The following is a 57,671-nucleotide window of genomic DNA, read 5'->3' on the forward strand; positions in this document are numbered from 1 at the left end:
TCGCGCCCTTGAGCATTTCGATGACGCGGTCGGCGGAATCTTCCTGCAAGCACAGCACGCGCAAGGCCGAGCAACGCTGACCGGCGCTGTCGAAGGCCGACGATACGACGTCGATGACCACTTGTTCGGTCAGGGCCGAGGAGTCAACGATCATCGCGTTCTGGCCGCCGGTTTCGGCGATCAGCGGAATCGGACGACCCTGGCTGTCCAGGCGACCGGCGATGTTGCGTTGCAGCAGGCGTGCGACTTCGGTGGAGCCGGTGAACATCACGCCTTTGACGCGATCGTCGCCGACCAGGCCGGCACCGACGGTTTCGCCACGGCCCGGCAGTAGTTGCAGCACGCCTTCCGGAATACCGGCTTCGAGCAGCAGGCGCACGGCCTGGGCAGCCACCAGCGGCGTCTGTTCCGCAGGCTTGGCCAGCACCGGGTTACCGGCGGCCAGAGCGGCGGCGACCTGGCCGCTGAAGATTGCCAGCGGGAAGTTCCACGGGCTGATGCACACCACCGGACCCAGCGGGCGGTGAGCGTCGTTGGTGAAATCGTTGCGCGCCTGCACTGCGTAATAACGCAGGAAGTCGACAGCTTCACGCACTTCGGCAATGGCGTTGGCGAACGTCTTGCCAGCTTCGCGGGCCAGCAGGCCCATCAGCGGCTGGATCTCGCCTTCCATCAAGTCGGCGGCACGCTCCAGGATTGCGGCACGCTCGGCTGGCGGGGTGGCCTGCCAGATCGGTGCGGCATTCAGGGCGCATTGAATGGCGTTGTCGACGTCTTCGACGGTGGCCTCCTGCACATGGCCGACCACGTCACGCAGATCGGACGGGTTCAAGACCGGTGCCGGCGTTTCGGTGCTGGAGGCGCAACCGAGCATCGGCGCGGCTTTCCAGTGGTTGTGCGCAGTGGCCAGCAGGGCGCAGGACAGCGATGCCAGGCGATGCTCGTTGGCCATGTCGATGCCGCTGGAGTTGGCGCGCTCGGAGCCGTACAGGTCACGCGGCAGCGGGATTCGCGGGTGTGGCAGGCCGAAGCCGCCTTCCAGCGTCGCCATTTGCTCGATGCTGGCCACCGGATCGGCGACCAGTTCCTGAATCGAGATCGACTGGTCGGCGATACGGTTGACGAACGACGTGTTGGCGCCGTTTTCCAGCAAGCGACGAACCAGGTACGCCAGCAGGGTTTCGTGGGTGCCGACCGGTGCGTACACGCGGCACGGACGGTTCAGCTTGCCCTCGGAGACTTTGCCTACAACCTGCTCGTACAGCGGTTCACCCATGCCGTGCAGGCACTGGAATTCGTACTGACCCGGGTAATAGTTCTGACCGGCGATGTGGTAAATGGCCGACAGGGTATGGGCGTTGTGCGTGGCGAACTGCGGATAAATGACTTCTGGTACCGACAACAGTTTGCGGGCGCAAGCGATGTAGGAAACGTCGGTGTACACCTTGCGGGTGTAGACCGGGTAGCCTTCCAGGCCTTCGACCTGGGCGCGCTTGATTTCGCTGTCCCAGTACGCGCCTTTCACCAGGCGGATCATCAGGCGATGACGGCTGCGGCGAGCCAGGTCGATCACGTAGTCGATCACGTACGGGCAACGCTTCTGGTAGGCCTGGATCACGAAACCGATGCCGTTCCAGCCGGTCAGTTGCGGCTCGAAGCACAGGCGCTCCAGCAGATCCAGCGACAGTTCGAGGCGGTCGGCTTCTTCGGCGTCGATGTTCAGGCCGATGTCGTATTGCTTGGCCAGCAGGGTCAGCGACAGCAGGCGCGGGTACAGCTCGTCCATCACGCGCTCGTACTGGGCGCGGCTGTAGCGCGGGTGCAAGGCGGACAGCTTGATGGAGATGCCCGGGCCTTCATAAATCCCACGGCCGTGGGAGGCTTTGCCGATCGAGTGGATGGCTTGTTCGTACGAGGCCAGGTACTTCTGCGCGTCATGTTCGGTGAGTGCGGCTTCACCGAGCATGTCGTAGGAATAACGGAAGCCCTTGGCTTCGAACTTGCTGGCATTGGCCAGGGCTTCGGCGATGGTTTCGCCGGTGACGAACTGCTCGCCCATCAGGCGCATGGCCATGTCGACGCCCTTGCGGATCATCGGCTCGCCGCTCTTGCCGATGATGCGGCTCAGGGAAGAAGTCAGGCCGGCTTCATTGTGCGTAGACACAAGCTTGCCGGTAAGCAGCAGGCCCCACGTGGCAGCATTGACGAACAGCGACGGGCTGTTGCCCAGGTGCGGTTGCCAGTTGCCGGTGCTGATCTTGTCGCGGATCAGCGCGTCGCGGGTGCCTTTGTCCGGGATGCGCAACAGCGCTTCGGCCAGGCACATCAGTGCCACACCTTCCTGGGACGACAGGGAGAATTCCTGCAACAGGCCCTGAACGATACCGGCACGGCCGCCGGCGCTCTTCTGGTTGCGCAGTTTTTCCGCGATGGATGCGGCGAGTTTGTTGGTGGCTTCGGCCATCGGTGCCGGCAGGCGTGCCTGCTCGATCAGCATCGGCACCACTTCCGGTTCCGGGCGACGGTAAGCAGCGGTGATCGAGGCGCGCAGTACCGATTGCGGCAGGATGCTTTCGGCGAACTCAAGGAAGCACTGGTGAGCGTGATCGACGTGGACGTCACCTGCGTCGTCAGCGACAGCGGTGGTCAAACCGTTCAGCTCGGTCAGGGTTGCACCACCCTCGAGTTTTTCCAGGTAATTGAAAATTGCCTGCTTGATCAGCCAGTGCGGCGTGCGATCAATCGAGGTCGCGGCAGCCTTGAGGCGTTCGCGGGTCGGGTCGTCGAGTTTGACCCCAAGGGTGGTGGTAGCCATGTTTTTATCCTCATGTTTGCCACGACTGCGTGGCATCAGCTGGCGGCAAGATTAGCTGTGCGCCGAAGGAGGTGCAACCGGGTGCAACCCTTTTTTTGTAGGAATAATCTTCACCTCGTCGGGAATTGAATTCTGGTACGAGTGTGCCGCCAGTGCTTGGCGCTTTTACTTCTAGAAAAGCGTCTGGACTGCGCTAAAAGGGAGTAAAAAACATCTGGTTACGGGAAAGTGATCCGGGTGCAACTGATTCTCAAGAAATGGGTTGCACCTTATTTGCTTTGTTGACTAGCATTCGCGCCACAAGGTGCAACCCGTCTAGGACGCGGTTGAGCCGGCTGATGGCTTTCCTGGGGAAACATCAGTCATAAATGCGCGCGATCCCGAATCGTCTGTCAAACGTCATCGTTTGTGGCCGGTTCAACAGCGCCGCTACATAAAAACAAAGCCAGGGCGTCACTTAATGAGCGTAACGAATCCAACCCTGATCACGTTCGTGATCTACATCGCAGCCATGGTGCTGATTGGCTTCATGGCCTATCGCTCCACCAACAATCTTTCCGATTACATCCTGGGTGGTCGCAGCCTGGGCAGCGTCGTCACCGCGCTGTCCGCCGGCGCTTCCGACATGAGCGGCTGGTTGTTGATGGGCCTGCCGGGCGCGATCTACATGTCCGGTCTTTCCGAAAGCTGGATTGCCATCGGCCTGATCGTCGGTGCGTACCTGAACTGGCTGTTCGTCGCCGGCCGCCTGCGCGTGCAGACCGAGCACAACGGTGATGCCCTGACGTTGCCGGACTACTTCGCCAGCCGTTTCGAAGACAAAAGCGGCCTGCTGCGGATCATCTCTGCGGTGGTGATCCTGGTGTTCTTCACCATCTACTGCGCCTCGGGCATCGTGGCCGGTGCCCGTTTGTTCGAAAGCACCTTCGGCATGTCCTACGAGACGGCACTGTGGGCCGGTGCCGCGGCAACGATTGCCTACACCTTCGTCGGCGGTTTCCTGGCGGTGAGCTGGACTGACACCGTACAGGCCACCCTGATGATTTTCGCCCTGATCCTCACGCCGATCATCGTGCTACTGGCCACCGGTGGCATCGACACCACGTTCCTGGCCATCGAAGCACAGGATCCAGGCAATTTCGACATGCTCAAAGGCACGACCTTCATCGGCATCATTTCGCTGATGGGTTGGGGCTTGGGCTACTTTGGTCAGCCGCACATCCTGGCGCGTTTCATGGCGGCGGATTCGGTGAAGTCGATTGCCAATGCCCGTCGCATCTCCATGACCTGGATGATCCTGTGCCTGGGCGGCACCGTCGCTGTCGGTTTCTTCGGCATCGCCTATTTCTCGGCCAATCCTGCCGTGGCCATGCCGGTGAGCGAGAACCACGAGCGTGTGTTCATCGAACTGGCGAAAATCCTGTTCAACCCATGGATCGCCGGTGTTTTGCTGTCGGCCATCCTGGCTGCCGTGATGAGCACCCTGAGCTGCCAACTGCTGGTGTGCTCGAGCGCCCTGACCGAAGACTTCTACAAAACCTTCCTGCGCAAATCGGCTTCCCAAGTAGAGCTGGTCTGGGTCGGCCGAGCCATGGTGCTGCTGGTTGCCCTGATCGCCATCGCGATGGCTGCCAACCCGGAAAACCGCGTGCTGGGTCTGGTCAGCTACGCTTGGGCCGGTTTCGGTGCCGCCTTCGGTCCGGTGGTGCTGATCTCCGTGATCTGGAAAGACATGACCCGCAACGGCGCACTGGCCGGTATCCTGGTCGGCGCGATCACCGTGATCGTCTGGAAACACTTCCAACTGCTGGGCCTGTACGAAATCATCCCGGGTTTCATGTTTGCCAGCCTGGCGATCTACATCGTCAGCAAACTGGGCGCCCCGACGTCCGGCATGCTGCAGCGCTTCGCCGCGGCTGAAGGTGATTACCGCCTGAACAAGTGATGGGTTGAGCGAATTGCTCGAAGCCTGCGCTTGACCGAAAACGGCCCGCCTCCTGTTGGAGGCGGGCCGTTTTTGCGTTTGGGGTGAGTGTTCCAGTGTTTGTGCTGCCGTCTTCGCGGGCAAGCCTCGCTCCTACAGGTTTTGTGTCGTTCCGAACGTCGCGGGAGCACACCCAATCCTGTAGGAGCGAGGCTTGCCCGCGAAGGCGTCATCCGCCTCACCACATCATTACTGAAGGGAATGTCTGTAGCCGGAAGAGTCGTTTTTTGAAGGTTAAAACTTCAAGTGGAGTAGGGCATTTCTGTTTTTCCAGCCCCTCGTTCATCCCCCATGCGTCTCATGCAGAATCGCCCGCTTCCAATCTGCAGAGTCACACCGGATGTTCGCTCCTGCTAATCAACCCCGCTTTACGCTGACTGTCGAAGGTTCCGACCATGACCTCAAGGTGCTTGAGTTCACGGGCAAGGAGGCCATCAGCCAGCCGTACCGTTTTGATCTGGAACTGGTCAGCGAGCGGCCGGACATCGAACTCGAAAGTCTCCTGCACCGTCAGGCGTTTCTGAGCTTTGATGCACAAGGCTCGGGTATTCATGGCCAGATATTTCGCATTGGCCAAGGCGATTGCGGCAAGCGCCTGACGCGCTACCAGATCAGCCTGGTGCCACGCCTGGCTTATCTGAGCCAGCGCATCAATCAGCGGATTTTCCAACACCAAAGCGTGCCGGCGATCATCACGCAAATCCTCAAGGACCACGGCATCCTCGGCGATGTCTTCAAGTTTCAGCTCGGCACGGATTACCCTGAGCGCGAATACTGCGTGCAATACGCGGAAAGCGACCTGGCGTTCATCGAGCGGCTATGCGCAGAGATCGGCATTCACTACCACTTTCGACACAGCCCTGACGGTCATCTGCTGGTATTTGGCGATGACCAGACCGTTTTCCTGCATCTGAAGGAGTCGATACTGTATTTGCCCGGCAGTGGTATGGCGGGGGATACACCGGTGATCAATCGTTTCGATGTCGCCCTGCAAGCCCGGACCACAGCGGTAGTCCGTCGCGACTATGACTTCAGTAAACCTCGCCTTGAACTGGAAAGCCGTTTCGACAGCAAGCAGCTGCCAGTGCTGGAGGATTATGGTTTTCCCGGGCAATTCAACGATCCCGAAGTCGGCAGGCATCTGGCGCAACGAGCATTGGAAAGTCGCCGTATGGATTGCCGTCGGGTGCAGGGGTGCAGTGATCAATCCGCATTGATAAGCGGGTACTTGCTGCAACTCGACGGGCACCCTCGACGGGAATGGAACGACCTGTGGCTGCTCACGGAAATCGAACACCATGGTCGACAGCCGCAGGTACTTGAAGAGTCGGCAGGTAGTGGCGATCCGAATGAATTCCAGGGTTATCGCAATACCTTTCTGGCAACGCCGTGGGATGTTTTCTTCCGCCCACCGCTGATCAGGAAACCGCGTGTAGCCGGTTATCAATCCGCCGTGGTCACCGGCCCGAAGAACAGTGAAATCCATTGCGACGAATACGGTCGGGTCAAGGTCCGGTTGATGTGGGATCGCGACGGTGCATTGAACGAACATTCCAGTTGCTGGCTGCGAGTTGCCACTGGCTGGGCGCATGATCGTTACGGTGCCGCGTTGATTCCGCGGGTCGGCATGGAAGTACTGGTAGGTTTCGTCGATGCCGATGCCGACAAGCCGTTGGTGATGGGGTGCCTGCCCAATACATCAACCCCGGTGCCGCTGGACCTGCCTGCGGACAAAACCCGTAGTATTTTCCGCAGCCAGAGCAGCCCCGGTGGCGGTGGATACAACGAATTGCGCATCGAGGATCGCAAAGGCGCCGAGGAAATCTCCCTGCGTGCCCAGCGCAACTGGAATCAGCAGGTCCTGCACGATATGCACGTGCAAGTCGGGCAAAACGAGTACTTGTACGTTGAAGGTGACCGGCATATCCGCGTCAGTAACCAGACCGTCAAGGCAAGTGGGCAGATTCGCATCAATGCCGGTAGCCAGATCGTGATCGACGGTGGCGCTCACGCAACCATTCAGGCGGGCGGGCACTGGATCAATATTGGGCCGGAAGGGATTTTCAGTAGCGTACCCATTGAGGTTGGCGGGGCATTGATGCCGGCCCTGGGTACATCGAGCACACCTGTGCAAGGCGTGGCACTGAGCATGGCGCAGATGTTAAACCTGAAAAGGGCTGCGCCTTTTTGCCAGGTATGTTGCGAGGACGGTGCCTGTGCAGTCTGATTTTCTGTCACCTCATGTCTGGCTGGAGCGCCAGCCACCGAAACCGTGGGAACAACTGTTCGCGATCTTCAGCAGCGCCAGTGCCGCCGAACCCTTCGAAGCCTGGCGCCGTTTGACCTCCGCAAGAATGGCGAGCCCGATCTGGTCCGAAACTGCCTATGCCGGGTGGGTAGCGGTGATGCCCTATGTCGCAACCGTCGCTATGGACAGTGAGTTTTTGCAATGGGTGGCGACCACGGCGTCTCGTGACTGGGGGTGGCTGGCGGTTTCTTCGGCGAGCCAACAGGCGCTGGTCGAACACTTGCGCAGCCTCACGCAGGTGACGTTGCCCAATGGCAGCAGGGCGTTTTTTCGCTTCTGGGATGGTCGGTATGTGCTGCCGATGCTGCAGTGTGGCGAGGTCGATTGTGCGCAACTGCTGCCAGTGATCGGGCGGTGTTGGATCAATGGCCAGGCCGTCGAGATCGGTGGAGGCGGGCAAGGCGCAACGAAGGTTTTCCCTTGGTGGGAGGTGCCTGAAACGCTACTGCAACGGTTTGGTGATGGAGATGATTCAACCAGGATCAGCAACCTGGTGCAGTGGCTGGGCGAAGAGCAGCCGGACGTTTTCGAGGCGTTTTCCGAGAGCGTGTTGCGCTGTAAAGTCGCGAATTTTCTCGCGGGGCCTGACCTGCCGTCCATACCGAAAACTGAATTGTTGGCTTATCTGATGGAGGAGCTGGACTGAGCCGGCTCCTACAGGGTTGCGTCTTCATTGCCAGCCGCTCGGCCGCGAACCCCTGACTTGCAGGCCGGTAAAAGGTAAACTTCCCGGCCTTCGCAGGAGCAGCCATGAATTATCGTCACGCCTTCCATGCCGGCAATCACGCCGACGTGTTCAAACACCTGACCTTGACCCGCCTCATCGCCCTGATGTCGCGCAAGGAGCAGCCGTTTGCCTATCTCGATACGCACGCCGGCATTGGCCTGTATGACCTTCAGGGCGATCAGGCCAGCCGTACCGGTGAGTACCTGGAAGGCATCGCGCGTTTGTGGGATCAGCCGGATCTGCCGATCCTGACCGCTGATTACATGCAAGTGCTGCACGAGATGAACCCGGATGGCCAGTTGCGCTATTACCCCGGTTCGCCGGAGTTGGCGCGGCGCCTGACCCGCCCGCAGGATCGCGTGCTGCTCAACGAGAAGCACCCGGAAGACGGCGTGCTGCTCAAGGACAACATGGCCGGTGATCGCCGGGTCAAGGTACACCTGGGCGAAGGCTGGCATGTGTCGCGTGCGTTGCTGCCGGTGCCGGAAAAACGGGCGGTGATGCTGATCGACCCGCCGTTCGAAAAGCTCGACGAGATGCAGCGCTGCGCGGCGTCGTTGAAAGAGGCGATTGGCCGGATGCGGCAAACCGTGGCGGCGATCTGGTACCCGGTGAAGGATCAGCGTGCATTGCGCCGCTTCTATCAGGACCTGGCCGGCACCGGTGCACCGAAATTGTTGCGCGTGGAGTTGCTGGTGCATCCGCTGGATACGCCCAACAGTTTGAACGGTTCCGGTCTGGCGATTGCCAATCCGCCGTGGGGGCTGGAGGAAGAGTTGCGTGAGTTGCTGCCGTGGCTGTCCGAGAAATTGGGGCAGACCCAGGGTGGGTGGAAGATGGATTGGTTGATTGCCGAGAGTTGATCTGCTGCATTATTGGCGTCTGATCGGACGCCTTCGCGGGCAAGCCTCGCTCCTACAGGTCGGTGTGACCGTAGGAGCGAGGCTTGCCCGCGAAGCTTTTCAGTGTCCGAAATTTAGATCGGGCAGGTGACGCCGGTGCCACCAATGCCGCAATAGCCTTCCGGATTTTTCGCCAGATACTGCTGGTGATAAGCCTCGGCGTAGTAGAAGGTCGGGGCTTCGTCGATGTCGGTGGTGATGATGCCTTGGCCGGCCTTGGTCAGTTCGGCCTGGAACACCTGCGCGCTCTTCTTCGCCGCTTCCAGCTGTGCCGGGTTGGTGGCGTAGATCACCGAGCGGTATTGAGTGCCGATGTCGTTGCCCTGGCGCATGCCCTGGGTCGGGTTGTGCAGTTCCCAGAACATCTTCAGCAGCTCTTCGTAGCTGACTTTCTCCGGTTCGTACACCACCAGCACCACTTCGCTGTGACCGGTCAGGCCCGAGCAGACTTCTTCATAGGTCGGGTTTGGTGTGAAGCCGCCAGCGTAGCCCACGGATGTGCTGAACACGCCTTCACGCTGCCAGAAGCGACGTTCTGCACCCCAGAAACAACCCAGGCCGAAAATCGCGAATTCCACATTGCCCGGGAATGGACCCAGCAGCGGGTTTTTATTGACGAAATGTTCGTCCGGCACCTTGATCGGGGTTTCGCGGCCAGGCAGAGCTTGTTCTTTGGTAGGGAGCACGTTTTTGTTCACCAGAATTTCCGAGCGCAGAACCATCATCAGTCCTCTCAGTCAGGTTGAAAAAATTAGAAATGCAGTTTGCCTGAGTGTTGAGTCGCTGTCAGGCGATCGGGCCGCGCGGGTAGCGTTTGAGCTTCTCGATCAGCTCGGAGCCCGGGATCGGTCGATCGAACAGATAGCCTTGACCCACGTCGCAGCGATGGCGACGCAGGAAAGACAACTGCTCGGCAGTCTCGATGCCTTCAGCCACGACCTTGAGTTTCAGGTTGTGGGCCATGGCGATCACGGCGGAGGTGATCTCCATGTCGTCCTGGTTGTCCGGGATTTCGTGGATAAAGCTTCGATCGATCTTAATGATGTCGATGGGGAATTTTTTCAAGTAACTGAGCGACGAGTAACCGGTGCCGAAATCGTCCATGGCCAGTGTCAGGCCCAGGCGTTTGAGCTGGTCGAGTTGCAGGTGGGTGTCTTCGGTGGCTTCCAGTAGCAGGCCCTCCGTCAGCTCAAGCTCCAGCAGGTTCGCCGGCAGCGCTTCTTCCTTGAGGATGTTGGCGATGGACGCCACCAGGTCCGGATCGGAAAACTGTTTGGGTGACAGGTTGATCGCCACCTGAAGATTGCCCAGCCCGGCGGCGGTCAGCTCTTTGCTCATGCGGCAGGCCTGGCGGGCGATCCACTTGCCGATCGGAATGATCAGGCCGGTTTCCTCCGCGACGCTGATGAACTGGTCGGGGCGGATCATGCCTTTTTCCGGGTGATCCCAGCGCAACAATGCTTCCATGCCCAGCAGGCGACCGCTGCGCAGGCATAGCTTGGGTTGATAGAACACGTCCAGTTCGTTCTGGGTCAGGGCACGGCGCAGGTTGTTCTCGACGAACAGTTTGTAACTGGCCTCGGCGTTCAGTGCTTCGGTGAATACCTGCACCTGATGTTTACCGTTGGCCTTGGCCTTGTGCAGCGCCAACCCGGCGTTGCGCATCAGGGTTTGCGGGTCACGGCCGTGCAGGGGGGCGCAAGCCAGGCCCACGGAACCGGTCACGCTGATCAACTGGTTATCGACGAACATCGGTTTGTCGAGGGTGGTCAGCAGCTGGCTGGCGATCTGTTGGCCGGTGTGCAGGTCAGTGTTGTCCAGCAGTACTGCGAATTCGTTACTGGCGAACCGCGCCAGGCTGCCGCTGGGGCTCAGGCTGTTGCGAAGGCGCCGGGCCAGGCTGATCAGCAGTTTGTCGCCGGTCTGGTGGCCCAGGCTGTCGTTGATTCGCTTGAAGTTGTCGATGTCCACCAGCAGCAGGCTGATGGGGGTATCGCTGTCTCGGGCGAAGCGTTCATCGAGGTTGCGGATGAAGGCCGGGCGGTTGCCGAGGTTGGTCAGGTTATCGGTGTAGGCCAGTCGCTCGATGCGCTGCTGGGCGAGCTTGGTCTGGGTGATGTCCTCGTAGATGCCGATGTAATGGGTCAGTTCGCGGTTGTCGCCATAGACCTTGGAGATCGACAATTGGCCCCAGTAGGGTTCGAGGTTTTTGCGGCGGCTCTTGAACTCGCCCTGCCAGCTGTTGCTTTTGGCCAGCGCGGAAGGCGCGTCGAACAACAGTTCGCTGAGGTTTTCCAGTGCCGGCAGTTCCGCCAGGCGCTGGCCGTGGACTTCTTCGGTGCTGTATTGGGTGATCGCGGTGAAGCTCGGGTTGACGTACTCCACCACACCGTCGCAATTGACTAGCAGAAAGGCGTTGGCGCTTTGCTCGACCGCTCGCTGGAACAGGTGCAGGGCGCTGGTGGCGGTGCGCCGGTTATGGTTGCTGATGACTTGGGCGAACTGGTCCGCCAGCTCGCCGGCGAAGGCGATTTCATCCGACTGCCAGGCGCGGGTGGCGCCGGTCTGCTCAAGGCACAGCACACCCACCACCTGACCGTCGACGCGGATGCTGGCGTCGAGCATCGCGTTGACATCACGCGGGCGCAGGCTTTCGGCCATATCCCGGGTGCGCGGGTCGCGCATGGCGTTGTGGGCATCAATGGCGCGGCCCGTGTGCAGGGCGTCGAGGTAGTCGGGAAAGTTGCTGACGTCGATCGACTGCGGCAACAGGTATTCCTGGTTGGCGCGGTGAAAGGCCGAAATCGGTGCCAGCATCGAGCCTTCCAGGTGCCACAGGCTTGCGCAGTCGATCTCGTAGATCTCGCAGGCACTGCGGGTGATCAGTTCGGCGGCTTCTTGCAGGGAGTTGTTGCTGCTGTAGCGCTGGCGGGTCAGCAGCAGAATCAGGTCCTGCTGCGCGCGCACCCGGTCCAGGTGCTGCAGTTGTTCCTGCTGGGCGCGCTGGTTGAGCTCCAGGGCGATTTGCAGGCGCGAGTTCTGGGTTTCCAGGTCCAGTGCCGGCAGCAGGGGGTCATCTTCGAACAGGCCGTCGATGACCAGCAGGTAACCGCGCAACAGGTGTCGATTGTGTTGTTTGTAGGCTTCGCCCAACTCCAGCAGGTTCAGCGAGCCTGTGGCGGTGTGCAGCCTGTAGCGGATCAGGTAATGCGAGCCTTCGCTCAGTTGTTGCTGGATCGCATCATGCAGTTGATAACGCGCCTCCGGCTCCATCAGGCTGGCGTAGGGCGAGCCGACCAGAGCGCACAGCTCCACGGCCGGCAAGCCGAATTGACGTTCGCAATTTGGATCGAGAAACAGCAGCGCCCAGCTTGGTTCATTCAGCCGTTCGAAACGCAGCATGCCGAGCCGCGAGGGCACAGGCAACTGCGTCACTACCTCGGCCACCATACGGCTGGCGGCATCGGGTTGGCTTTTCATAGGGAGGGAAACTCGCTTCGTATTTGCTGAACGCGCCGGGCTCTCGCCCTCTTTACTGTTGCCTGCGGCAAGGTTGCATCATTGCGACACCGACTGACAAGAGACATGAAGGCCAAGTGCTATAAGAATATGTCGGCAGCCGCGAAGATTTCTCCAGTTAATAGCAAAAAGTCATGCTATTGACGGAATTCAGCCCCGGTTCGCAATTCAATCCGTGTCGATTGCAACAGGTTCCCATCCCGATCGTGATAGCGCACACGAATCTGCTCCGTATCCACAATCAGATGCGCGAAGTTGTCCTGGCTGATCACTTTACCGGTGAGTTCATGTCGATAATCGCCAGCGGCGGTTCGAGCCAGAGGCTGGTCAAGGATAAAGGTGGAGTCTTTGGCATAGGGCAGCAGTTTGCTGTTGCACAGGGGGGAGGAGACGATGGTATGGACTTCGACGTCCGGGTCCTCGCTGTGAGTCAGGCGGCTGGTCAAGGAGCCGTGGACATCGCCGGAAACGAAGATGACGTTCTTGATCTTGTGAATGCGAATGGTCTCCAGCAGCCGCAGTCGTTGTTCGGGAAAGGCTTTCCAGGCGTCATCGCCCAGGCGTTTGCGGTCAGGGTAGAACATGACGCTGGTGACCACGAATTTGACCCGTGCCGGGCTATGGATGAGCCAGTCGCACAACGCCTGTTCCTGTTCAATATCAAGAATGCGCCGGTCGCTGGCCGCGAGACTGCGCCGGGTGCGGCTGTCGGTGACAAACCACTCGATATCGCCGTTGGTAAACTGATACCAATAGTGATTCAGCTGCTGATTGAGTTGCCCATGAATATTCAACTCATGAGCCGGGCTGTGGCTGGCCTGATACAACTCATAGGCCGTCATGGCGTTCTTGTATAAATGCTCATCATTGGTGCTTTTATTGGCGGGCCAGTTGTCTTCGATTTCATGGTCGTCGAGGATCATATAAGTAGGCATGCCGGACATTAACTGACGGATATGCGGTTGGGAGAAAGCGGCGCGGTATTTGGCGAGTATCTCCTGATACTCCCGATCGGGAGCGATGAAGTTCAAGTCATCGACATAAACCTGATCGCCGCTCATCAGCATGGCGCTGATCGGCGGTGTCGCATGCTGCGCCAGGTGGTTGATCGAGGCGAAGATCCGGTCGCCCCAGTGCGGGTTCGAGGGTGCGCCGCCGGTCATGCGCAGGTAGCGGCAGGAACCGACGATATAGGCCCGAGGCATGGATTTACTCGACTGCGTGTGCAGGCGGTAGATGTCCCGTGGCCATTGCAGTGGCAGTTCCTGAACGGTTTCCACGGTGTGCATCGGGTTCATCGGACTGAACCAGCCGGCCTGGTATTCGTATTGGGTGTCGGCGGCAAGGTCATTGAGGAGGATGACGCCGGACATGTCGCGTGAGTCGGTCAGTTGCGTAAAAACGCCTTTATTCCAGTGTTCTTCACCGAACCGCCGAAAGCGAACGCCGGCAAATGCCAACGTATCCCTTTGCGTTTTTCCGCGTAAAAAGATACGGGCCTGATGCGTGGTTGTGTGGCCGATAATAGGGCCAATAGTTGGTTTTAACATAGTCGAGTCCATTCGCTATTTAGTTGAAGCTGAGCAAGCAGGTGATTGCCTGTTTTTGCGCAGACTTAAACCAAGGCTAGTTACCGAGTCCGAAAAAATATCGAGACGTAATGGACATGAGTTGTGGGCGATATCAGCCACAAGTGTAGGAAGGGATTCTTTTGGGGAAACGTCAGGCAAAAAAAGCCCCGCCAAACTGGCGGGGTTGAGGTACGAGCGTGGCGCTCGGAAAACGTGAAACGCAACAGGCCCTCCGGGAGAGGGAGGGCCGGTCGGGATTACAGCAGGATGGTGCGAATGTCCGCCAGCAGGTCGCTCAGGCGCTTGGTGAAGCGTGCAGCAGCGGCGCCGTTGATCACACGGTGATCGTAGGACAACGACAGGGGCAGCATCAGTTTCGGCTGGAAGGCTTTACCGTCCCAGACTGGCTGGATGGTTGCCTTGGAAACACCGAGGATCGCCACTTCCGGCGCGTTGACGATCGGCGTGAAGCCGGTGCCGCCAATGTGGCCGAGGCTGGAAATGGTGAAGCAGGCGCCTTGCATCTCGTCCGACGAGAGCTTCTTGGTCCGGGCCTTTTCAGCCAGGGAAGCGGCCTCGGCGGCCAGTTGCAACAGGCTCTTCTGGTCGACGTTCTTGATGACCGGTACCAGCAGGCCATCCGGGGTGTCGACGGCGAAGCCGATGTTCACGTACTTCTTGCGGATGATCGCCTTGCCGCTTGGAGCCAGCGAGCTGTTGAAGTCCGGCAGTTCCTTGAGCAGGTGCGCGCACGACTTGAGCAGCAACGGCAGGATGGTCAGCTTGACGCCGGCCTTCTCTGCAACGGCTTTCTGGGCGTTACGGAACGCTTCCAGCTCGGTGATATCCGCCGAGTCGAATTGCGTTACGTGCGGCACATTCAGCCAGCTGCGGTGCAGGTTGGCAGCGCCGACCTGCATCAGGCGGGTCATCGGCACTTCTTCGATTTCACCGAAGCGGCTGAAGTCCACGACCGGGATCGGCGGGATGCCCGCGCCACCGGTTGCGCCGGCAGCAGCGGCTGGCGCTTCCTTGGCCTTCTGCATCATGGCTTTGACGTAAACCTGCACGTCTTCCTTCAGGATGCGACCGTGCGGACCGCTGGCGCCAACGGCGCTCAGCTCGACGCCGAACTCACGGGCCAATTGGCGTACAGCCGGGCCTGCGTGAACCTTGGCGCCTGGCTTGGCAGGAGCAGCAGTCGGGGCGGCAACAGGTGCAGCCGGAGCCGGTGCGGCAGCAGGCGCTGCAGCAGCAGGAGCGCTCGGAGCAGCAGCGGCAGGTGCCGGAGCAGCAGCCGGGGCCGCGCCTTTGACTTTCAGTTTCAGGATCAGGTCGCCGGTACCGACTTCGTCGTCCAGCTTGACGGAAACGCTTTCCACCACGCCGGCGGCAGGCGACGGGATTTCCATGCTCGCCTTGTCGGATTCCAGGGTGATCAGCGACTGGTCGGCTTCAACGGTATCGCCGGCCTTGACCAGGACTTCGATGATCTTGGCCTTGCCCGCCGAACCGATATCCGGAACGTGGATGTCTTGAACGCTGTCAGCCACTGGGGCTGCCGGAGCAGGAGCAGGAGCAGGTGCGGCGGCAGCTGGAGCAGCAGCCTGGGCCGGAGCCGCAGCTGGCGCAGCAGCGCCCGCCACTTCCAGGTCCAGGATCAGGTCGCCGGTGCCGACTTCGTCGTTGAGCTTGACGCTGATGGCCTTGACCACGCCAGCGGCAGGCGACGGGATTTCCATGCTCGCCTTGTCGGATTCCAGGGTGATCAGCGACTGATCAGCCTCGACTTTGTCGCCAACCTTGACCTGGATCTCGATGATCTGGGCCTTGCCCGACGAGCCGATGTCCGGCACGTGTACTTGCTGAACCGAAGCGGCAGCGGGCGCAGCAGCAGGGGCGGCCGGCGCTGGAGCAGCAGCCGGTTTGGCCTCTGCCTTGGCGGCTGGCGCAGCGGCAGCCGCAGGGGCCGCAGCGGCAGCACCTTCGACTTCCAGTTCCAGCAGTTCATCGCCTTCTTTCAGGCGATCGCCCAGCTTCACTTTCAGGCTCTTGATGATACCGGCCTTGGGCGCAGGCACTTCCATGCTCGCCTTGTCCGATTCCAGTGTCAGGATGCTCTGGTCGGCTTCGATGCGGTCGCCGACCTTCACAAACAGTTCAATTACTTCACCTTCACCGCTGCCGATGTCAGGTACGCGAATGAGTTCGCTCACAGAATCTCTCCTCAGCAGTCCAGTGGGTTGCGTTTTTCCGGGTTGATACCGAACTTGGCGATGGCTTCAGAGACCACCTTGGGTTCGATGTCACCACGGTCAGCCAGTGCTTCCAGGGCTGCCAACACCACGAAATGACGGTCGACTTCGAAGAAATGACGCAGTTTCTTGCGGGTGTCGCTGCGACCGAAACCGTCGGTGCCCAGGACTTTGAATTCCTTGGACGGTACCCACTGACGGATCTGCTCGGCGAACAGTTTCATGTAGTCGGTAGAGGCGATGACCGGACCCTTGCGGCCGTTCAGGCACTCTTCAACGTAGCTCAGCTTAGGCTTCTGGCCAGGGTGCAGACGGTTGGCGCGCTCAACGGCCAGGCCGTCGCGACGCAGTTCGTTGAAGCTGGTAACGCTCCACACGTCGGCGCCGACGTTGAACTCTTCACGCAGGATCTTCGCCGCTTCGCGGACTTCACGCAGGATGGTGCCGGAGCCCATCAGTTGAACATGGTGCGCCGCTTCGCGGGTGTCTTCTTCGAGCAGGTACATGCCTTTCTTGATGCCTTCTTCGGCACCGGCCGGCATGGCTGGCTGCTGGTAGGACTCGTTCATCACTGTGATGTAGTAGAAGACGTCCTGTTGCTCTTCGGTCATCTTCTTCATGCCGTCCTGAATGATCACCGCCAGCTCGTAGCCGTAGGTTGGATCGTAGGTGCGGCAGTTCGGGATGGTGGCAGCCAGCAGGTGGCTGTGACCGTCTTCGTGTTGCAGGCCTTCACCGTTCAGGGTGGTACGGCCGGCGGTGCCGCCGATCAGGAAGCCACGGGTACGGCTGTCGCCAGCGGCCCAGGCCAGGTCGCCGATACGCTGGAAGCCGAACATCGAGTAGAAGATGTAGAACGGCAGCATCGGCTGGTTGTGGCTGGAGTACGAAGTACCGGCAGCGATGAAGGAGCTCATGGCGCCCGCTTCGTTGATGCCTTCTTCGAGGATCTGGCCTTTCTTGTCTTCCTTGTAGAACATCACCTGGTCTTTATCGACTGGCTCGTAGAGCTGGCCGACGGACGAGTAGATGCCCAACTGACGGAACATGCCTTCCATACCGAAGGTACGGGCTTCGTCCGGAATGATCGGGACGATGCGCGGACCGATTTCCTTGTCCTTGACCAGTTGCGCGAGGATCCGCACGAACGCCATGGTGGTGGAGATTTCACGGTCGCCGGAACCGTCGAGGATCGCCTTGAGCGTGTCCAGCGATGGGGTCGGTACGCTGAAGCTCTGTGCGCGACGCTGTGGCACGAAACCGCCCAGTGCAGTGCGGCGCTCGCTCAGGTAGCGGGCTTCGGCGCTGTTCGGTTCCGGCTTGAAGAACGGCAGGTTTTCCAGCTCGGAATCCTTGACCGGGATGTCGAAACGATCGCGGAACAGCTTCAGGCTTTCAACATCAACCTTCTTGGTGTTGTGCGCGGTGTTTTTCGCTTCGCCGGCACCGGTGCCATAACCCTTGATGGTCTTGGCCAGGATGACGGTAGGTTGTTCTTTGTGGTTGACCGCTTCGTGGTACGCCGCGTAGACCTTGTACGGGTCGTGGCCGCCACGGTTGAGCTTCCAGATCTCGTCGTCGGACAGGTCTGCAACCATCGCCTTGAGTTCTGGCGAGTTGAAGAAGTGTTCACGCACGAACGCGCCGTCTTTGGCTTTGTAGTTCTGGTATTCGCCGTCGATGACTTCGTCCATCCGGCGTTGCAGGATGCCGTCGACGTCCTTGGCCAGCAGTGGGTCCCAGAAACGGCCCCAGATGACTTTGGTCACGTTCCAGTGAGCACCGCGGAACACACCTTCGAGTTCCTGGATGATCTTGCCGTTGCCGCGAACCGGGCCATCGAGGCGCTGCAGGTTGCAGTTGATGACGAAGATCAGGTTGTCGAGCTTCTCGCGGCCAGCCAGCGAGATCGCGCCCAGGGATTCCGGCTCGTCGCACTCGCCGTCGCCCAGGAAGCACCAGACTTTCTGCTTGCCTTCCGGAATGAAGCCGCGGGCTTCCAGGTACTTCATGAAGCGTGCCTGGTAGATCGCCTGGATCGGACCCAGACCCATGGATACGGTCGGGAACTGCCAGAAATCAGGCATCAGCCAAGGGTGCGGGTAGGACGACAGGCCCTGACCGTCCACTTCCTGGCGGAAGTTGTTCATCTGGTCTTCGGTGATGCGGCCTTCCATGAATGCACGGGCGTAGACGCCTGGCGAGGTGTGGCCCTGGAAGTAGATCAGGTCGCCGCCGTGTTCGTCGGTCGGGGCCTGGAAGAAGTAGTTGAAGCCGATGTCATACAGGGTCGCACTGGAGGCGAAGCTGGAGATGTGACCACCCAGGTCAGAATCTTTCAGGTTCGTACGCATTACCATGGCCATCGCGTTCCAGCGTACCAGCGAGCGAATGCGGCGTTCCATGAACAGATCGCCAGGCATGCGTGCTTCGTGGGTAACCGGGATGGTGTTGCGGTAAGGCGTGGTGATGGCGTAAGGCAATTGCGAGCCGCTGCGGGTCGCGAGTTCGCCCATACGGGTCATCAGATAGTGAGCACGGTCTTCGCCTTCTTTGTCGAGAACCGATTCCAGGGCGTCCAGCCATTCCTGGGTTTCGACGGGATCGAGGTCTTGCATGGCTTGCTCCAGGGCGGAAAGGCTACCAGAATCGGTTGCCTGAGTTAGCGACTGGCCTTGTGGGCAGACGTTATGAATTCTTGGATTGCCGATAGGTTGTTCCGGCGGTGTGTAGTTTTACTACAAATCTTCCGGCATTTCAGCCTTACTAATGTATATACGAGTAGTAAAACTACAGATGAGCGGCTTGTGGCCCCCGGCTGCGTTGTGAGAATAATCGTTAAGGTTGGTCTTTTACCAATCCGAAAAGGTGAAAGTTTGATGCTGGCTGCCAAAAATGAAGAAATTTCAGCTATTTCTAACTTTTGTTCGACACTCCTCCAGGTAGTGCATTCCTACAATTCACTACATTCGGGCCAATACACGCCGATCAAGGATAGACCATGAGCCTTCCTTCGCTTGCCGAACTGCCCGCCATTCTGCTGCCGTTTGTCACCCGTGCCGAGCAGTCGTTCCGTGCCGCCGTTGCTGCTTTGGATGACGACCATGGCTTGTCTGCCTGGACGGCTGAGCGCTGGGCACAATTTGCCCGCGTGACCGCCGCCAGCGATTTCGTGATTGAACAGAGTGTTCGTGACCCTTTGATGTTGCTCGACCTGGTGCGATCCGGTGAACTGGACCGCGTTTTTGCCCCGGGCGAGCTGTGCGCACAGATTGCCGCGGCGGCGAGCGCGGCCGAAACCGATGACGGACTGGGTCGCGCCTTGCGCCGCCAGCGCGCGCGTCATCAAGTGCGCATTATCTGGCGCGACCTGACCCGCCAGGCCGATCTGGTCCAGACCTGCCGTGACCTGTCGGACATGGCCGATGCCAGCATCGATCAAGCCTATCAATGGCTGTACTCGCGGCATTGCCAGCAGTTCGGCGTACCCACGGGGCGGCGCAGCGGCGAACCACAACAAATGGTCGTCCTTGGCATGGGCAAGCTGGGCGCGGTGGAGCTCAATCTGTCGTCGGATATCGACCTGATTTTCGCCTACCCGGAGGGCGGCGAAACCGTCGGTGTGAAACGTCCGCTGGATAACCAGGAATTTTTCATCCGCCTCGGCCAGCGCCTGATCAAGGCCCTGGACCCGATGACCGTCGACGGTTTCGTATTCCGTGTGGACATGCGCCTGCGACCCTATGGATCGTCGGGTGCGCTGGTCCTGAGTTTCAACGCGCTGGAGCAGTATTACCAGGATCAGGGCCGCGACTGGGAACGCTACGCGATGATCAAATCGCGGGTGGTGGCCGGCGACCAGGTGGCCGGCGCGCAACTGCAAGACATGCTGCGGCCGTTCGTTTACCGGCGTTATCTGGATTTCTCCGCGATCGAAGCGCTGCGCACCATGAAGCAGCTGATCCAGCAGGAAGTGCGGCGCAAGGGCATGGCCGACAACATCAAGCTCGGCTCCGGCGGCATCCGCGAAGTGGAATTTATCGCCCAGGCTTTCCAGCTGATTCACGGCGGTCGTGACCTGAGCCTGCAACAACGTCCACTGCTGAAGGTATTGAGTACGCTGGAAGGTCAGGGTTATCTGCCGCCGGCGGTGATCAGCGAATTGCGCGAAGGTTATGAATTCCTGCGTTACACCGAACACGCGATCCAGGCGATTGCCGACCGCCAGACCCAGATGCTCCCGGACGGCGCTCAGGATCAGGCGCGCATTGCCTTTATGCTGGGCTTCGCCGATTGGCCGGCCTTCCATGCACAACTGATGTTTTGGCGCGGCCGTGTTGCCTGGCACTTCGGTCAGGTGATCGCCGATCCCGACGAGGAGCAGGGCGTCGAAAGCGAAGTGGTGGTCGGTGGCGAGTGGCTGCCATTGTGGGAGGAGGCCCAGGATGAAGAGGCGGCCTGCCGTCAGTTGCAGGAGGGCGGTTTCGCCGACGCCCCCAAAGCGCTGAAAGCACTGGCCAGTCTGCGTAGCAGTCCGCAGTTGCGTGCGATGCAGCGTCTGGGGCGCGAACGCCTCGATGCCTTTATTCCGCGCTTGCTCGCTCAGGCGGTGGAGCATGCCAATCCGGATCTGGTGCTGGAGCGGGTGTTGCCACTGGTGGAAGCCGTGGCGCGCCGTTCAGCTTATCTGGTGCTGCTGACTGAAAACCCCGGCGCGCTGCGACGCTTGCTGACCTTGTGCGCGGCGAGTCCTTGGATCGCCGAGCAGATCACCCGCTTCCCGCTGCTACTCGACGAATTGCTCAACGAAGGCCGGCTGTTCAAGCCGCCTCTGGCCCCGGAACTGGCTGCCGAGTTGCGTGAGCGCCTGACACGAATTCCCGAAGACGACCTTGAACAACAAATGGAAGCCTTGCGCCATTTCAAGCTGGCGCACCGCTTGCGGGTGGCGGCCTCGGAAATCGCCGGCAGCCTGCCGTTGATGAAAGTCAGTGATTACCTGACCTGGCTCGCCGAGGCGATTCTGGAACAAGTGCTGGCCCTGGCCTGGCGCCAGACGGTGGCCAAATACGGTACGCCGTTGCGCACCGACGGCACCTTGTGCGATCCCGGTTTCATTATTGTCGGTTATGGGAAAGTCGGCGGTCTGGAATTGGGGCATGGTTCGGACCTGGACCTGGTGTTCATCCACGACGGCGATCCGCAGGCGGAGACTGACGGGCCCAAACCGATTGATGGCGCGCAATTCTTCACCCGGCTCGGGCAGCGGATCATTCACTTGCTCACGGCCCAGACCAACTCCGGTCAGCTCTATGAAGTGGACATGCGCCTGCGACCGTCCGGTGCGTCGGGGTTGCTGGTGAGTTCGCTGGGGGCGTTTGCCCGTTATCAGGAGAACGAAGCCTGGACTTGGGAACATCAGGCACTGGTACGGGCACGGGTGTTGGTGGGCAGCGAGGACGTCGGTCGGGCGTTCGAGCAGGTTCGCGCGGCGATCCTGGGCAAAGCGCGGGACCTGCCGGCCTTGCGCCAGGACGTCAGCGAGATGCGGGCGAAGATGCGCGATAACCTGGGCAGCAAGAGCACCGCGGCCGGCACCGGGGCAAATGCCTTCGAGGCCACGGCGCCCTTCGATCTCAAGCAGGACGCCGGAGGTATCGTCGATATCGAATTTATGGTGCAATACGCGGCCCTGGCGTGGTCCGAAACACACCCGCCATTGCTGCGCTGGACTGACAATATCCGCATTCTGGAAGAGCTGGAACACGAAGGGCTGATGCCCGCCGAAGATGCCAGCCTGTTGCGTGAAGCCTATAAGGCCTACCGCTCCGCCGCCCACCGGCAGGCCTTGCAGAAGGACCCCGGGGTGATAACCGGCGACCAGTTCGCAGACGAACGGCGACAGGTCATGCGGATCTGGCGCGAGCTGGGGCTAAGCTGAATCGGGATATTAGAAACACCCAATACCCAATGTGGGAGCGAGCCTGCTCGCGATGAGGTCGTCATATACAACATTTATGTTGACTGTCACGCCGCCATCGCGAGCAGGCTCGCTCCCACAGTAGATCTGCAGTGTTTGTAGAATTCTCGAGGCGGGGAGGCGTAGGCCTCCCCGGTTCGTTTTTGGAAACCACATGAAAATTCTGATCGTTGGGCCCAGTTGGGTCGGTGACATGGTGATGGCGCAGACACTGTTTCAGTGTCTCAAGCAGCGCCACCCGCAATGCGAAATCGACGTGCTGGCCCCCGAGTGGAGCCGGCCGATTCTTGAGCGCATGCCCGAAGTGCGCCAGGCCTTGAGCTTCCCGCTCGGTCACGGCGTGCTGGAGTTGGCTACGCGTCGGCGCATCGGTAAATCCCTGGCCGGACAGTACGACCAGGCAATTCTGTTGCCCAACTCGCTGAAATCGGCGCTGGTACCGTTTTTTGCCGCCATCCCGAAACGCACCGGTTGGCGTGGCGAGTTCCGTTACGGCCTGCTCAACGATGTGCGCACGCTGGACAAAGAACGTTATCCGCTGATGATCGAGCGCTTCATGGCCCTGGCTTACGAGCCTGGCCTGGAACTGCCCAAACCTTATCCGCGACCGAGCCTGCGGATCGACCCGGTGACACGCGAAGCGGCACTGGCCAAGTTTGGTCTGGCGCTGGATCGCCCGGTGTTGGCGCTATGCCCCGGCGCCGAGTTCGGCGAGTCCAAGCGCTGGCCGTCCGAGCACTACGCCAAGGTCGCCGAGGCGAAGATTCGCGAGGGCTGGCAGGTCTGGCTGTTCGGATCGAAAAATGATCACGCGGTGGGCGAAGACATCCGTTCGCGGCTTATTCCCGGTTTGCGTGAAGAGTCGGTGAATCTCAGTGGCGGTACCTCGCTGGCCGAGGCGATCGATCTGATGTCCTGCGCCGATTCGGTGGTCTCCAACGACTCCGGCCTGATGCACGTTGCCGCCGCGCTGAACCGCCCGTTGGTGGCGATCTACGGTTCGACATCGCCAGGCTTCACGCCGCCACTGGCCGAGCATGTCGAGATCGTGCGACTGGGCATTGAATGCAGCCCGTGCTTCGATCGTACGTGCCGTTTCGGTCATTACAACTGCCTGCGCCAGCTGATGCCGCAAGCGGTGAACGAAGCCTTGCAGCGTTTGCAGGGCACTGTGGTCGAGGTCAAATAGCTTGCGGGTACTGTTGATCAAGACTTCATCGCTGGGCGACGTGATTCACGCGTTGCCGGCGCTGACCGACGCGGCGCGGGCCATTCCCGGCATCACCTTCGATTGGGTGGTGGAGGAAGGCTTCGCCGAAATCCCCACTTGGCACCCGGCGGTGGGCAAGGTGATTCCGGTGGCGATCCGTCGCTGGCGCAAGAACATCTGGCAAACCATCAAGAGCGGTGAGTGGAAGCGCTTCAAGCAAAGCCTTCGCGCCACGAAATACGATCTGGTCATCGATGCCCAGGGCCTGCTGAAAAGTGCGTTGCTGACCCGCTATGTCAAAGCCCCTGTCGCCGGGCTCGATAAAGACTCCGCCCGTGAACCGATTGCCGCACGCTTCTATTCCCGGCGCCTGGCCGTGGCCCGTGGGCAGCATGCGGTGGAGCGGGTGCGTCAGCTGTTTGCCGTGGCCCTGGGTTATGACTTGCCCAAAGGCCTTGGCGACTATGGCCTGAACGTCGAGCGCCTGGTGGAATTGCCACGCAAGAATCCATACGTGCTGTTCCTGCACGGTACCACCTGGGACACCAAGCATTGGCCCGAAGCCTACTGGCGCGAGTTGGCCGAGCGCGTTGGTTATCTGGGGGTCGGGGTCAAGCTGCCCTGGGGTAACGCCATCGAGAAGGCCCGCGCCGAGCGCATCGCCAGGGACATGAAGCACGTCGAAGTGCTGCCCAAACTGAACCTGGCCGGTGTCGGCAAAGTGTTGGCCGGCGCGCAGGCCTGCGTGGCGGTGGACACCGGCCTCGGTCACCTGGCCGCGGCGCTGGACGTGCCGACGCTCTCGCTGTTCGGCCCGACCAACCCCGGCCTGACCGGTGCTTACGGCAAGTCGCAGATTCACCTGGCGAGCGATTTCCCCTGTGCGCCATGCCTGCAAAAGAAATGCACCTATCAACCGACGGCCGAAGATGCCCGTCTGTTTGACCTGAAACGCGAGTGGCCACTGTGCTTCACGCGTCTGAATCCCGAGCGTGTCGCCAGCAGACTGAGCACGTTGTTACTGGCTGAGGAGCTGCGCTGATGCAATTGGCATTTGTCCTGTACAAGTATTTTCCCTTCGGTGGCTTGCAGCGCGACTTCATGCGCATTGCCCTCGAGTGCCAGAAGCGCGGCCACCAGATCCGTGTCTACACGCTGATCTGGGAAGGTGACGTACCGCCCGGGTTTGAGGTGCTGGTGGCACCGGTCAAGGCGTTCTTCAACCATCGTCGCAACGAAAAACTCAGCGCGTGGATGGAGGCGGACCTGGCCAGGCGCCCGGTAGACCGTCTGATCGGCTTCAACAAGATGCCCGGCCTGGATGTCTACTACGCCGCCGACGGGTGCTTCGAAGACAAGGCGCAGAACCTGCGAAATTCGTTGTACCGTCGCTGGGGTCGCTACCGCCACTTCGCCGAGTACGAGCGCGCGGTGTTCGCCAAAGATGCAAAGACCGAAGTGTTGATGATTTCCGAAGTGCAGCAGCCGCTGTTCATCAAGCATTACGACACGCCGCTCAAGCGTTTCCATTTGCTGCCGCCGGGCATCGCCCAGGACCGCCGCCGGCCCGCGGATGCGGACGAGATCCGTGCCGGGTTCCGTGCCGAATTCAATCTCAAGGACGATGAGTTGCTGTTGGTGCAGATCGGCTCCGGGTTCAAGACCAAGGGCGTCGATCGCAGCCTCAAGGCATTGGCGGCACTGCCCGCCGACCTGAAGAAGCGCACCCGGCTGTTTGTAATTGGCCAGGATGACCCCAAGTTATTCCAGATGCAGAGCGCCACATTGGGGCTTGGCGATAACGTGACGTTCCTCAAGGGTCGCAGCGATATCCCGCGTTTCCTGTTGGGGGCCGATCTGTTGATCCACCCGGCGTACAACGAAAACACCGGCACCGTGCTGCTTGAAGCCCTGGTGGCGGGGTTGCCGGTGCTGGTGAGTGCGGTCTGTGGCTATGCCCATTACATTGCCGAGGCCGATGCTGGCCTGGTACTGGACGAGCCATTCGAGCAGGCCCAACTGACACAGTACCTGACCGGCATGTTGAACGACGCTCAAGCACGGGCGGCCTGGAGCCGCAATGGTCTGGCCTTCGCCGAGACGGCCGACCTCTATAGCATGCCGCAGCACGCGGCCGATGTGATTCTGGCGGAGCACGCTTAAATGAAGTTGATGCTGGCTGAACCGTTCAAGAGCCTCTGGGCCGGACGTGATCCGTTCGCCGAAGTCGAGGGCTTGCAGGGTGAGGTGTACCGCGAACTTGAAGCTCGCCGCACCCTGCGCACCGAGGTGAACGGCAACGGGTTTTTCGTGAAGATCCACCGCGGCATCGGTTGGGGCGAGATCTTCAAGAACCTGCTCACCGCCAAATTGCCGGTACTCGGCGCGGGCCAGGAGTGGACGGCCATCCAGCGTCTGCAAGAGGTCGGCGTGCCGACCATGACCGCCGTTGCTTATGGCGAAAAGGGCAGCAACCCGGCGGACCAGCATTCCTTCATCGTCACCGAGGAGCTGGCGCCGACCGTCAGCCTCGAAGATTTCAGCATCAACTGGGTCAGGCAGCCGCCCGAGCCAAGACTCAAGCGCGCACTGATCGCCGAAGTGGCGCGCATGACCGGCATGATGCACCGCGCCGGGGTCAACCATCGTGATTGCTACATCTGCCACTTTCTGCTGCACACCGACAAGCCGGTGACCGCGGACGAGTTCAAACTCTCGGTGATCGATCTGCACCGCGCCCAGACCCGCCCGGCCATCACCCGCCGCTGGCGTAACAAGGATCTGGCGGCGCTGTATTTTTCGGCCCTGGATATCGGCTTGACCCGCCGTGACAAACTGCGTTTCCTCAAAGGCTATTTCCAACAACCGCTACGGCAGATTCTTGGTGAAGAAGCCGAGCTGTTGAATTGGCTGGAAGGCAAGGCCGGCAAACTCTACGACCGCAAACAGCGATACGGGGATGCGCTCTGATGGCGGGTTGGAAGCTGGAACCTGCTTACAGCGATCTGGCCGCAGACTTCGGCAGTCTTGATGCTGTATTCGCGCTTCAGGGCGAACGCCTGACCCACGACCTGCTGTCCGAGGTTATCCGCGTTCAGCGCAATGGCGTGAACTACTACGTCAAACGCTACGTTGGCGCGGGCAAGGGCCTGCGTCGCTACCTGGGCAAGCCTCGGGTGAAAATGGAATGGCAGAATCTCAAGCGCTTCGCCAAATGGGGCATTCCTACCGCCGAAGTGGTGGCCTGGGGCCTGGAGCGGCGTGGCGCGGCCTACGATCGCGGGGCAATGATCACCCGTGAACTGCCACATACCGTAGACCTGTCGGTGCTGGCCGCACGTCACGATCCGAAGCTGGCGGACCGCGCCTGGGTCGACACCGTCAGCCGTCAGTTGGCCGGCTATACCCGGACCATGCACGACCACCGCTTTACCCACAACGATTTGAAGTGGCGCAACCTGTTGATCGACGATCAGGCCAAACTGTTCCTGATCGACTGCCCCAACGGTGATTTTTGGCGCGGCTTCTGGCTCAAATACCGCATCACCAAGGACCTGGCGTGCCTGGACAAGGTCGCCAAGTATCAACTGTCGGCCACCCAGCGCCTGCGCTTTTACCTGCAATACCGTCAACGGAACCGGCTTACAGTCGGCGACAAAAAACGGATCCGGCATGTGGTGAGATTTTTCGAGGGACGTGAATGACTGATTTTCTGGCCGCTCGACTGGACCTGGAAGGTCACGGTATCTACCTCAAGTGTCAGGCTGTGCGGCGCAGCCACAAGGAGAAACGCTGATGCGTTTGTCCGAACTGAAAAACGCTGGCCGCAGTCCGACGCTGCCGCTGAGCCTGTCGCTGGCCGATGCCGCCGGGCCGGCCGATTTGCAGCTGCTGAGCCTGTTGCGGGTGTTGCCCGGGCAGCGTTATGTCGGAGCCGGTGTCTGGCGGGGTCGCCCGGTGCTGGCGAAATTGCTGGTTGGCAGCAAAGCGGCACGGCATTTTCAGCGGGAGCTGGATGGCGTGCACCTGCTGGCGGCGCAAGGCTTGACCACACCGCTGCTGTTGGCCGACGGGCTCAAGGACGGCGAGGGCGGCTGGCTGCTGTTCGAATTTCTGGAAGGCGCCGCCAGCCTGGGTGATGCCTGGCAACAGGTCGAACACTTGCCGGTGCTGGCCGATGAACAATCGACAGTTCTGGCGGAGGCTCTGGGCGCAATCGGGCAAATGCATCGCAAGGGTCTGTGGCAGGAAGACCTGCATCTGGACAACCTGCTGCGCCAGGGCAGTCGACTGTATTTGATCGACGGTGCCGGGATTCGCGCCGAAACGCCTGGCCAGCCGTTGTCGCGGCAGAAATCCCTGGAAAATCTCGGTGTGTTTTTTGCCCAGTTGCCCAAGGCGCTGGAGCCGTTCACCGAAGAGTTGCTGGTTTACTACCTGCTGAGCAACGGCGAGCACGCCTTGCCCATGGAAGCGTTGCAGAAACAGATCGATAAGGTGCGCAGCTGGCGCCTGAAGGATTTTCTGATCAAGGTCGGTCGCGAATGCACGTTGTTCAGCGTCCAGCGCGGCGCATTCGCCTTGCGGGCGATTCGCCGCGAGGAAGAGGCGGCGATGCTGCCGGTATTGGAGCAGGCCGACGCCTTGCTGGATCAGGGGCACTTGTACAAGACCGGCGGCGCGGCGAGCGTCGGCAAGGTTGAAGTGGACGGTCGTACCTTGGTGATCAAGCGCTACAACATCAAGGGCTTCGCCCACTGGCTCAAACGTTTCTGGCGTCCGAGCCGTGCCTGGCATTCCTGGTGCGAAGGCAATCGCCTGGCATTCCTCGGTATTGCCACGCCAAAACCCCTGGCATTGCTGGAAAAGCGTTTTCTATGGCTGCGCAGTCGCGCTTATCTGATTACCGAGCACCTGCAAGGGCCGGACATCATCGAACGCTTTGCCCCCTATGTTGAAAGCGGCGATGCGCCCGAGGCGGAATTGGCGGCGCTGGATCAGCTGTTTGCCGAACTGATTCGCGAACGTATCAGCCATGGCGATTTCAAGGGACACAACCTGTTCTGGCAGGATGATCGCTGGGCGCTGATCGATCTGGACTCGATGTGTCAGCACAGCTCTCCCGGCAGCTTTGCCCCGGCTTATGCACGGGATCGGGCGCGATTCATGCGCAATTGGCCGCAGAGTAGTGCGCTGTATCAGGTCATTGATCAGCGTTTGCCCAAAGACATCACTGGCGCTGCCTGAATCGGACCTTCGGTCCTGTCGCGAGCAGGCTCGCTCCCACAATTGATTTGTGTTCGACATAGATCCAGTGTGGGAGCAAGCCTGCTCGCGAAGAGCCCGGAACAGCCAATCGGGAAATAGGGACAAGGTCTTGTGATCCGTCCTACATGATCTTCAGAAGCCATGAACTGTGGCTTGAATGACCACGATGCTAGTTTGCCTGACGTTCCCGGAGGGCAGACTTTGACAATAAAAATGGCAGTCACATCAGGTGTCATCTCACTCGCCCTGACCGGGTGCGGTACCGTCGCAACAGTGTTGCAGGATGATGCCGACGCGGCCCAGGGACTTCGCAGGCAAAAAACCTATTGTCAGTCCATCCCTCGGGTCTACAGCGGCCTGGCCTACGATTTCTGTGTATTGAACGCGCCACCCGATCCCACGGGAATACTCGTGCCGTTCGTTTTGCTGGACCTGGCCTTGTCCGGCACACTGGATACGGTTGTCTTGCCGTACACCGTTTACCGCCAGGCCGTGGATGGCAACATCCTCATCTACTGGCGACCTGCGCGCGGGTAAACAATGGCAGGATCGCAGCTGCGTGCACTTGCCGCTTGCCGCTAGAGGTTTGAAGCTGCTTTTAAGCTATAATCCCGCCCTTTAGCTGCCTCGCGCTCCTTGCGAAGGCACATCATTTTTTGAGGCGCCACTGCGCCTGCATGCAGACTAAAGAGGCTAGACCCCTGTGGCATTGACGATTCTTGGCCTGTCCGGCGCCCTTAGCCATGATCCTTCCGCAGCCTTGTACATCGACGGCAAGCTGGTCGCGGCGGCTGAGGAAGAGCGCTTCGTACGCGATAAACATGCAAAGAACCGCATGCCCTACGAATCGGCGAAGTTCTGTCTGGAACAGGCCGGTATCAAGCCGTCCGACGTTGACGTGGTAGCAATCCCGTTCGCCCCGATCAGCCTGTTCGGCAAGGCCCGCTGGCAGTACGCCAAGCGTTACTGGTACGCCCCGGACCGTGCACTCGACGCGATCCTGATGGGCAACCGTCGCTACAAGCGCTATCGCAACAAGATCGTCTGGTGCCTGGAGCAACTGGGTTTTGATCCGAAGAAGATCAAGATCGAGCCGGTCGAACACCACCTGGCCCACGCCTCCAGCGCTTATCACTGCTCCGGCTTCAAAGAGAAAACCGCGATCCTGGGCATCGACGGCAAGGGCGAGTACGCCACGACCTTCTTCGGTTATGGCGAAAACGGCAAGATCCACAAGATCAAGGAATTCTTCGATCCGGACTCCCTCGGCGGCCTGTACGGCGCGATCACCGAGTTCCTCGGTTTCGATATGCTCGACGGTGAGTTCAAGGTCATGGGCATGGCGCCGTACGGCGACGCCAGCAAATACGATTTCTCGCGCCTGGCTTCGTTCGAAAATGGCGAGCTGGTGATCAACACCGACTACGCCAACGTCATCGGCCTGCGTCGCTATAAAGAGAAGGGCAAGGGTTACTACTTCTCGCCGAAGCTGATTGAGTGGCTGGGTCCCAAGCGCGAAGGCGACATCGCCGACGAGCCTTACATCCATTACGCCGCGAGCATTCAAGCGCTGTTCGAAAAAATTGCGCTGCAGATGATCGACTACTACCTGGGTGACGTGCTCAAGCAAACCGGCAAGCTGGCCTATGCCGGTGGCTGTGCGTTGAACGTCAAGCTCAACCAGAAAATCATCGCCCGCGATGACGTCAAGGAACTGTTCGTGCAGCCTGCGTCCGGTGATGCCGGTACTGCAGTCGGCGCCGCGGCCTATGTGTCCCACGCCCGTGGCGTACCGGTCGAGAAGATGGAACACGTCTACCTCGGCCCGTCGTACAGCAACGAGGATGTGATTGCCGCCTGCGCCCGTCACGAGAACAAGCCAACCTGGCGCAAGCTCGACAACATGCCGGAGCAGATTGCCAAGATCATGGTCGATGGCAACCCGGTGGCCTGGTTCCAGGGCCGCATGGAGTTCGGTCCGCGCGCGTTGGGCGGTCGTTCGATCATTGGTTGCCCGAGCGTGGCCGGTGTGGCCGATCGCATCAACCACCAGATCAAGTTCCGCGAGCGCTGGAGGCCTTTCTGCCCGTCGATGCTCGACACCGTGGCTCCGCAGATGATCAAGATCGATCACCCGGCGCCGTTCATGACGTTCACCTTCGAAGTGGCTGAAGAGTGGAAAAACCGTGTGCCGGAAGTCGTCCACGAAGACGGTACGTCCCGTGCCCAGGTGCTCAAGCGCGAATACAATCCGCGCTACTACGACATGATGAAGGCGCTGGAAGTCCTGACCGGCAACGGCGTGTCGCTCAACACCTCCCTCAACCGTCGTGGCGAGCCGATGATCTGTTCGCCGACAGACGCCTTGAACATGTTCTTCGGTTCCGATCTACAGTATCTGATCATGGAAGACATCCTGGTGGTCAAAGAGGGCGCGAACGCCTATGACACGCTCGGCTGAGCGTCATGTGCTGCAGTTCTGCCACGGCTATGACGGGCCGTTCCTGGACTGCGCCCGGCAGTACGCCAGCCTGTTCGCGGGGACCGGCTATCGCGTGACCACGGTGTTTCTTACCGGGGTTGCCGATGCCGAGGTCGCCGCGGGTTGTGCCTCCGATGAAGTCTTGTTCATGGAATACAGCTCCAGGGCCATTCGTGGCCTGAAGCTGGGCGCCATTGGCGATCTGCGCAAGATCGCCGCTTCACGCAATTTCAGTTTCTGCATCGCCCATCGCTTCAAGCCGATCTACATCGCCTTGCTCGGCACCTCATTGCCGGTCATTGGCGTGCATCACGCGTTTGACGATTACAAACGGGGCACGCGCAAACTGTTCGCACACATTTTCCGCAAGCGCCTGAGCCTGCTCGGCGTGTCCGATGCAGTGCGCGATGATATGCGCAGTTGCCTGCCGAAATGGCCGGCGGCGCGGATTCGAACACTCTATAACCGCATCGATGTGCAAGCCTTGCAAGACAGTCAGCTGTCGGCGCGCGAGGCACGAGAAGTGCTCGGTCTGGCGGCGGATGCCTGGATCGTCGGTAACGTCGGGCGCCTGCATCCGGACAAGGACCAGGCCACGCTGCTGGACGGTTTTGCCGCGGCGTTGCCGGGTTTGCCGGTCAACAGCCAATTGGTGATCCTCGGTAGCGGTCGTCTCGAGCAGGATCTCAAGGCCCAGGCCCGCGAACTGGGGATTGGCGATCGCGTGCTGTTCCTCGGCCAGGTGCCCGAAGCGCGGTGTTATTTCCGTGCCTTCGACGTATTTGCCCTGAGTTCCGACCACGAACCGTTCGGCATGGTGCTGCTTGAAGCCATGGCCGCCGGTGTGCCGTTGCTCGCCACTGCGTGTGGCGGGGCGAAGGAAGTGGTCGAAGGCGTGGGCATTCTGTTCCCGCTGGGCGATGCCGAACACCTGGCGCAAGGGCTGCAGCATCTGGCCGCGATGGACGAGCAGCAACGTCACCAATGCGCCGAGCTGATGCTCGATCGTTTGCGTGAGCGCTTCTCCGACCGTGCGGTACGCGATGCTTTCTGGCATTTGCCACACGTTATCGAACTGGCACCGAGGGGCTGATGCTCAACCGATTTCAAGGCTGGCGCGAACGTGGCTGGTCGGTAGCCGATGCCTCGACCTATGCCGAGGCCTGGCAACGTTACGGCGGCAGCGTCGCAACTCATCCGATGGTGGTCGAACGCCTGGCGCATCTGGCCGATATTCCGGTGCGTTACCTGGTCTGGGAGCAACGTGGGGAAGTCAAGGCGGCGATCCCGACCTGGGGGCGCGACCTTGCTTTGTCCAAGGACGTTCTCAAGCGCTGCGGCAAAAAGGGCCTGTTCGACCTTGGCAATGCCGAGATCATCCTGCCGGCCGCCGACGATGCCCAGGCCCCTTTGCGTCATCGCGGTCGTTATTTGTCGGCGCTGAACGAAAGCCGTTTCACCGGGATCAAGTTGCAGGCCGAACAACTGGCCATGGCCCGCACACCTGAAGAGCTGTCGAAGAAGTTCCGCTATAACCAGCGCCGTGAACTCCGGTTGCTGGAAGAGGCGGGTGGCGTGGTGCGCCCGGTGTCCGAATTCTCCAGTGCGGAGCTGGCAGCGATTTACTGCGACCTGTTCCAGCGCCGCTGGGGTTTCCCGGCGACGGGCGCAGAACGCATGGCCGAGGTCATCGAGCTGCTGCGCGATTTACTGATTGGCTCGGTGATTTTCCTCAATGATGCACCGATTGCCATTCAATTGGTGTATCGCGTCGTGACGCCGCAGTGGATCAGTGTCGAGTACATCAATGGCGGCGTCGACCCTGAAACCCGTGAATTCAGCCCCGGTAGCGTGCTGAGTTTTCTCAACACCCAAAGTGCCTGGGAACATGCCCGGACGCTGGACAAGCCCTTGCGCTTTTCCTTTGGTCGAGCCGACCGGGAATACAAGGATCGCTGGTGCAACCCTGTGCCGGTCTACACCGTATGAGTGAGCCCATGAGCCGTAAACAGCAACTGCTCAAGCGTCATCGACGCAACAAGCGTATCGGTCTGTTGGTCGCGTTGGGGGTGTTGATAGTGTGCGGCGTATGGGTGGCCTGGTGGTTGCCGCTGGTGTTGGCTGTTCTGGGCTGGATTGCGCACGAGGCCTGGTTTGCCGACCATTTGTTCTATTCGCCAAAAGATGATTACCAATACAGTTTTCCACCCTATACGCCACAACCCAAGGTTCATCTGAGCGGCGATCGCTTGCGGCTGGACGAGGGCGTCATGCTGGTCGACGACGCAACGCTGGTGTTGGCGTTACGAATCAAGAGCACGTGGCTGGGGCGTTTCCTCGACCCGGTGGTGGAGCTGTCCGGAGGCGATAACCCGGATCGACAAACCTTCGAGCGAGGGGTGAACGGCCTGCGTTACCTCAACCTCAGTGGTCAGGCGCAGGTATTGTCGCGTGGCGAGCTGCGGTTGCGCGGGCGTTTCTGCCGATTGCTGGGTGAGCCCGTGCTGTGGGCGCTGGAACATCCGGATTACCGTCGGCAACGGGTAATGGTGATCGCCCCCCATGCCGATGATGCCGAGCTGGCGGCTTACGGTTTGTACAGCCAGGCAGACGAAACCTGGATCGTTACGCTCACCGCCGGTGAAATCGAAGCCGAACACTATCAGCAGATGGGGTTGAGCAAGGTCGAGGCGGCGCGACTCAAGGGCCGTTTGCGAGCGTGGGACAGTATTGCCGTGCCGCGCTGGGCCGGGGTGCCGGAGGCGCGTTGCGCGCAACTGGGCTATTTCTGCCTTCAACTGGCAGCCATGCAAGCTTCCCCCGCCCAGTCGGTGGGGTCGCGTGAAGCAGGCTTGAGCGACACTCGACTGTTCCGCCAGATGAACCCGTTTACCCTGCCGGGCGATGTTGACGGTGTACCGAGCTGGAACAATTTACTGGCGGATCTGCGAGAGCTATTGCTGCGGGCGCGACCTGAAGTGATCGTGCTGCCGCACCCGACACTTGATCCCCACCCCGATCATGTTTGTGCCCAGGAAGCCGTTCTCGAAGCACTGAAGGGGCTTGAATGGCAGCCGACATTGCTGGGTTACGCCAATCACCTGCATGACAATGATCGCTGGCCGATGGGGGACACTGGCGCTGGTATCGCACTTCCTCCGGTATTCGATTCGGCTCGGGAGCTCCATCCTTATTGCCTTTTGCTTTCTGCGGCGCAGCAGCGCGATAAAGCCATGGCCTTGGGAATGATGCACGATTTGCAACCCCGGGCCCCGTTCAAACGACGTTTACGCCGCTTGTTGCAACGATTGTTGGCAGGCCGTTCCGGTTCGCCCTATGGCGAAAACGAATTCTTTCGCAAGGCTGTACGACGCCATGAACTGTTCTGGCGTCTGTAAGGTGTTTCGGGCCTGGCGTACCCCTGCCTGCGGGCTGGCAGGGTTCAGGTGTGGCTCGGCGGATTGGCTGTTGTGGCAAGGAAGACGATGAAAGTTCTATTTCTGGTGCAGAAAGATCAGCGGGCCATTCTGGATCGTTTGTACGACGGTGTGGCAGCTCATTGCGAATGCGACCTGCGGTGGCTGAGCAGCAATGATCAGCGCAACCTGCGTAGCTATTTCCGGCGCGAAGTCGATGTGACACGGTATGACCGTATCGTGTTTTTTCTGCGTTTCAAGCAGGAGATTCGTCAGGTTGGATTTATCCGCACGATACCCAACCTCGTGATTCTCGAGCACGATGCCTACCAGAATTACATCCCCTGCAAATATACCGGTAAGTTCAGCGCGCATTACCGTCGCTTGCCCTGGGCACGGGTGATCAGTTCCGGTTTCGTCGTCACCGAACGCTTGCGCGAGGAGGGTTTCGACGCGGTGTTCGTGCCCAAGGGCTACGACCAGACCCAGCTTGAGGACCGGCACCGCGAACGAGATATCGAACTGGCGTTCGTCGGCAGTACCAACAGCGTTGCCTATAGCGGGCGCAAGGCCCTGCTCGATGAACTGGGGCGCGTCGAGTCGTTGGTGGTCACTCGCACAAACTCCGGTGAGGAGTATTGCGACACGCTCAATCGTATTCGCTTTTTCGTCAGTGCCGATGTCGGAATGGGCGAGTTCATGATCAAGAATTTCGAGGCTATGGCCTGTGGTTGTGTCTTGCTGGCTTTTGATCAGGGTGTGAGGGAAAGTCAGGCTTTGGGCCTGAAGGATATGCACAACATTGTGTTCTATCAGGACATAGCGCAGCTTCAGGCAAAACTGGCCGTACTGCGCGGTGATCCGGAACTGGCGCAGCGTATCGCGCATAATGGCCGCGAACTGGTGGTTAGCCAGTTCAGTTTTGCGCGCATTGGCCAGCGGATCGTCGAGGCGCTGGAGCCCGCATTGCGTACGCGAGCGCCTCTAAGCTTTATGGAAAAAATCCGCCTGAAGTTGGGCATTTGACAAGCGTTGCAGAGCAATTGATATTGCTGGCGACTACTACTTTATTGAGACTTCGGTGCAATTTTCCCAGGAAAGTGAAATCACCTTGATGGTCACCTGTTGTGGCCGGCTGGATCTGTTCAGGGCTACTTTCGAGAGTGCCGACCGGCTCGACACCGCCGCACATTTCCGCAAACCCTTGTCCTGGCTTTTTGCCCTATGAGTATTATTAATGTCATGTGGGCCAGCGGCGGTCCGTTCGCCTCAACTCATAAGGTGCATCAACAGATATTGTCCCAGGCCTCGCCCTCAGTACCGGTTGAAACCTGGTTGCTTCAGGGGCACGCGTCGGAATGCGGGGTGAGCGTCGGTGGTGTACGGGAGTGGGGGTTGTCCTCCTCCCGGCTGAAAGGACGGCATTTCTGGCGGCTGACCAAGCCCTGGATGCAAGCCAGGTTTCGAAGCGCTCTCAAATACAGCGATGCACATCTCTTGCTGCTTGATGGCCTGGGAGTGGCACGTGCGTTCTTACCGATACTCGAAACCTTGCCGCACATCCGTGCAGTGGTGATTTTTCATGGATCGACGCGACTTCATCCCGTCGATCGAGTGGTCTTTGGGCGTTTCCCGGCCTCTCGGCTGACCTTGGTTGCGGTGTCGAAAACCCTCGCGGCTTCGCTGAGCGAAGACCTGCAAGTGCCGGTCATGACGTTGCGCAGCGCCTTCGATCCGGCGGCTTTTCGTTCCGCACTACTTCCTCGAGAGCAAGCGCGTACCCGGTTGGGCCTGCCGCTGGATAAAACGCCGGTGCTGGGGGCGGTGGGGCGTCTGGTCGCGGGAAAAGGTTTTGCCTGTCTTCTCGATGCCTTTGCCGGAGCATTGCCTGAAAAGCCCGATCTGAAACTGGTGATTGTGGGTGAAGGAACGGCCCGTGCTGCACTGGAAGCTCGGATCGATGAATTGCAGTTGCGCGGCAAGGTCTTGCTGCCGGGCCATATGGATGATGTGGCGCAGCTCTACCGTGCATTCGACTGGGTTGCGATGCCGTCGCTGAACGAAGGCCTGGGGCTTATCTTGCAAGAGGCGGTAATGGCAGGTGTTCCGGTTCTGTCCAGTGAGCTGGATGTGTTTCGCGAGCAGTTGGCGGATGCCGGCTGGTATGCCCCCATAGAAAATGTGGACGTCTGGCGGGATATCATCGCGCGAGCATTCAGCGTCTCCCCTGAAACCATCGCGGCGGAGCAATATCAGGCGTTGGCCCCCGATCAATCATGGCTAAGCTTTAGCCAGACCGCCCGCGCATTACTCTCATGATGGCAGTACTGCCTGTTCGAGTGCTTGCATCGGAAAGGTCTCGTTCAGGTTCTCGCGCGCAATATAGCGGGCGAAATGCTGAAGGTTGCGTTTGACCAAATGCCGGGGCAATGGCGCACGCAAGAATCGCATGTCTGCCACATCAATCAGGCCCATGCGGTTATCGGGCGTAATCACGATGTTGCCCAGATGCAGCGACCTGAAATAGATCCCCGAATCATGCAGGTTGCGTATCAGGTTGGCCAGGTCGGGCAGGGCTTGTGGCCAGCTGAAACCTTCCTTATTGGCAATCTGGCGCAGGGTTTCTCCTGGCAGTGGCTGGTAAAGCACCGCCGTCATGCCTGGAGCTTGCAGTCGATAGAATTGCAGGACCTGCAAGGTCGGAACGCCGAGCTTTTGCAGTTCGACCGCGTTGTCGATGAAGCGTTTCGAATACGGGCGGACCAGTGCAGATGAAAAAAAACGTTTGCGACGAAATAGTTTAAGAATATTCCCATCCTGCAACAGGTAGACTTTCGGCCCGTAACTGTCGGCCTCCAGCACTCTGGCACCGTTGATCATTTGATTTAGAGCGGCTTGCGGCAGCCGAGAACATTGCATCGTAAGAAGGCCTTGTGGGAAGAACAGTGGCACTGTAGCGGGCAATGATGCCGAAAAGTTTCAGCTTTAACCATGCCGGGTTGGGTGGGTGAACTCTCTCAGGAGCAATTTGATGCAGGAAACACGTTGGGCGCAAGCGTGGATGTCTATCGGTCTTTTTTGGTTTTTGTTTGCCATCGCGGTTGCACCTACCAACAAGATCTATCAGCAAGGATTGGTCGCATTTCTCTGGTTGCCGGCCTTGGTTTTTTCCTGGTCCGCGCGGGCTCGGCTCGCAGAATTGTTTCATGAGCAACGCTGGGTCTATCTGCCGCTGCTGGGGCTCGTGACCTGGGCGCTGATCAGCCTTTCCTGGACGAGTGCCCCGGACATCAGCCGCGAAGCCAAGCGTTTGCTGTATATCGTGGTGTTCCTGCTATTTTTTCCGATTTTTGCCAATGGCCGGCCCGAGCGTGTGATTCGCATCATGCAATGGGGCGGGATTGGGCTGGCAGTGACCGCGGTCGTGGCCATCGTCAAATTTTATGGTCTCGATGGCAATGCCTTGGGTGAGCGTCTTGAGGGGCTGGGTGAGTTGTCTCATCCGATCCTGGGGGGCTATGTCATCGGCCTGGCAGCCGTGTGGCTGGCAATATGGACTCCGCAAACGGGCCGGATGCAAGCGGTTTGGGTGGTTGCTCTGGGTTTGCTGGGTGTATTCGTACTGCTAAGCCAGAGCCGTGGAGCCGGTTTGGCGTTATTCCTCACGTTGCTCGCCATGCCAATCTGGTGCGGAGACCGGCGTAGTCGTGTGATCGCGGCGGCGGCATTGATCATCGCCATGCTGGCTTTCCTGTTGTTCGAACCCCTGGTCATGGCGCGTGGAGTGTCCTATCGGCCACAGATTCTGATGGCCAGCCTGCAAATGATCGCTGAACACCCGTGGCGCGGCCTGGGACTCGGTAGTGACTATAGGGTGTTCGCCTCTGATCAGTATTTTGATCATGCCCATAACCTGTTCACCCACGTAGCCATCGGGCTGGGCCTGCCAGGGCTGCTATTGTGGTGTACGGTTTGGCTTGCAGTACTGCGCGAGGCCTGGAAAGTTCGGGAAACTTTCTATGCGAGAGGGGTCATTGGGGTCTGGCTGTTCTCAACACTGGCAATGCAATTCGACGCCGCCAGCATGGCAGGAAGCCCGAGACCCGAGTGGTTTGTAAGCTGGTTGCCCATTGGTCTGGCCAGTGTTTTGGTATGGGCGCGGGCCAATCCCGGCGCCTGTGATAAAATTTCGCGTTCTTCCTAACCAGTGAGCCCTACGATGAGTGATGCACCGCCTGACGCGGGACAGGATTCCAGCCTGAAAATCTATTTTCGGCTGTTGGGGTATGTAAAACCCTATGTCGGCCTGTTCCTGCTGAGTATCGTGGGCTTCGTGATCTTTGCCTCCACCCAGCCGATGCTGGCGGGAATACTCAAGTATTTCGTCGATGGCCTGAGCAACCCGGAAGCGGTGCTCTTTCCCAATGTTCCTTATCTGAAGGACTTGCAGTTGCTGATGGCCGTGCCATTGCTGATCATTTTGATCGCTGCATGGCAAGGGCTGGGCTCGTTTCTTGGCAACTATTACCTGGCGAAGGTTTCACTGGGGCTGGTGCATGACCTGCGCATCGAGTTGTTCAACAAGCTACTGGTGCTGCCCAATCGCTATTTCGACACCCACAATTCCGGGCATTTGATCTCGCGCATCACATTCAACGTGACCATGGTGACCGGTGCGGCCACCGATGCCATCAAAGTGGTGATCCGCGAAGGCCTGACCGTGGTGTTCCTGTTTGCCTATCTGATCTGGATGAACTGGAAGCTGACCCTTGTGATGTTGGCAATCCTTCCAATGATTGCCTTCATGGTGGGTAATACCAGCAAAAAATTCCGCAAGCAGAGCAAGAAGATCCAGGTGGCCATGGGCGATGTGACCCATGTGGCGTCCGAAACCATCCAGGGCTATCGCGTGGTGCGCAGCTTCGGTGGCGAGGGCTATGAAGAGCAGCGTTTTGCCGCCGCCAGTCAGAGCAACACCGACAAACAGTTGCGCATGACCAAGACCGGTGCGGTCTATACGCCCATGCTGCAATTGGTGATCTACACCGCCATGGCGGCATTGATGTTCCTGGTGCTGTTCCTGCGTGGTGACGCCACTGCTGGTGATCTGGTGGCCTACATTACCGCCGCGGGGCTGTTGCCCAAGCCAATCCGGCAGTTGTCGGAAGTCAGTTCGACCATCCAGAAGGGCGTTGCCGGTGCCGAAAGCATTTTCGAGCAGTTGGACGTCGAACCTGAAGTCGATAATGGCACGGTCGAGCGTGATCGGGTCAAAGGCAATCTGGAGGTGCGCAACCTCAGCTTCACCTACCCGGGAACCGAGCGTGAAGTGCTGAAGAACATCAGCTTCACGGCGGCGCCGGGTCAGATGATCGCCCTCGTCGGTCGCTCCGGTAGCGGCAAGTCGACCCTGGCCAGTCTGCTTCCGCGTTTCTATCATCACGACATCGGCGAAATACTGCTCGACGACGTTGAGATCGAAGACTATCGCTTGCGCAATCTGCGTCGGCACGTGGCGCAAGTCACGCAGCACGTGACCCTGTTCAACGACACCATTGCCAACAACATTGCCTATGGTGACCTGGCTGGCGCTCCCCGCGAGGACATCGAAAAAGCCGCTACCGATGCCTACGCGATGGACTTCATCTCGCAGATGCCTGCAGGTCTGGATACCCAGGTCGGCGAAAATGGCGTGTTGCTCTCCGGCGGGCAGCGTCAGCGTTTGGCAATTGCGCGGGCGCTGTTGAAGAATGCACCGCTGCTGATCCTCGACGAGGCGACGTCGGCCCTCGACACCGAATCCGAGCGCCACATTCAGGCGGCGCTGGATCAGGTCATGAAAGGTCGTACCACGTTGGTCATTGCTCACCGTTTGTCGACGATCGAAAAGGCCGACCTGATTCTGGTGATGGACCAGGGCCAAATCGTCGAACGAGGCACTCACGCACAGCTGCTGGCGCAAAACGGCTACTACTCGCGCCTGCATGCGATGGGCCTGGACGCTCCGGCCGAAAACATCGCCTGACCCCGGCCACAGGGTGGGCCTCGCTCACCCTGTTGCTCTTCGGGCGTGCAATGCGCTCGCAGATTTGTATCCATCTCCTTACGTTTCTTGACCAAACCTGAATAAATCCCGGCAGCGCGCTTGTTAAGGTTCTTGAGCGAACTTTAACTTCAATCGAGAGGGTCACCCCTTTCTCGCGGGTGCTGCAATGTTGCAACGTTATCTCTGGAAGCTGTTGCCCAAGGCGCAACGGCATTTCTTGCTGGATCGACTGTCGATCGTGGATCGCCAGGTGGTCAACAAGTCGATGTCGGCGAATTTGCGTTACCCCAGGCCATTTGCGCAACGTTCCTGCCTGTTTATCCACGTTCCCAAATGCGCCGGCAGTAGTGTCTGTGTCGCGTTGTTCGACGGCTGGACCCCAGGCCACTTGCCGTTGTATTGGTACGAACAGCAATTTCCCGAACAGTTTGCCGACAGTTTCAAGTTTGCCTTTGTCCGCGATCCGCTGGAGCGGGCGTATTCCGCTTATGCCTATTTGCGGGGCAACACATTGGGCCGCCGCGATCAGCCAGCGCAGAAGCTGGTCAGCCATTACCGCGACTTCGACGATTTCGTCGCACGCTGGCTGCACCCCGAGACCATTCAGCGGCAACTGCATTTTGCCGCGCAGACGGATTTTCTCACCGACTCCCTGGGGCACCTGGCACTGGACTTCATCGGCTATCAGGAACATCTGGAGCGGGATTTCCGGCTGGTCTGCGAGCAATTGGGGCACGAGGCGTCGTTGCCCCACGTCAACAGTTCGCAGCAGCGACGCCCTGTGCCGGCCCGTGATTTCTGCTCGGCGCGGACGCGTCGTCTGGTTCGCCGGGCGTACCAGCGCGATTACGAGTTGCTCGGTTATGAATGAGGTGCTGTCGATACCGACCCCGGGGATCAGACCTTATGCGCTATCGCTGTCGAGCGCTGACCGTGCCGCACTCAAGTCGCAACGGCCGCGTTGTCTTTGGCTGACAGGATTGTCCGGGGCGGGAAAATCGACCCTGGCCAATGCCCTGGAGTTGCAACTTAATCAACGCAGGTTGCACACCTTTTTAATCGATGGCGATAACCTGCGCACCGGTCTTTGCCGTGATCTGGGAATGGGGGCCGACTGTCGACGGGAGAACATCCGGCGCATGGCCGAGGTGGCGCGACTGATGGTGGATGCCGGCCTGATTGTGATTGTGGCGGCGATCTCGCCGTTCCGGGTCGAACGCGAGGCGGCGCGCCGGCTGTTCGCCGAGGGCGATTTCATCGAAGTGTATGTGAGCACGCCGTTCGAGGTTTGCGCGCAGCGCGACCCCAAAGGTTTGTACCTGGCGGCCCGGCAAGGACGGATCAAGAACTTTACGGGTGTCGATAGCCCGTACGAAGCACCGCTGAACGCCGAGTGCGAAATTGATACACGGGCGCTGGGCATCACGGATGCCTGCCAGCGTCTGTCAGATTTGTTGGCTATTAAATGAGCAACAAATCCCGCCGGATCATCCTGTTGCAGCGCTCGCACAAGCGGGGGCCTACCCTGTGTTAATATCGCGCCCCTGTTCATTTTGTATGTGGGTTGCTCCATGAAGTTGTCCATGCCGCGATTCGATCAAGCCCCTGTCTTGGTGGTCGGCGATGTCATGCTCGACCGTTACTGGCATGGTGGTACCTCACGGATTTCCCCTGAGGCGCCGGTACCGGTAGTCAAGGTCGATCACATCGAGGACCGCCCGGGCGGTGCCGCCAACGTTGCGTTGAACATTGCCGCCCTCGGCGCGCCGGCCTCGCTGGTCGGCGTGACCGGCGACGATGAAGCCGCCGACAGCCTGGCCAACAGTCTCAAGGGCGCCGGCGTGCGGGCGTTGTTCCAGCGCGTTGCGCACCAGCCGACCATCGTCAAGCTGCGAGTCATGAGCCGTCACCAGCAACTGCTGCGTATCGACTTCGAAGAACCGTTCGCGACCGACGCCCTGGCATTGTCCGTGCAAGTGGACGAATTGCTGGAAGGCATCAAGGTGCTGGTGCTGTCCGATTACGGCAAAGGCGCGCTGAAAAATCACCAGGTGTTGATCCAGGCCGCCCGTGCCCGTGGCATTCCGGTATTGGCCGATCCCAAGGGCAAGGATTTTTCGATCTACCGCGGTGCGAGCCTGATCACGCCGAACCTCAGCGAATTCGAAACCATCGTCGGTGGTTGCGCCGACGAGCACGAACTGGTGAGCAAGGGCGCGCAGTTGATGCAAGACCTGGAACTCGGCGCGTTGCTGGTGACCCGTGGCGAACACGGCATGACCCTGCTGCGTCCGGATCATCCGGCATTGCACCTGCCGGCGCGCGCCCGTGAAGTGTTCGACGTGACCGGTGCCGGTGACACGGTGATTTCCACCCTGGCGGCGGCTATTGCCGCAGGCGAAGAACTGCCTCACGCGGTCGGCCTGGCCAACCTGGCGGCAGGCATCGTGGTCGGCAAACTCGGTACGGCGGCCATCAGCGCGCCGGAATTGCGTCGTGCCATTCAGCGCGAAGAAGGTTCGGAGCGCGGAGTGCTGGGCCTGGAACAACTGCTACTGGCCGTCGACGATGCCCGTGCGCACAACGAGAAAATCGTCTTCACCAACGGCTGTTTCGACATCCTGCATGCCGGCCACGTGACGTACCTCGAGCAGGCGCGCGCGCAGGGCGACCGGTTGATCGTTGCGGTCAATGACGATGCTTCGGTCAGCCGCTTGAAAGGGCCGGGTCGACCGATCAACAGTGTCGACCGGCGGATGGCCGTGCTGGCAGGCTTGGGTGCGGTGGACTGGGTAATCAGCTTCCCGGAAGGCACTCCGGAAAACCTGCTGCGCGAAGTCAAGCCGGATGTACTGGTCAAGGGCGGGGACTACGGGATCGATCAGGTGGTCGGCGCGGACATCGTGACGGCGTATGGCGGGACGGTGAAAGTGTTGGGGCTGGTGGAAAACAGCTCTACGACCGCGATTGTCGAGAAGATCCGCAAGTCTGAATGACACAACCCTCTGTAGGAGCTGGCTCGCCAGCGATGGAGTCAGTGACGCCGCGTTCAATCAGAAGATACGCGTCATCGTTAACGACCATCGCTGGCAAGCCAGCTCCTACAATGGGTTATGTGTACACCTTCAGGAGCTGACCTTCTTACGCGGCACGATCTTCTTCAGCAGTTGCCTCGCCTTCCCGCGTAGCAGCGCCAGGCCCGAATCCTTTCCCGGCGGGGTCAAACCCTGCTGCCTCACCCAATCCTTCCAGCGAATCCGTTCATCCTTCACCAGCCACCCCTCCTGCCGGGCAAAACTTTCGGCCAGGTAAAGTCCGCGCGTGCTTGCCGGGTACAGTTGATCCTTCTTCAAGGTGTAGAGCTCGGCCAAAGGATGACCATCCTGCAAGGGCATCAAGTACAGATCGGGGCGCTTGCGATCCAGGCGGGCCACCAGTTGATCACCTTCCAGGCGTTCGTCGACATGAAACAGGCTCAGGGATTTGGCTTCCTTGGGCACGTCCAGTCGCAAATCATAAATCAGCTGCAGGGAAGCCGTCGGCAGGTGCACATAGGCCCGTGGCCGTTCGATCAGCGGCAGTTTGGCGCAACGCACCGGCCGTGCCGAACCGGACAGTGACGTAAGGCGAAACGGCAGGGCTTCACGGTAGTGCAGGGCCGACGAGTAGGGGGCCGGTAGCCAGGTGTCGTGGAAGCGTCCGCCGAGCCAACCCTCCGGGGTTTCCAGCAGGCATTCCTCGGCGATCTCCTGAATCGCCGTGTGCAGCGGCAGGTTCAATTCATGGGCCGGCACATAGCCGGAGATCAACTTGAGCACCACGTCGCCACGGTCCTGCCGGCGCTGGCGCACCAATACCCAGTAATCGCGATTCTGCCAATGCAGCGTCAGGCGCACCGACACCCCGAGGTTGGCCAGCTCCAGGGCGAACCGCTCGGTGTCGGCGACTGTCACCGGCCGGCGTCGTTGCAGGATCTGGGAAAAATTGAGTGGCCTCCCGACGCTTTGATAACTGAGGCCTTCGGGAGTCGCTTCGACAAATAACGGTAGGGTCTTGAAGTTGCTCGGGTTCTTTCTTATGAGCGTACGCGGCATGTCGGCTCCTGCTTTAGGCCGCGTGAGGCGGCATCAGTTGCTACGTAGGACCTGGGCAACGGTCGCGACATTGTGGGCGAGGTGCAGCGGATTGATGGTCCCGACAATAGCACTGGCAACACCCGGATGTTCGAACAACAACTCGAAACTGGCGCGCACCGGGTCCACCCCCGGACTGAGGCACACATGACCGCTGGCGAGGGCTTTCTTCACCAGAATGGCTTTGCCGTGAGCAGCAGCATAGTCAATGACGGGCTTTTCGGTCTGTTCGTTCAGATTGTAGGTGACCATTGCGCAATCACCCTGTTCCAGAGCCTTCAAGCCGCCTTCGACGGTTTTTCCGGAAAAGCCGAAGCCGCGGATCTTGCCTTCGGCCTTGAGCGTGGCGAGGGTCGCATAGACCTCGCAGTCATTGAGGATCGCCAGATCGTTGCCATCGGAGTGCACCAGCACCAGATCGATGAAGTCCGTTTCCAGGCGTTGCAGGCTGCGTTCAACTGACAGTCGGGTGTGCGCCGCCGTGAAATCGTGGCGGGATTGACCATCGGCAAACTCTTCGCCGACCTTGCTGACAATCACCCAATCCTGGCGCTGTCCGCGCAGCAATGGGCCGAGGCGTTCTTCGCTGCGACCATAGGCCGGAGCGGTATCGATCAGGTTGATGCCCAGGTCGCGCGTGAGCTTGAGCAGCATTCGGGCTTCATCATCGTCGGGGATCTTGAAGCCATTAGGGTATTTCACCCCTTGATCGCGGCCGAGTTTGACCGTGCCCAGGCCCAGGGGAGATACCAACAGGCCGGTGCTGCCCAAGGGGCGATGCAGGTCGTGCAGGGTGGGCTGGCTCATGGCAGCAGTTGCTCCCAGGCAGGGACGCCCATCGGCGGTTTTGGCAGGGGTGGCAATGCTACTGCCGGGCCGGGTTGGATGCCATCGCGGGCCAGGTTGGCGATTACCCGGTCGGCAAAGTCAGGGGCCAATGCCAGTTTGGTTGGCCAGCCCACCAGCAGCCGACCTTCCTCGGCCAGAAATGCGTTGTCGGGACGGGTAAGCCCTGATTGCAGCGGTTCGGCGCGATCCACGCGCAAGGTCGCCCATTGCACGGTGCTCAGGTCGATCCAGGGCAACAATTGGCCAAGTTCTTTCTGCGCGGTGGCGATTTGCTCGGCGGGCTCACGGGCAACACCTTCGGTTTCGGCGATATCGCCGCCCAGATACCAGACCCACTGGCCGTCGGCGGCCGGGTGGGTGGTCACGGTAATGCGCGGTTTGGTGCCGCCGCCCAGGCAGTGGGCGTACAGCGGTTTGAGACTAGGGCCCTTGGCGATGATCATGTGCAGCGGGCGGCGTTGCATGGCCGGCTGGCTCAGGCCCAGTGCTTCGAGCAGTGCCGCCGTCCCGGCGCCCGCGCTCAAGACGATGCGTTGGGCGCGGATCTCGCGGTCGTCCACCTTGAGGCCGACCAGCACGCCACCGTCCAGCAGCGGTTCGATCTTCTGTCCGGCAAGCAAGCCGTCACCGGCCAGGTCGGCCAGGCGCTGGATCAGGCTCGGTACGTCGATCACCAGTTCCGCCAGGCGATAGACCTTGCCCTTGAAGCGCTTGTCTTGCAGCGCGGGCGGCAGTTGGTCGCCCTTGACCTGATCGACGCGACCGCGCACGGCTTTGCTGGCGAAGAAGCTGGTGAGGTTGCCGGCGATCGTGCCCGGGGACCAAAGGTAATGGGCTTCGGACAGCAAGCGCACACCGGACAAGTCCAGCTCGCCGTCCCCGGCCAGGGCCTCACGCCAGCGCCGCGGCATGTCGGCGATGGCTTCCGAAGCGCCGGTCAGGGCGCCGTGCAGTGCGTATTTCGCACCGCCGTGGATGATGCCCTGGGACTTCACGCTCTGGCCGCCGCCGAGACTGGCATTTTCCACCAAAACAGTCGAAAAGCCTTGGCGGCGCAGGCGCGCATTCAACCAGAGGCCGGCGACACCAGCGCCGACAATCAAAACGTCGGTGGAAATAACGGATGGCATGCAGCGACCTCAGTGTTCAAGACGAGGGCGCAGTATACAGACTCAAAGATTGGAGAGGCTGTTGTACCTGTGGGAGCGAGCCTGCTCGCGAAGGGGGCGTGTCAGGTGATATCAATGTCGCTGACACACCGCTTTCGCGAGCAGGCTCGCTCCCACAGGGGATGGCGGTTCGGTTCTTAATGTCCCGCAGTTTTGGAGAAGAGCTGGATCACTACGACACCCAAAACGATCAGCGCCATCCCCATCATCGCCGGCACATCCAGCTTCTGCCCGTAGATAAACAGCGCTGCAACGCTGACCATCACGATCCCCATGCCGGCCCAGACAGCGTAAGCCACGCCCACCGGCACGCTGCGCACCACCAGGGTCAACATCCAGAAGGCAATGCCGTAACCGACAATGACCAATAGCAGTGGCAGTGGGGTGCTCAGGCCTTTGACCGCTTTCATCGAAACAGTGGCAATCACTTCGGCGCAGATGGCTATGGCCAGGTAGTAGTAAGCGGTCATGGGTCAATCCTCTATGAAGTGTTGCTCTCTGAGGTCGGCATTCTAGTGATTCTCCAGATGCGGTAAAGTCATTACCTATCTGCCAGGAAGATGGGTTGAGCCATGAACATGCAATGGAATCTGGAGCAGTTGCGTTTGTTTGTCAGTGTCGCGGAACAACGTTCGTTTTCTGCCGTGGCACGGGACCAGCGCAAGGCGCAATCGGCGGTCAGCAGTGCGATTGCACTGCTGGAGGAAGACCTGGGCGTGAGCCTGTTCGACCGCAGCAGCGGCCGTCAGCCGAAACTCACCGAAGCCGGCAATGCCTTGCTGGAAGAGGCGCGTGAAGTGCTGCGCCAGTGCGAGCGCCTCAATGGTCGGGCGTTGGCGATGATGCGTGGCCAGGAGGCTCGCCTGCGCCTGGCCCAGGATGAGGCGATGCCCTATCAACCGATCATCGAAAGCTTCGAAGCACTGGCCGAACGTTTTCCCAGCCTTGAAGTGCAATTGACCAGCGCCGCCCAGGGTGAGGTCGCACGTAAACTGGTGGAGCGCCGTGCCGACCTGGGCTTGCTGTTCTTCCACGACCAGATCCCCGAAGCGCTGGAGCGGCGCGTACTCGGCAGTGTGGAAATGGTTACCGTGTGCGGTATCGACCATCCGTTGGCCGGGCAGACGCAGGTCGATTGCCAGCAGCTGGCGCAGCATCGTCAATTGCTGATGTCGACCCAGTCCAGCGTATACCCCGGCAGCGAGCCGGCCAGCCCGCAAGTCTGGCGAGCCGACAGTTTTTACGTGATGGCTGAATGGCTGGTGCGCGGCCTCGGTTGGGCCTGGCTACCGCGGCATGTGGTGCAGTACCCGACCTATCACGGCCAAATGGTCGAGCTGAGCAGCGAATGGACGCCGCCGGCCCTGGTGGTAGAGCTGGTCTGGCGGCGCGATGAGCCACTGGGGCCGGCGGCGCGCTGGCTGGCGGAACGTTTTGCCGTGCACTTGCAGGCGATCGGCGAAAAAACCGATAAACTCCGCCGCCATGAATAGAACTCTCTACACCGCGCTGTTTTACCTGGGGCTGCCATTGGTGGCGATTCGGCTGTGGCTGCGGGCGCGCAAGGCGCCGGCTTATGCCAAACGTATCGGCGAGCGCTTCTCCTACGGGATGCCGGCGATGAAGCCCGGTGGTATCTGGGTGCACGCGGTGTCGGTAGGCGAAAGTATTGCTGCCGCGCCGATGATTCGCGCCCTGCTGCAACGTTATCCGGCGCTTCCGATCACCGTGACCTGCATGACGCCGACCGGGTCCGAACGTATCCAGGCATTGTTTGCTAATGAACCGCGCATCCAGCACTGCTACCTGCCCTACGACTTGCCGTGCGCGGCAAAGCGTTTTCTTGATCGGGTCCGGCCAACACTGGCGGTGATCATGGAAACCGAACTGTGGCCCAACCATATCCATCAATGCGCCAAGCGCGGGATTCCCGTGGCCCTGGCCAATGCACGCCTGTCCGAGCGCTCGGCCAGGGGCTATGGACGCTTCGGTAAACTGACCGGACCGATGCTCGCCGAGATGAGCCTGTTTGCGGTGCAGACCGAGGCTGAAGCCCTGCGTTTTCGTGAGTTGGGCGCGCGGGTTGAAACCGTCGAGGTCACCGGCTCGATCAAGTTCGACCTGACCATCGACCCGCAACTGTTGCAGCGTGCCGCCGAGTTGCGTGGGCAATGGCAAGCGCAGGATCGCCCGGTGTGGATCGCCGCCAGCACCCATGAGGGCGAAGACGAGGTGGTGCTCGCGGCCCATCGCCGGTTGCTGGCGAGCCATCCCGATACCTTGCTGATTCTGGTGCCGCGCCATCCGGAGCGTTTCAATCCGGTGTTTGAGCTGTGCCGGCAGCAGGGGTTTGCCACGGTCCGTCGCTCCAGCGGCGAGCCGGTCAGCGCCGCCACTTCAGTGCTGCTGGGCGACACCATGGGCGAGTTGCTGTTCCTCTATGCCCTGGCTGACAGCGCGTTCGTCGGCGGCAGCCTGGTGCCCAATGGCGGGCATAACCTGCTGGAACCGGCGGCACTGGCTAAACCGGTGCTCAGTGGTCCGCACCTGTTCAACTTCCTCGAAATCGCCGGACAGCTGCGCAGCGCCGGGGCGTTGCAGGAAGTGGAAGACGCGGAAGGCCTGGCGTTGGCGGTGCAGCGCCTGTTTGAGTTGCCGAGGGATGCGCAGCGCATGGCGGAGGCCGGGCTGAAGGTCATGCGCACCAATCAGGGCGCATTGCAGCGATTGCTCGACGGATTAGGACGGTTGATCGACCGTTAACCCTGTGGGAGCAAAGCTTGCTCGCGATGGCGACCTCGAGGACGCCATCGCGGGCAAGCCTTGCTCCCACGGGGTTTGCATCAAGCCTCGACAATGCGGTGTACGCAAATCCCATAGGAGCAAAGCTCGCTCGCGATAGCGATCTCAAGGACGCCATCGCGAGCAAGCTTTGCTCCTACAGGTTCTTTTAGGGTCTGGCCTTGAGTTGTTCAGCCGCCGCCTTGGCCAGGTCCGGTGGCAGGAAGTCCTTGTCCGGGTTGTAGTCAGGCTTCAACCAGCGTGCCAGGTCCTGCAAGTCTCCCGGGTTCAACGTACCGGCCTGTTGCTTCAAGCGCAGATTGTCGAGGATGTAGTCGTAACGGGTATTGTTGTAGTCACGCACCGAGGTGTACAGCGAACGCTGCGCATCCAGCACGTCGACGATGTTTCGTGTCCCCACCTGATAGCCGATTTCCGTCGCTTCCACCGCACTCTGGTTGGAAATGATCGATTGTTTGCGCGCCTGCACCTGCTCGACATCGGTGTTTACCGCGCGGTGCAGGTCGCGGGTATTTTCCACGATCGACCGACGCAGGGATTCGCGTTGCTGCTCGGTCTGGTCCAGTTGGGCGTACGACTGACGCACCTGGGAATTGATCAGGCCGCCGCTGTAGATCGGGATGCTCAGTTGCAGGCCCACGGTGGTTTGCTCGACGTTGCCGCCATACGCCTGGGGAAGGTTGTTCGGGTTGCTGAAACCCAGTGCGTCGTTGTCGCCTTTCTCGTATTTCGCCACCGCATCGAGGGTCGGTGCGTGGCCGGCCTTGCGTTGCTTGAGAGTTTGCTCGGCGGCACTGACCGCGTAGTTGCTGGCCAACAGATTGAGGTTCTGCCTGGCCGCCGTTTCGACCCAGGCCTTGGCGTCGTTCGGCGCCGGCGGCAGGATCGGCAAATTGTGGCTGATACCCTGGATCGAGTTGTATCGCCGGTTGGTCAGGGTGACCAGGGCTTCGAAGGCATCATCCACCTGACGCTGCGCAACGATGCGGTTGGCCCGCGCGGTGTCGTAGCTGGCCTGGGAGTTCAGTACGTCAGTCTTGTCCGAGAGGCCGACATCGAAGCGTTCGTTGGACTGATCGAGCTGGCGCTTGAACGCGGCTTCCTCGGCCTTGGTCGAGGCCAGGTTGTCCTGGCTGCGCAGCACGTTGAAATAGCTGTTGGCGGTTTGCAGGATCAGGTTTTGCTCGGTTGCCGAGAGTTGCAGGGCCGCCTGTTCATTCACATCCTTGGCCGCCTGGAACTGGAACCAGCGGTCTGCGCGGAACAGTGGCTGGGCCAGAGTCGCCTGATACGAATGGGCATCACGGTTGGTGGTCAGCGAAGGCTGGTCGACCGCAGTGCGCACGCTGGCTACATTGGCGCCACCGGACAGATTGGGCAGCAACCCGGCGCGGGCCTGGGGCACGACTTCCTTCTGGGCGCCGTATTGGGCAACGGCGGCGGCCAGGTCGGCGTTATTGTCCACCGCTTCCTGGTAGACGCTGACCAGGTCGGTTTTGGTCGATAAGGGCGCTTCTGCTGCCCAGGCCATTCCATTGGACGCACAAGACACGGCAACGGCCAGTGAGAGTTTGCGCAGCATGAGGCGATCCCTAGAAAATTACACTGATAATTTGAGCGCCAAGGCTACGGCGCGGCACAGGCAGCGTCAACGTGCAGCATGGCCGTTGCGAGTGTAGTGGTGCGTTCGTTCGGCAACAATCCTGCCGTTCCCGGTAATTGCGCCATTCATCATGGTGTTTGCAGCGGTGTTGGCGTTCTTTGCCAGTTATGTCTAGACTGGCCACGTTCTTGTCGGGGTGCCTTGCTATGAGGCTGAGATCGAATAATTTCGGATCCCGTTGAACCTGATCAGGTTAGCGCCTGCGTAGGGAACAAGATTTCTCGTCACCCGGCGAGTCCTCTTGTGCTTCGTCCGGGATGTTGTTCGACAATCGAACACCCCTCGAGCACTGAGCACAGCACGGCTGGTTTTCCCAGCTCACGTGCGTCCATTCGTTACAGGTTCGCTCCGACAAAATTCCACTGCCTGGATGCTGTCTGGAGAGCCCGTGATGACCACAAAAGCAAAAATCGCCACCAACCTGAGTGACTCGGCCAAGGTCGATCAGCAATCGGTTCAGCCGTTTACCCGCTCGCAAAAAATCTATGTTCAGGGCACCCGCCCGGACATCCTCGTGCCAATGCGCGAAATCAGCCTGGATGTGACACCGACCGACTTCGGCGGTGAAGTCAACGCGCCGGTGGTGGTGTACGACACCTCGGGCCCGTACACCGACCCCAATGTCATCATCGATGTGCGCAAAGGCCTGGCTGACGTGCGCTCGCCCTGGATCGAGTCCCGTGGCGACACCGAACGCCTGAGCGGTTTGAGCTCGAACTTTGGCCAGGAGCTCCTGGCCGATCCGGAGCTGACCAAGTTGCGCTTCGCTCACGTCAACAACCCGCGCCGCGCCAAGCAGGGGGCCAACGTCAGCCAGATGCACTACGCGCGCAAAGGCATCATTACCGCCGAGATGGAATACGTCGCCATCCGCGAAAACATGAAGCTGGAAGTGGCCCGCGCCGCCGGCCTGCTGGACCAGCAACACGCCGGCCACAGCTTCGGCGCCAGCGTGCCGAAAATCATCACCCCCGAATTCGTCCGTGACGAGATCGCCCGCGGTCGCGCGATCATTCCGGCCAACATCAACCACACCGAACTGGAACCGATGATCATCGGCCGTAACTTCCTGGTGAAGATCAACGGCAACATCGGCAACAGCGCACTGGGTTCGTCCATCGAAGAAGAAGTGGCGAAATTGACCTGGGGTATTCGCTGGGGTTCGGACACGGTCATGGACCTGTCCACCGGCAAGCACATTCACGAAACCCGCGAGTGGATCATCCGCAACTCGCCAGTGCCGATCGGTACGGTGCCGATCTATCAGGCCCTGGAAAAAGTCGGCGGTGTTGCCGAAGACCTGACATGGGAGCTGTTCCGTGACACGTTGATCGAGCAGGCCGAGCAGGGCGTCGACTACTTCACCATCCATGCCGGCGTGCTGCTGCGCTACGTGCCGATGACCGCCAAGCGCGTGACGGGCATCGTTTCCCGTGGCGGCTCGATCATGGCCAAGTGGTGCCTGGCGCATCACAAAGAGAACTTCCTCTACACGCATTTCGAAGATATCTGCGAAATCATGAAGGCCTACGACGTCAGCTTCTCGCTGGGCGATGGCCTGCGTCCGGGGTCGATTGCCGACGCCAACGACGAAGCGCAGTTTGGCGAGCTGGAAACCCTCGGCGAGCTGACCAAGATTGCCTGGAAACACGACGTGCAGTGCATGATCGAAGGCCCTGGCCATGTGCCGATGCAATTGATCAAGGAGAACATGGACAAGCAGCTGGAATGCTGCGACGAGGCGCCGTTCTACACCCTCGGCCCGCTGACCACCGACATCGCGCCAGGCTACGACCACATCACCTCCGGTATCGGTGCAGCGATGATCGGCTGGTTTGGCTGCGCCATGCTCTGCTATGTGACGCCGAAGGAGCACCTGGGCCTGCCGAACAAGGATGACGTGAAGACCGGGATCATCACCTACAAGATCGCCGCGCATGCCGCCGATCTGGCGAAGGGGCATCCGGGCGCGCAGATCCGCGACAATGCCCTGAGCAAGGCGCGCTTCGAGTTCCGTTGGGAAGACCAGTTCAACCTGGGCCTCGATCCGGACACCGCTCGCTCGTATCACGATGAAACCCTGCCGAAGGATTCGGCCAAGGTCGCGCACTTCTGCTCCATGTGCGGGCCGAAATTCTGCTCGATGAAAATCACCCAGGAAGTGCGCGAATACGCGGCCAACCAACGGATCGAAGCGGTCGACGTGGACGTCGCCCAGGGCATGGCCGAACAGGCCGAGCGCTTCAAGCAGGAAGGCAGTCAGCTGTACCAGAAAGTTTGATCTGACGTGAGTTCGGCGGTGCCTGCACCGCCGTCTTCGCGAGCAGGCTCGCTCCCACAGGGGATTTGTGAATGACGCAAACCAATGTGGGAGCGAGCCTGCTCGCGAAGGCGATCAACACAACAACAAATGTTCCTCTGAGATAACACCCTTGAGCATTCAACCCAGCACTTACTCCCCCGATATCGCGGTGCCGACCGACAAACGTGTGTTCGGCGGCCGTGATCTGTTTTCCCTGTGGTTTTCCCTCGGCATCGGCCTGATGGTCCTGCAGACCGGTGCCTTGCTCGCACCCGGTCTTGGCCTGTCCGGCTCGTTGCTGGCGATTTTCCTCGGTACGCTGGTCGGCGTCCTGCTGCTGGCTTCGGTCGGCGTGATCGGCAGCGACACCGGCCTGTCGTCGATGGCCGCGCTCAAGCTCAGCCTTGGTGCCAGGGGCGCGAGTCTGCCGGCGGTGCTGAACCTGCTGCAATTGATCGGTTGGGGCTCGTTCGAAATCATCGTCATGCGCGATGCCGCCAGTCTGCTCGGCGCCCGCGCTTTCAGCGAAGGCAGTCTGTTGTCCAATCCGGTGCTGTGGACGCTGTTCTTCGGCGCACTGGCGACCCTGCTGGCCGTCAGCGGCCCGCTGACCTTCGTGCGGCAGATCCTGCGCAAGTGGGGCATCTGGCTGTTGCTGGCCGCTTGCACCTGGCTGACCTGGAACCTGTTCGCCAAGGCTGATCTCGCGGCGTTATGGGCGCAAGCCGGTGACGGTTCGATGCCGTTCGCCGTGGGTTTTGACATTGCCATTGCCATGCCGCTGTCGTGGTTGCCGCTGATCGCCGACTACTCGCGTTTCGGCAAGCGCGCGAAAAACGTCTTCGGTGGCACCGCGATCGGCTTCTTCATCGGTAATTTCTGGTTGATGAGCCTGGGCGTGGCCTACACCCTGGCGTTTGCGCCGAGCGGTGAAGTCAATGCCTTGCTGTTGGCGCTGGCGGGTGCCGGGCTGGGGATTCCGCTGCTGCTGATTTTGCTGGATGAATCGGAAAACGCCTTTGCCGATATTCACTCGGCGGCAGTCTCCAGCGGGATTCTGTTGCGCTTGAAGGTCGAGCACCTGGCCCTGGCCATCGGTGTGGTCTGCACCCTGATCGCCTTGCTGGCACCCCTGGCTCAGTACCAGAACTTCCTGTTGTTGATCGGTTCGGTGTTCGCGCCGCTGTTCGGCGTGGTGCTGGTGGATCACTTCATCTTGCGCAAGCGCAGTGGCCAGGTTGCCTCAGCTGCACTGCGCTGGCCGGCACTGCTTGCCTGGCTGGGCGGGATCAGCACCTATCATCTGTTGGCCAACCTGTATCCGGATGTCGGCGCCACCCTGCCGGCACTGGTCCTGGCAGGGCTGCTACAGCTGGTGTTGGGTCGGGCCTTCAGTTACGGCCGGGAAACAGCTCGGGCTTGAGGATGCCGTTCAGGCGAGGGTAGGGGATCTTCAGTTCGACATGGCCCAGCGCGTAAGGCGCAATGCTGCTGGTTTCGTACTTGAGGATCACCCCACCGTAGGTCAGCGCCACGTTCTGGGTTTTCTGGAATGGCCAGCTCTTCACGAACTCCGGTTCCTGATCGAGCTTGGTGCTGATCAGCCAACTGTTGTGCGCCACCTGCGCCGCTTTCCAGAAAGCGTCTTCCTGGCCCGGCACCAGCATGTCCGACAGCGTCAGCACCTTATGCTGTTGGCGTGAATAGTTGATGAAGCCTCGACCCGGCGTGCCATGGGCACCGCCGGTGTCCAGGTAGCTGGACAACTCCACAATCACCAAGCCGTCATGCTGTTCACGTACCTTCGCTTGCAAGTAGCTGCTATTGCGCGGGCCCGCGTTGCGCAAGAACTGCTCTCGATAGGCCGCCAGCGTCGGCGCCGCCGGGGTGTCGGGCGAGGTGCGGGTCATTTGCAGCAGGCGTTTTTCGATGATGCCGTCAAGCGCAGGCTCGGCGGGGAAGTGCACGGTGTCGATATTCACCAGCGGGCAATCCTGGTCCGTGCAGCCAGGCTTGAGCTGTTCGGAAGCGTCGCGGGTGGTTTCCAGCGGAGCTCGATAGTTGGGCTGGAACAGGCTCTGGCAGGCACCCAGGGTCAGGGCGATGGCGGCCATGGAAGCGATTTTAAAAAGCGACATGGGTGTCCTTCATAAAACAGGGAAAGGCAAAAAGTTACCCGCTTCGACTCTCAACGGAGCAGTCAGTTCGCCACTAAGCTAATTAGAGTGGGTTTCGTCCTCACCGTCTATCCCGCTGACGGGAAAGGGGCTGCATCAAACGTCACGGGCGCGTTAGGATGGCGCGAAGTCGAGGCTGGAGCCTCGTAACGGATGTGAAGTAACGAGGATTGTCATGACCGATTTTGCCAACGCCATTCCGACCGCTATCGATATCGTTCGGCGCGAAAAGTGTTTCGAGGGCTTCTACAAGCTCGATCGTTTGCACTTGCGTCACGAATTGTTCGCCGGGGGCATGAGTCGTGAAATCCATCGTGAATTGTTTGTCCGTCACGATGCAGTGTGTGTGCTGCCCTACGATCCGCAGCGCGACGAAGTGGTGTTGATCGAGCAGTTTCGCGTGGGCGCCATGGGCAAGACCGACAATCCGTGGCTGATCGAACTGGTCGCTGGTCTGATCGATAGGGAAGAAGTGCCGGAAGAAGTTGCTCACCGCGAAGGGCAGGAGGAAGCTGGGCTTGTATTCGGGGCGCTATGGCCGATGACCAAGTATTTTCCATCGCCGGGCGGCAGTAATGAGTTCGTGCATTTGTACCTGGGGCGTTGCGAGACAACCGGGGTCGGCGGCCTGCATGGGCTGGAGGAAGAGGCAGAAGATATCCGCGTCACGGTGTGGGCTTTTGAAGATGCCCTGCAAGCCGTACGCGACGGACGTATTTCCAACGCGGCCAGCATCATTGCCTTGCAGTGGCTGGCTTTGAATCGCGTTGAAGTGAGGGGGTTATGGTCGTAAACAAGCTGCGCGATCGCTATCGGGTGGATCTGGTGGGGCTGCAAGCGTCCTGCGAGGCGAACTACGCGCGCCTGATGCGACTGCTGCCGGACATGCGCAGCGAGCCGGCGGCGCGGCGCATCGCCGTGACCCACGGCGAGCAAATGCTAGGCGTGCTGGCGCTGGAGGTGCTGCAAGTCTGTCCGTACACCACGACCCTGCAAGTGCGCCAGGAACACAGCCTGCCCTGGCTGCCGGTGCCTCAACTGGAAGTTCAGGTCTATCACGATGCCTGCATGGCCGAAGTGGTCAGTGCCGAGCATGCACGACGCTTTCGCGGGATCTATCCTTACCCGAACGCCTCGATGCACCAGCCCGACGAAAAAGCCCAGCTGAACATGTTTCTGGGCGAATGGCTGAGCCATTGCCTGGCGCTGGGGCATGAGTACGAAGTCGTACGTTAGTTGTGAACTGCGTCAGGTTCGCCGATTTCCCCTTTCGAGCATCCCCCAGCATAATTGCGCCATTCCTTCATTCTCGTGATCGCGCCCTGGGAGAACGACTTGTCGAGCGTATCCGCATTGACCACCGCCGATCCGGCGCTGCTGGTGCAACTGTCCGACAGCCACCTGTTTGCAGAGGCAGACGGCACGCTGCTGGGCATGAATACCCGCGACAGCCTGCAAAAAGTCATCGAACGGGTACGCGCGCAGCAACCCCGTATCGATCTGATTCTGGCGACCGGGGATCTGTCCCAGGACGGTACGCTGGAGTCCTATCAACAGTTTCGAGAGCTGACCCGACAGCTTGACGCGCCGACACGCTGGATTCCCGGTAATCACGACGAGCCGCGGATCATGGCCGAAGCCGCGGTGCAAAGTGCATTGCTGGAACCGGTAGTGGATATCGGCAACTGGCGGGTCACGCTGCTCGATTCGGCGGTGCCGGGCTCGGTACCGGGGTATTTGGAGGACGAGCAGTTGCAGTTGCTGGCCCGCTCCTTGAGCGAGGCGCCTGAGCGGCATCACCTGGTGTGTTTTCACCATCACCCGGTGTCGATCGGCTGTGCGTGGATGGAGCCTATCGGGCTGCGCAATCCTGAAGCATTGTTTGCGGTACTGGATCGTTTTCCACAGGTGCGCGCAGTGCTTTGGGGGCATGTGCACCAGGAAATCGATCAAATGCGTAACGATGTGCGTCTGATGGCTTCGCCTTCGACCTGCATTCAGTTCGAGCCGGGCAGCGACGATTTCAAGGTCGGCGAGCAGGCGCCGGGGTATCGCTGGCTGCGGCTGTTGCCCGATGGCCGGCTCGAAACCGG

At 60.2% G+C, this 57,671-nt stretch carries 43 protein-coding genes and 1 riboswitch (2 of these 44 cut by a window edge); of the genes, 30 read left to right on the top strand and 13 right to left on the bottom strand.

Annotated elements, in window-relative coordinates; genetic code table 11:
- Window positions 1-2,815, bottom strand: partial view of a trifunctional transcriptional regulator/proline dehydrogenase/L-glutamate gamma-semialdehyde dehydrogenase gene (gene putA, locus LAB08_RS02065; RefSeq protein ID WP_096513757.1) — the 5' portion only. It extends 1,139 nt beyond the left edge of the window; the window shows 2,815 of its 3,954 coding nt (coding positions 1-2,815); its start codon is at window positions 2,813-2,815; its stop codon lies off the left edge, out of view.
- Between the two features lie 460 nt (window positions 2,816-3,275).
- Between putA and putP the strand changes: the two genes are divergently transcribed.
- From putP to LAB08_RS02085, 4 genes are all read left to right on the top strand, one after another.
- Window positions 3,276-4,760: a sodium/proline symporter PutP gene (gene putP, locus LAB08_RS02070; protein ID WP_096513756.1), complete on the top strand. Its 1,485-nt coding sequence runs from the start codon at window positions 3,276-3,278 to the stop codon at window positions 4,758-4,760.
- Between the two features lie 379 nt (window positions 4,761-5,139).
- Window positions 5,140-7,026 (top strand): type VI secretion system Vgr family protein, encoded by a 1,887-nt coding sequence (locus LAB08_RS02075; protein WP_096513755.1) that lies wholly within the window; start codon window positions 5,140-5,142, stop codon window positions 7,024-7,026.
- Complete coding sequence (locus tag LAB08_RS02080) at window positions 7,016-7,753, top strand: DUF4123 domain-containing protein (RefSeq protein WP_096513754.1); 738 nt, start codon at window positions 7,016-7,018, stop codon at window positions 7,751-7,753. The genes LAB08_RS02075 and LAB08_RS02080 overlap by 11 nt, the downstream gene beginning before the upstream one ends.
- 104 nt (window positions 7,754-7,857) lie before the next feature.
- Complete coding sequence (locus LAB08_RS02085; RefSeq protein ID WP_096513753.1) at window positions 7,858-8,697, top strand: 23S rRNA (adenine(2030)-N(6))-methyltransferase RlmJ; 840 nt, start codon at window positions 7,858-7,860, stop codon at window positions 8,695-8,697.
- 113 nt (window positions 8,698-8,810) lie between these two features.
- Here the strand turns inward: LAB08_RS02085 and msrA are convergent, their stop codons facing one another.
- The 5 genes from msrA to aceE form a co-directional block, all read right to left on the bottom strand.
- Window positions 8,811-9,458, bottom strand: coding sequence for a peptide-methionine (S)-S-oxide reductase MsrA (gene msrA / locus LAB08_RS02090; RefSeq protein WP_096515587.1), 648 nt, complete (start codon window positions 9,456-9,458; stop codon window positions 8,811-8,813).
- Between the two features lie 64 nt (window positions 9,459-9,522).
- Entirely contained in the window at window positions 9,523-12,216 is a 2,694-nt protein-coding gene (locus LAB08_RS02095; protein WP_096513752.1) for a sensor domain-containing phosphodiesterase, read from the bottom strand.
- A 176-nt stretch (window positions 12,217-12,392) separates the two neighbouring features.
- Window positions 12,393-13,805, bottom strand: coding sequence for an alkaline phosphatase D family protein (locus LAB08_RS02100; RefSeq protein ID WP_096513751.1), 1,413 nt, complete (start codon window positions 13,803-13,805; stop codon window positions 12,393-12,395).
- A gap of 278 nt (window positions 13,806-14,083) precedes the next feature.
- Complete coding sequence (gene aceF / locus LAB08_RS02105; RefSeq protein WP_096513750.1) at window positions 14,084-16,042, bottom strand: dihydrolipoyllysine-residue acetyltransferase; 1,959 nt, start codon at window positions 16,040-16,042, stop codon at window positions 14,084-14,086.
- 11 nt (window positions 16,043-16,053) lie between these two features.
- The gene (gene aceE / locus LAB08_RS02110; protein ID WP_096513749.1) at window positions 16,054-18,699 is read right to left on the bottom strand and encodes a pyruvate dehydrogenase (acetyl-transferring), homodimeric type; all 2,646 of its coding nucleotides are present in this window, start codon (window positions 18,697-18,699) and stop codon (window positions 16,054-16,056) included.
- Window positions 18,700-19,082: 383 nt separating this feature from the next.
- On the opposite strand from aceE, the gene glnE reads away from it, so the two are divergent.
- The 14 genes from glnE (at window position 19,083) to LAB08_RS02180 (ending at window position 36,756) form a co-directional block, all read left to right on the top strand.
- A complete protein-coding gene (gene glnE / locus LAB08_RS02115; RefSeq protein ID WP_096513748.1) occupies window positions 19,083-22,022 on the top strand; it encodes a bifunctional [glutamate--ammonia ligase]-adenylyl-L-tyrosine phosphorylase/[glutamate--ammonia-ligase] adenylyltransferase in 2,940 nt (979 codons plus the stop codon).
- 193 nt (window positions 22,023-22,215) lie between these two features.
- The gene (gene waaF / locus LAB08_RS02120; protein WP_096513747.1) at window positions 22,216-23,250 is read left to right on the top strand and encodes a lipopolysaccharide heptosyltransferase II; all 1,035 of its coding nucleotides are present in this window, start codon (window positions 22,216-22,218) and stop codon (window positions 23,248-23,250) included.
- A 1-nt stretch (window position 23,251) separates the two neighbouring features.
- Complete coding sequence (gene waaC / locus LAB08_RS02125) at window positions 23,252-24,313, top strand: lipopolysaccharide heptosyltransferase I (RefSeq protein WP_096513746.1); 1,062 nt, start codon at window positions 23,252-23,254, stop codon at window positions 24,311-24,313.
- Window positions 24,313-25,434: a glycosyltransferase family 4 protein gene (locus LAB08_RS02130; protein ID WP_096513745.1), complete on the top strand. Its 1,122-nt coding sequence runs from the start codon at window positions 24,313-24,315 to the stop codon at window positions 25,432-25,434. Before waaC ends, LAB08_RS02130 begins: the two co-directional genes overlap by 1 nt.
- Window positions 25,435-26,241, top strand: coding sequence for a lipopolysaccharide core heptose(I) kinase RfaP (gene rfaP / locus LAB08_RS02135; protein ID WP_096513744.1), 807 nt, complete (start codon window positions 25,435-25,437; stop codon window positions 26,239-26,241). It begins immediately after the preceding gene.
- Window positions 26,241-26,975, top strand: a complete 735-nt coding sequence (locus tag LAB08_RS02140) for a lipopolysaccharide kinase InaA family protein (RefSeq protein WP_096513743.1) — start codon at window positions 26,241-26,243, stop codon at window positions 26,973-26,975. The genes rfaP and LAB08_RS02140 overlap by 1 nt, the downstream gene beginning before the upstream one ends.
- A 91-nt stretch (window positions 26,976-27,066) precedes the next feature.
- A complete protein-coding gene (locus LAB08_RS02145; protein ID WP_096513742.1) occupies window positions 27,067-28,518 on the top strand; it encodes a lipopolysaccharide kinase InaA family protein in 1,452 nt (483 codons plus the stop codon).
- Between the two features lie 222 nt (window positions 28,519-28,740).
- On the top strand, window positions 28,741-29,076 hold the full coding sequence (locus LAB08_RS02150; RefSeq protein WP_096515586.1) for a YceK/YidQ family lipoprotein: 336 nt from the start codon (window positions 28,741-28,743) through the stop codon (window positions 29,074-29,076).
- Window positions 29,077-29,242: 166 nt separating this feature from the next.
- Complete coding sequence (locus LAB08_RS02155) at window positions 29,243-31,000, top strand: carbamoyltransferase family protein (RefSeq protein ID WP_096513741.1); 1,758 nt, start codon at window positions 29,243-29,245, stop codon at window positions 30,998-31,000.
- The gene (locus LAB08_RS02160; protein WP_096513740.1) at window positions 30,984-32,114 is read left to right on the top strand and encodes a glycosyltransferase; all 1,131 of its coding nucleotides are present in this window, start codon (window positions 30,984-30,986) and stop codon (window positions 32,112-32,114) included. The genes LAB08_RS02155 and LAB08_RS02160 overlap by 17 nt, the downstream gene beginning before the upstream one ends.
- Window positions 32,114-33,010 (top strand): antimicrobial resistance protein Mig-14, encoded by an 897-nt coding sequence (locus LAB08_RS02165; RefSeq protein WP_096513739.1) that lies wholly within the window; start codon window positions 32,114-32,116, stop codon window positions 33,008-33,010. Before LAB08_RS02160 ends, LAB08_RS02165 begins: the two co-directional genes overlap by 1 nt.
- Window positions 33,011-33,018: 8 nt before the next feature.
- Window positions 33,019-34,419 (top strand): PIG-L deacetylase family protein, encoded by a 1,401-nt coding sequence (locus LAB08_RS02170; protein ID WP_096513738.1) that lies wholly within the window; start codon window positions 33,019-33,021, stop codon window positions 34,417-34,419.
- Window positions 34,420-34,506: 87 nt separating this feature from the next.
- Window positions 34,507-35,463: a glycosyltransferase family protein gene (locus LAB08_RS02175; protein WP_096513737.1), complete on the top strand. Its 957-nt coding sequence runs from the start codon at window positions 34,507-34,509 to the stop codon at window positions 35,461-35,463.
- Window positions 35,464-35,661: 198 nt separating this feature from the next.
- Window positions 35,662-36,756 carry a glycosyltransferase gene (locus tag LAB08_RS02180; RefSeq protein WP_096513736.1) on the top strand — a complete coding sequence of 365 codons (1,095 nt, stop codon included), beginning with the start codon at window positions 35,662-35,664 and terminating at the stop codon, window positions 36,754-36,756.
- Here LAB08_RS02180 and LAB08_RS02185 read toward each other — a convergent pair.
- Window positions 36,751-37,356, bottom strand: coding sequence for a BUD32 family EKC/KEOPS complex subunit (locus LAB08_RS02185; RefSeq protein WP_096513735.1), 606 nt, complete (start codon window positions 37,354-37,356; stop codon window positions 36,751-36,753). The two genes, LAB08_RS02180 and LAB08_RS02185, sit on opposite strands and share 6 nt — an antisense overlap.
- Window positions 37,357-37,468: 112 nt before the next feature.
- Here LAB08_RS02185 and LAB08_RS02190 point away from each other — a divergent pair, with 112 nt between their 5' ends.
- The 5 genes from LAB08_RS02190 to hldE all read left to right on the top strand — a co-directional run bounded on the left by LAB08_RS02190 (window position 37,469) and on the right by hldE (window position 43,479).
- Window positions 37,469-38,641 (top strand): O-antigen ligase family protein, encoded by a 1,173-nt coding sequence (locus LAB08_RS02190; RefSeq protein WP_096513734.1) that lies wholly within the window; start codon window positions 37,469-37,471, stop codon window positions 38,639-38,641.
- Between the two features lie 15 nt (window positions 38,642-38,656).
- The gene (gene msbA, locus LAB08_RS02195) at window positions 38,657-40,462 is read left to right on the top strand and encodes a lipid A export permease/ATP-binding protein MsbA (protein ID WP_096513733.1); all 1,806 of its coding nucleotides are present in this window, start codon (window positions 38,657-38,659) and stop codon (window positions 40,460-40,462) included.
- A 187-nt stretch (window positions 40,463-40,649) separates the two neighbouring features.
- A complete protein-coding gene (locus LAB08_RS02200) occupies window positions 40,650-41,354 on the top strand; it encodes a sulfotransferase family 2 domain-containing protein (RefSeq protein ID WP_096513732.1) in 705 nt (234 codons plus the stop codon).
- Window positions 41,347-41,952, top strand: a complete 606-nt coding sequence (gene cysC / locus LAB08_RS02205; RefSeq protein ID WP_096513731.1) for an adenylyl-sulfate kinase — start codon at window positions 41,347-41,349, stop codon at window positions 41,950-41,952. The genes LAB08_RS02200 and cysC overlap by 8 nt, the downstream gene beginning before the upstream one ends.
- 102 nt (window positions 41,953-42,054) lie before the next feature.
- Window positions 42,055-43,479, top strand: a complete 1,425-nt coding sequence (hldE, locus tag LAB08_RS02210) for a bifunctional D-glycero-beta-D-manno-heptose-7-phosphate kinase/D-glycero-beta-D-manno-heptose 1-phosphate adenylyltransferase HldE (protein WP_096513730.1) — start codon at window positions 42,055-42,057, stop codon at window positions 43,477-43,479.
- 129 nt (window positions 43,480-43,608) lie between these two features.
- On the opposite strand, the gene LAB08_RS02215 is transcribed toward hldE, so the two are convergent.
- From LAB08_RS02215 to LAB08_RS02230, 4 genes are all read right to left on the bottom strand, one after another.
- On the bottom strand, window positions 43,609-44,577 hold the full coding sequence (locus LAB08_RS02215; protein ID WP_096513729.1) for a metal ABC transporter ATPase: 969 nt from the start codon (window positions 44,575-44,577) through the stop codon (window positions 43,609-43,611).
- Between the two features lie 33 nt (window positions 44,578-44,610).
- Window positions 44,611-45,423: an aldo/keto reductase gene (locus LAB08_RS02220; protein WP_096513728.1), complete on the bottom strand. Its 813-nt coding sequence runs from the start codon at window positions 45,421-45,423 to the stop codon at window positions 44,611-44,613.
- Entirely contained in the window at window positions 45,420-46,595 is a 1,176-nt protein-coding gene (locus tag LAB08_RS02225; protein WP_096513727.1) for an NAD(P)/FAD-dependent oxidoreductase, read from the bottom strand. The genes LAB08_RS02220 and LAB08_RS02225 overlap by 4 nt, the downstream gene beginning before the upstream one ends.
- 176 nt (window positions 46,596-46,771) lie before the next feature.
- Window positions 46,772-47,104 carry a DMT family transporter gene (locus tag LAB08_RS02230; protein WP_096513726.1) on the bottom strand — a complete coding sequence of 111 codons (333 nt, stop codon included), beginning with the start codon at window positions 47,102-47,104 and terminating at the stop codon, window positions 46,772-46,774.
- A 102-nt stretch (window positions 47,105-47,206) separates the two neighbouring features.
- Between LAB08_RS02230 and LAB08_RS02235 the strand changes: the two genes are divergently transcribed.
- Window positions 47,207-48,127, top strand: a complete 921-nt coding sequence (locus LAB08_RS02235) for a LysR family transcriptional regulator (protein WP_096513725.1) — start codon at window positions 47,207-47,209, stop codon at window positions 48,125-48,127.
- Entirely contained in the window at window positions 48,120-49,397 is a 1,278-nt protein-coding gene (gene waaA, locus LAB08_RS02240; RefSeq protein WP_096513724.1) for a lipid IV(A) 3-deoxy-D-manno-octulosonic acid transferase, read from the top strand. Before LAB08_RS02235 ends, waaA begins: the two co-directional genes overlap by 8 nt.
- Before the next feature lie 187 nt (window positions 49,398-49,584).
- Here waaA and LAB08_RS02245 read toward each other — a convergent pair whose 3' ends face one another.
- Complete coding sequence (locus LAB08_RS02245; protein ID WP_096513723.1) at window positions 49,585-51,018, bottom strand: TolC family outer membrane protein; 1,434 nt, start codon at window positions 51,016-51,018, stop codon at window positions 49,585-49,587.
- A gap of 203 nt (window positions 51,019-51,221) precedes the next feature.
- Window positions 51,222-51,327, top strand: a riboswitch (TPP riboswitch).
- Between the two features lie 163 nt (window positions 51,328-51,490).
- On the opposite strand from LAB08_RS02245, the gene thiC reads away from it, so the two are divergent.
- Complete coding sequence (gene thiC / locus LAB08_RS02250) at window positions 51,491-53,380, top strand: phosphomethylpyrimidine synthase ThiC (protein WP_096513722.1); 1,890 nt, start codon at window positions 51,491-51,493, stop codon at window positions 53,378-53,380.
- Between the two features lie 151 nt (window positions 53,381-53,531).
- On the top strand, window positions 53,532-54,824 hold the full coding sequence (gene cytX / locus LAB08_RS02255; protein WP_096513721.1) for a putative hydroxymethylpyrimidine transporter CytX: 1,293 nt from the start codon (window positions 53,532-53,534) through the stop codon (window positions 54,822-54,824).
- Here cytX and LAB08_RS02260 read toward each other — a convergent pair.
- Window positions 54,793-55,539 (bottom strand): RsiV family protein, encoded by a 747-nt coding sequence (locus tag LAB08_RS02260; protein WP_096513720.1) that lies wholly within the window; start codon window positions 55,537-55,539, stop codon window positions 54,793-54,795. The two genes, cytX and LAB08_RS02260, sit on opposite strands and share 32 nt — an antisense overlap.
- 214 nt (window positions 55,540-55,753) lie before the next feature.
- Here LAB08_RS02260 and LAB08_RS02265 point away from each other — a divergent pair, with 214 nt between their 5' ends.
- The 3 genes from LAB08_RS02265 to cpdA all read left to right on the top strand — a co-directional run.
- Window positions 55,754-56,371 carry an NUDIX domain-containing protein gene (locus LAB08_RS02265; protein ID WP_096513719.1) on the top strand — a complete coding sequence of 206 codons (618 nt, stop codon included), beginning with the start codon at window positions 55,754-55,756 and terminating at the stop codon, window positions 56,369-56,371.
- Window positions 56,362-56,814, top strand: coding sequence for a DUF1249 domain-containing protein (locus tag LAB08_RS02270; RefSeq protein WP_034148716.1), 453 nt, complete (start codon window positions 56,362-56,364; stop codon window positions 56,812-56,814). The genes LAB08_RS02265 and LAB08_RS02270 overlap by 10 nt, the downstream gene beginning before the upstream one ends.
- Before the next feature lie 99 nt (window positions 56,815-56,913).
- Window positions 56,914-57,671: the 5' portion of a 3',5'-cyclic-AMP phosphodiesterase gene (gene cpdA, locus LAB08_RS02275; RefSeq protein WP_096515585.1), read on the top strand. 58 nt of this gene lie beyond the right edge of the window; 758 of the gene's 816 nt are visible here — the first part of the coding sequence; the start codon lies at window positions 56,914-56,916; its stop codon lies off the right edge, out of view.

This window comes from Pseudomonas izuensis (assembly GCF_002356535.2).
In the GTDB taxonomy this organism is placed as follows: Bacteria; Pseudomonadota; Gammaproteobacteria; order Pseudomonadales; family Pseudomonadaceae; genus Aquipseudomonas; species Aquipseudomonas izuensis.

What these genes read in the sequence shown, in the direction of transcription:
- putP (WP_096513756.1), top strand. Translation starts at nt 3,276, where the DNA reads ATGAGCGTAACGAATCCAACCCTGATCACGTTCGTGATCTACATCGCA.
- LAB08_RS02075 (WP_096513755.1), top strand. Translation starts at nt 5,140, where the DNA reads ATGTTCGCTCCTGCTAATCAACCCCGCTTTACGCTGACTGTCGAAGGT.
- LAB08_RS02085 (WP_096513753.1), top strand. Translation starts at nt 7,858, where the DNA reads ATGAATTATCGTCACGCCTTCCATGCCGGCAATCACGCCGACGTGTTC.
- msrA (WP_096515587.1), bottom strand. Translation starts at nt 9,458, where the DNA reads ATGGTTCTGCGCTCGGAAATTCTGGTGAACAAAAACGTGCTCCCTACC.
- LAB08_RS02095 (WP_096513752.1), bottom strand. Translation starts at nt 12,216, where the DNA reads ATGAAAAGCCAACCCGATGCCGCCAGCCGTATGGTGGCCGAGGTAGTG.
- LAB08_RS02100 (WP_096513751.1), bottom strand. Translation starts at nt 13,805, where the DNA reads ATGTTAAAACCAACTATTGGCCCTATTATCGGCCACACAACCACGCAT.
- aceE (WP_096513749.1), bottom strand. Translation starts at nt 18,699, where the DNA reads ATGCAAGACCTCGATCCCGTCGAAACCCAGGAATGGCTGGACGCCCTG.
- glnE (WP_096513748.1), top strand. Translation starts at nt 19,083, where the DNA reads ATGAGCCTTCCTTCGCTTGCCGAACTGCCCGCCATTCTGCTGCCGTTT.
- waaF (WP_096513747.1), top strand. Translation starts at nt 22,216, where the DNA reads ATGAAAATTCTGATCGTTGGGCCCAGTTGGGTCGGTGACATGGTGATG.
- LAB08_RS02130 (WP_096513745.1), top strand. Translation starts at nt 24,313, where the DNA reads ATGCAATTGGCATTTGTCCTGTACAAGTATTTTCCCTTCGGTGGCTTG.
- rfaP (WP_096513744.1), top strand. Translation starts at nt 25,435, where the DNA reads ATGAAGTTGATGCTGGCTGAACCGTTCAAGAGCCTCTGGGCCGGACGT.
- LAB08_RS02140 (WP_096513743.1), top strand. Translation starts at nt 26,241, where the DNA reads ATGGCGGGTTGGAAGCTGGAACCTGCTTACAGCGATCTGGCCGCAGAC.
- LAB08_RS02145 (WP_096513742.1), top strand. Translation starts at nt 27,067, where the DNA reads ATGCGTTTGTCCGAACTGAAAAACGCTGGCCGCAGTCCGACGCTGCCG.
- LAB08_RS02160 (WP_096513740.1), top strand. Translation starts at nt 30,984, where the DNA reads ATGACACGCTCGGCTGAGCGTCATGTGCTGCAGTTCTGCCACGGCTAT.
- LAB08_RS02165 (WP_096513739.1), top strand. Translation starts at nt 32,114, where the DNA reads ATGCTCAACCGATTTCAAGGCTGGCGCGAACGTGGCTGGTCGGTAGCC.
- LAB08_RS02170 (WP_096513738.1), top strand. Translation starts at nt 33,019, where the DNA reads ATGAGCCGTAAACAGCAACTGCTCAAGCGTCATCGACGCAACAAGCGT.
- LAB08_RS02175 (WP_096513737.1), top strand. Translation starts at nt 34,507, where the DNA reads ATGAAAGTTCTATTTCTGGTGCAGAAAGATCAGCGGGCCATTCTGGAT.
- LAB08_RS02180 (WP_096513736.1), top strand. Translation starts at nt 35,662, where the DNA reads ATGAGTATTATTAATGTCATGTGGGCCAGCGGCGGTCCGTTCGCCTCA.
- LAB08_RS02185 (WP_096513735.1), bottom strand. Translation starts at nt 37,356, where the DNA reads ATGCAATGTTCTCGGCTGCCGCAAGCCGCTCTAAATCAAATGATCAAC.
- LAB08_RS02190 (WP_096513734.1), top strand. Translation starts at nt 37,469, where the DNA reads ATGCAGGAAACACGTTGGGCGCAAGCGTGGATGTCTATCGGTCTTTTT.
- msbA (WP_096513733.1), top strand. Translation starts at nt 38,657, where the DNA reads ATGAGTGATGCACCGCCTGACGCGGGACAGGATTCCAGCCTGAAAATC.
- LAB08_RS02200 (WP_096513732.1), top strand. Translation starts at nt 40,650, where the DNA reads ATGTTGCAACGTTATCTCTGGAAGCTGTTGCCCAAGGCGCAACGGCAT.
- cysC (WP_096513731.1), top strand. Translation starts at nt 41,347, where the DNA reads ATGAATGAGGTGCTGTCGATACCGACCCCGGGGATCAGACCTTATGCG.
- hldE (WP_096513730.1), top strand. Translation starts at nt 42,055, where the DNA reads ATGAAGTTGTCCATGCCGCGATTCGATCAAGCCCCTGTCTTGGTGGTC.
- LAB08_RS02215 (WP_096513729.1), bottom strand. Translation starts at nt 44,577, where the DNA reads ATGCCGCGTACGCTCATAAGAAAGAACCCGAGCAACTTCAAGACCCTA.
- LAB08_RS02220 (WP_096513728.1), bottom strand. Translation starts at nt 45,423, where the DNA reads ATGAGCCAGCCCACCCTGCACGACCTGCATCGCCCCTTGGGCAGCACC.
- LAB08_RS02225 (WP_096513727.1), bottom strand. Translation starts at nt 46,595, where the DNA reads ATGCCATCCGTTATTTCCACCGACGTTTTGATTGTCGGCGCTGGTGTC.
- LAB08_RS02230 (WP_096513726.1), bottom strand. Translation starts at nt 47,104, where the DNA reads ATGACCGCTTACTACTACCTGGCCATAGCCATCTGCGCCGAAGTGATT.
- LAB08_RS02235 (WP_096513725.1), top strand. Translation starts at nt 47,207, where the DNA reads ATGAACATGCAATGGAATCTGGAGCAGTTGCGTTTGTTTGTCAGTGTC.
- waaA (WP_096513724.1), top strand. Translation starts at nt 48,120, where the DNA reads ATGAATAGAACTCTCTACACCGCGCTGTTTTACCTGGGGCTGCCATTG.
- LAB08_RS02245 (WP_096513723.1), bottom strand. Translation starts at nt 51,018, where the DNA reads ATGCTGCGCAAACTCTCACTGGCCGTTGCCGTGTCTTGTGCGTCCAAT.
- thiC (WP_096513722.1), top strand. Translation starts at nt 51,491, where the DNA reads ATGACCACAAAAGCAAAAATCGCCACCAACCTGAGTGACTCGGCCAAG.
- LAB08_RS02260 (WP_096513720.1), bottom strand. Translation starts at nt 55,539, where the DNA reads ATGTCGCTTTTTAAAATCGCTTCCATGGCCGCCATCGCCCTGACCCTG.
- LAB08_RS02265 (WP_096513719.1), top strand. Translation starts at nt 55,754, where the DNA reads ATGACCGATTTTGCCAACGCCATTCCGACCGCTATCGATATCGTTCGG.
- LAB08_RS02270 (WP_034148716.1), top strand. Translation starts at nt 56,362, where the DNA reads ATGGTCGTAAACAAGCTGCGCGATCGCTATCGGGTGGATCTGGTGGGG.